We start from the raw sequence: 56,187 nt of genomic DNA on the forward strand, positions 1-56,187 counted from the left end.
GAGAACTGGCCCCTCGCTTGATGTGTGGTCTCAGAGCCAGACGGCGACGCCGCCGTGGCCGGAGCAGGTGCCCGACCGGTGCTGGCTGAAGCTGTACGTGCCGTCCTTGCACTTCGCCGTCGCGCCGGCGGGGGACCGGGCGCGGCGACCGGGCGGTGCACGCAGACGCCGTCGACGTTGCGGTACTCGTCGGCGCCGCAGGCCGTCTGGGTGTGCGTCTGCGGAGCCGGCGCGGCGGCCTGCGTGGTTACTGGGGGTGGCGGTGCGACGGTGGTCGTCGGCGGGGGCGCGACGGTCGTCTCGGTGGTGCTCGATGTCGTCTCGGTGGTACTAGTCGTCGTGACCGTCGTCGGCGTTACGGTCGACGTGTCGGTCGTGAATCCGTTGCCGGTATTGGTGACCTGCGGGTTCGGGTCGCAGCCGGACAGTAGCGCTGTGCCGAGCACGAAGGCGCCGACAACGGCGAGAAGACGTGACATCCGGGGTGGCCTCTCCCACTCGACGGGGTGGACCACCGCATGATCGCCGGGCTAGTTCGTTGCGTTACGTGACCGCCAGCGTTCGAGGACCAAGGGGATCTCGACCCGCAGGAACTCGAAGAACTCCACCGACTCGCGCAGCCGCTCGCCGGCGTCGGTCTTCGGGCCGACCGCGTCGACACCTTCCAGCAGCGCCTCGGACCACAGCGTGAGCAGGCGCTCGCGGTTCATCGCCGACTCGTACCAGCTGTCACCGCGGACCCGGTAGTGATCACGCTTGGAGCCGGGCTCGCGCTCACGCACGACCAGGTGCACCTGGGTGAGGTAGCGCACGGCGCCGGAGACGGCGGCCGGGCTCACCGACAGCAGTTCGGCCAGCTCACCGGCGGTGAGCTGGCCGTTCTCGGACGCGAGCAGGCCGACGAAGACCCGGGCCGGCATCCGCGGCACCCCGGATTCGGCCAGCACCAGGGCGAATCGCTCGATGAACTTCGATACGGCCTCGGCGTCACGCTCGGTCACTCGGCCATCCTCTCACCCTGTCGGGTTCACTACCTTCACGAATTTGTGAAATGAGTGTAGCTTGACGGCATGACCACCGCCATCTCGGTGTCCGGCCTGCGCAAGGCGTTCGGCCGCACCCAGGCGCTCGACGGACTCGACCTCACCGTGCACACCGGCGAGGTCCACGGTTTCCTGGGCCCGAACGGCGCCGGGAAGTCCACCACCATCCGTGTCCTGCTCGGCCTGCTGCGCGCCGACGGCGGCCGCGCCGAGCTGCTCGGCGGCGACCCCTGGCGGGACGCGACCGAGCTGCACCGCCGCCTGGCCTACGTGCCGGGCGATGTCACGCTCTGGCCGACGCTGTCCGGGGGCGAGGTAATCGACCTGCTCGGCCGGCTGCGTGGCGGTCTCGATCCCAAGCGCCGCAAGGACTTGCTGGAGCGCTTCGACCTGGACCCGACCAAGAAGGGGCGGACCTACTCCAAGGGCAACCGGCAGAAGGTCGCGCTGGTCGCCGCGCTCGCGTCCGACGTGGAGCTGCTCATCCTGGACGAGCCGACCTCCGGCCTGGATCCGTTGATGGAAGAGGTGTTCCGGGACTGCATCGCCCGCGAACGCCAGGACGGCCGGACGGTGTTGCTGTCCAGCCACGTGCTGGCCGAGGTCGAGGCACTGTGTGACCGGGTGAGCATCATCCGCAGCGGCAGGACCGTCGAGTCCGGCACGCTGGCCGAGCTCCGGCATCTGACCCGTACGTCGATCACGGCCGAGCTGGCCTCGCCACTGTCCGGTGTGGACACCATGACCGGCGTGCACGACTATTCGGCCCAGGGCAACAAGGTTCAGTTCGAGGTGGACACCGCCGAGCTGGATGCCGTGCTGCGCAAGCTGACCGAGTTCGGTGTGCGCAGCCTGATCAGCCAGCCGCCGACGCTGGAGCAGCTGTTCCTGCGGCACTACGAGGTGAGCGCGTGAACACGTTGGTGGGCACGGGTTCCCTGGTGCGGCTGGTGCTGCGCCGGGAGCGGATCCAGCTGCCGGTGTGGCTGCTGGTCATCACCGGCATCGTCGCCGCGACCGCGTCCAGCTTCGCCCAGCTGTACCCGACGGTACAGTCACGGCAGGAGTTCGCGGCGACGATCGCGACCAACCCGTCGGTGCTGGCGTTGAGCGGTCCGGCCCAGGGCCTGGACACCGTCGGCGGCATGACCGAGTGGAAGTACGGCGCGGTCGCCTGCGTCCTGGTCGGGCTGATGGCCGTGTTCATGACCGTCCGGCACACGCGGGCCGACGAGGAGACCGGGCGGCACGAGCTGCTCGGGGCCGGCGTCGTCGGCCGGCACGCCAAGCTGACCGCGACCCTGATCGTGGTTTTCGGGGCCGGCCTGGTGTACGCGTTGCTGATCGGGCTTGCCCTTGCGGCACAAGGACTTCCGGCGGCCGGGTCGTTCGCGATGGGTCTGGGCATCGGCGGCTGCGTCTGGTTCTTCGCCGCCGTCACGGCCGTCGCCGTGCAGGTGAGCTCGAGTTCCCGTGCGGCCAACGGAACCGGCGGGGTCGTGATCGGCGCGGCCTACCTGTTGCGCGCCGCCGGCGACTCCTCGGCCGAGGACGGCCCGCGCTGGCTGTCCTGGCTCAGCCCGATCGGTTGGTCGCAGCAGATGCGTCCGTTCGCGGGCGAGCGGTTCTGGGTGCTGGGCCTGTACGCGGCGATTTCCGTTGTGCTGCTTGGTATCGCCTACGCCCTGGTCGGCCGTAGGGACATCGGTGCCGGCTTGGTACCCGAGCGGGCCGGCCGTCCCCAGGGGCGGTTCGGCACTTTCGGCCTGGCCTGGCGGCTGCAACGCGGCATCCTGATCGGCTGGGCCGCCGGCATCGTGGTGATGGCCGGCGCGCTGGGCGGGATCTCCCAGAGCCTGAAGAGCATCCTGGACAGCAGTCCGCAGGTTGCCCAGGCGCTGCAACAGATCGGCGGCCAGCAGTCCATTGTGGACTCATTCATGGCCGCGATACTGGACGTGATCGCCCTCGCGGTTTCGGTGTACGCCATCCAGGCGACGCTGCGGCTGCGGTCCGAGGAGTCGGCGTCGCGGGCCGAGCCCGTGCTGGCCGGTTCCGTGGCTCGACTCCGTTGGGCGGCAAGCCATTTGGTCTTCGCCATGCTGGGCAGCGCTTTCCTCCTCGCGCTTGCCGGCGCGGCCATCGGGGCGGCCGTCGGCCTGAGCCAGGGCGACATCGGAACGCAACTGCCCCGCCTGCTCGGCGCCGCCATGGTCCAGGTCCCGGCCGTCTGGGTCCTCGCCGGCATCGCCGCCGCCCTGTTCGGCCTGCTGCCCCGCTTCACCTCGTTGGCCTGGGTCGCGCTCGTCGTGTTCCTGTTGCTCGGCCAGCTCGGCTCGCTGTTCCAACTCGGCCAGTGGGCGCTCGACATCTCCCCGTTCACGCACCTGCCCAAGCTGCCCGGCGGCACCTTCACCGCCACGCCGCTGATCTGGCTCGTGGTCGTGACGGCCGCGTTGACCGTGGCCGGCCTGGCCGGTTTCCGGCGGCGCGACGTGGGTTAGCGGGTGACCAGGCCGGCGTCGTAGGCCAGCAGGCCGATCTGAGTGCGGTTGGCGCAGTCCAGCTTCACCAGCATGCGGGACACGTAGCCCTTCACGGTGGCCTCGGACAGGTGCAGCCGGGTGGCGATCTGGGCGTTGGACAGGCCTTCGCCGAGGCAGGTCAACACATCGATCTCCCGCTCGGTCAGGTCCGCGACCAGCGACGATGCCTTGTCGCGGGCGGCCTGCTCGGTGGCCGAGGCGGCGACGAGCCGTCGGGTGGCGGCGGGGGACAGCACGGTGTGCCCGTCGGCGGCCACGCGCACGAGGCTGATCAGGTCCTCGGGCGGCGTCGACTTGAGCAGGAAACCGGCGGCGCCGGCCCGCAAAGCGCGGATGACGTACTGGTCGGCGTCGAAGGTGGTCAACGCCACCACGGTCGGTGGTGATGGCAGTCCGGCGATGCGCTCGATCGCGGTGAGGCCGTCGACACCGGGCATCCGCAGGTCCATCAACACGACCCGCGGCTGGTGCCGGACGACTTCCTCGACCGCGGCGGCGCCGTCGTGGGCCGCGGCCACGACGGTGATGTCCGGCGCCGAGCCGAGGATGGTGCGCAGGTGCGCGCACACCATCGGCTCGTCGTCCACGACCAGAACCGTGATCTCGTCAGTCGCCATGACTCTCCGCTGTCGGTACGAACGCGGGCAGTATCGCATCGACCTCGAAGCCGCCGTCGGGCCGCGCGGCCGAGGTGAAACGACCGCTGACCAGCTCGACGCGCTGCTTGAGCCCCAGCAGTCCGGTGCCGGAACCGCTGTCGCCGAGCTCGCGGTCGATGGTCTCGCGGGGTGGGCCGTTACGCACGGTGAGTCGCACGCGATCGGCCCCGTAGCGCACGTGGACCCGGGTTTTCGCGCCCGGCGCGTGCTTGCGGACGTTGGTCAGCGCCTCCTGCACGACCCGGTACGCCGTGCGGCCGACGACCGGCGCGGTCAGCAGCGGATTGCCGTCGACGATCAGCTCCACGGTCATGCCCACGCCCTGCGACTCCGTGACCAGCTCGGCCAGGTCGGGCAGTCGGACCGCGTCGGTGGGCTCCTCGTCGGAGTCGCTGTGAGTTCTGAGCACGCCGACCAGGTCGCGCAGCTCCGCCAACGCCTGGCAGCCGGCCTCCCGCAGCTCCTCGGCCGCGGTCCGGGTCGCATCGTCGGGCGCGGTGATCCGCAACGCCCCGGCCTGCAACACCATCAGGCTCACGCGGTGGGTGACCACGTCGTGCATCTCGCCGGCCAGCCGCACCCGCTCGTCGGCGCGGGCCTGCTCGGCCAGCAGCTCCTGCTCGCGTTCGGCCCGTTCGGCCCGCTCGGTCAATGCCTCGATCAGCGACAACCGGTTGCCGATGTACAGCCCGAACAGCGCCGGAAAGACGGTGAACAGCAGGCCGCTGGTGAACATGGTGAACGTGGGGGCCCAGGCCCGGACGGAGATCACGATCAGCACCGCCGAGCACAACCACATCCGCCGCGACCGGGGGATCCGCTTGAACGCAATGCCCATCGCGAACGGCGTGGCCAGCGGCACGAACTGGGTGTCGTAGCGCACGTCACCGATGAACAGCTGGGGGTCGGTGTAGGCCGACACCGTCATGGCGACGGCGCAGACCGCGCACAGCGCCAGGATGGCCAGCGGCGCCTTGCGGTGCCACAGCAACGCGATCGCCGGCACCAGCTGGACGATCGTCTGCGTCCACTCGTAGAACGTCGTGGGCGGGCCGTAGCCGATCCAGATCGCGATCATGACCGCGAGCACGGTGGCGAACGGCGACAGCAGGAAGAAGGCGTCGCGCCACCGCGGTCGGGTCACCTCCCGACCATACCCACTCGGACAATCCGCCTTTGGTCGCCAGGGCACCTACGAAAGTCGCATGCCCCGAGCACTTTCCGGGCTGTCCCGGGCGGCGACCGTCCAGGTTGGATGGAGGCCATGGGGGAGACAACTTTCGCGGTGCCCAGCAGGGCTGTGGACATCGCCGCGCGGCCGGTCGCGATCATTGCCGGCCTGTTGGGCGTCGCCTTGCTGGCGACCAGTTGGCGCTACGGGTATTTCGGCGACGAGCTGTACTTCGTCGCCGCCGGGCACCATCTCGACTGGGGCTACGCCGACCAGCCGCCACTGGTGCCGCTGCTGGCGCTGATCGCCGACACGGTCGCGCCGGGATCGTTGGTGGCGCTGCGAATCCCGGCGATGCTGGTCACGGTGGCCGGGGTGTTCGTGGCGGCGCTGATCGCCCGTGATCTCGGAGGCAGCCGGCGGGCCCAGGTCATCGCCGCCGGCAGCTACGCCGTCGCGCCGTTTCTGGCCGGCGGCGGCCATCTGCTGGCCACGTCCACTGTGGACCCGTTCCTGTGGACCGTGATCACGTGGCTGGTCGTGCGCTGGGTTCGGCTGCGGGACGACAAACTGCTGCTGTGGGCCGGCGTTGTCACGGCGGTGTCGTTGCAGGTGAAGTGGCTGATCGTGTTCTTCTGGGTGATCGCCGGCGTGGCCATCTTGATCGCCGGTCCACGGGATCTGTTGCGTAGCAAGATGTTGTGGCTGGGCGCGGCTATCGCGGTGCTGACCTCGGCACCGCAGCTGCTGTGGCAGGCCCACAACGGCTGGCCGCAACTCCAGATGAGCGGGGCGATCGCCGACGAGGTACGGGCCACGATCGGCGGCCCTGGCGGCTTCCTGCTGGTCCTGGCGCTCTACACCGGACTCGTCGGCGTCCCGCTGGCCGTGTACGGGCTGGTGCGCACGCTTCGCCTGCGGGAGTTCAGGTTTCTCGGCATCACGGCCATCGGCCTGATTGTCGTGTTCATCGCCACCGGCGGCCGGCCGTACTACGCCGGCGGCATCCTGCCGGTGCTGTGGGCGTTCGGCGCGGTCGGCCTGGACGGCCGGCGGCGGTGGCTGCCCTGGGTGGCCTGGCCGGCGTTCATCGTCTCGGTGGCCTTCGTGGCTTTGGCGCTGCCCATCCGGCCGGTGGAGTCGTTGCGGGCCGGCGATGAGTACTCCGACTTCGTCGACTTCGAGAGCGTCGGCTGGCCGCAGATGGCCGACGAGGTCGCCGCCGCCTACCGGGCGCTGCCCGACAATGTCCGCGCCCATACGGCGATCGTCGGCGATGCCTACTGGTCGGCCAGCGCGATGTCCTTGTACGGCCCCGAACGCGGCCTGCCCACGCCGTACAGCCCGAACCGCGGCTACTGGTACTTCGGGGCCCCGCCGGAGAGCGCGACCAACGTCCTCTACATCGGCGACAACAACGCCGACAAGATCCGGGCGAACTTCGGCACTGTCACCAAAGTGGCCACTGTGGACAACAAGCTCGGCGTGCACAACGGCTACCAGGGCGCGCCGATCTACCTGGCCACCAACCGGACGCAGCCGTGGTCAGCCCTGTGGCCGGCGCTGCGCAACCTGTGACGGCTGGTTCACCGTCCACAGTAGAGGCTCGCCGGCCGCGTACCGCTTGACGTTGTCGGTCAGGGCGACCATCGAGTTGAACAGCACCTGCTGGGTCACGCCGCCGACGTGCGGCGTGGCGATCACCCTGGGGTGGTTGACCAACGGATCGGCCGGGTCCGCCGGCTCGACGGCCAGCACGTCGAGCCCGGCCCCGGCGATGTGCCCGGAATCCAGCGCTGCCAACAAAGCTGCTTCGTCGACCAGGCCGCCGCGGGCGACGTTCACGAACAGCGCGCCGGGCTTCATCGCGGCGAAGGCGTTGGCGTCGAAGAAGTTCCGGTTGTGCTCGCCGAAGGTCAGGGCGCTGATCACCACGTCGGCCTCGGCCAGCACCTCGGCCAGCCGGTCGACGCCGACGACCTTCGCCACCTCCGGCGGCCCGCCGAGCTCGGCCCGCGCCCGCACGGCCAGCTGCCGAACCCCGAAGCCGGCCAACCGCTTCGCCGTCGCCAGGCCGATCGCGCCCAGCCCGATGATCGCCACGGTGCTGCCGGACAACGACCGACCGGCCGGCTGCGCCCACTTGCGCTCGCGCAGCGTCTGCCGCGCCGCGTCAAGCTGCCGGCCGAGGGCCAGCGTGAGCAGGATCGCCTGCTCGGCCACGGCATCCGCGTTGCCGGTGACGTCGCCGGGCAAGTTCGCCACCCACACGCCGGCCTCGGTCGCGGCCGCCACGTCGACCGTCTCCAAGCCGACGCCGAACTGCTGCACGAAGCCGAAAGTGGCCTTGCCCAACAGGTTCGCGTCCACCTTGGCCGCGATCGGCGTGACCACGTCCATGCCGTCGGCCATCTCGGCGAAGCCGGCCGGCGAGGACTGGAACACCTCCCAGCCCGGCAGCAGGGCGCGGAGCGGGTCGAGCGGGTAGTCCTCGTAGCCGATCAGCAGTCGCATACCGCCAAAGCTAGCGCTCGGTGATGGCCGGCGGCGAGGGCATCTGGTAGCCGGAGCTGCCCACGTTGGACTGCAGGGCCGACCGCCAGGCCCCGGTGGAGATCATCTTCTGCAGCGCCGCGTCGACCTTCTCGCGGCCGGCCGAGTCGCCCTTGCGCAGCCCGATGCCGTACGAGTCCTTGGTGAACGGCTTGCCGACCACCCGCAGCAGCTCCGGGTTCTGCGCGGCGTAGCCGGCCAGGATCACGTCGTCGGTGGTGACCGCGTCGACCAGGCCGGCCAGCAGCGCGGTGACGCAGTCGGAGTAACGGCCGTACTCCACCAGGTTGGTGTTCTTGGCGAACTTGTCCTTCACCTGCTGGGCCGACGTGGAGCCGGCGACCGAGCAGAGTTTGCGGCCGTTGAGCGACTGCGGACCGTCGATCGAGTTGTCGCTCAGCCGCACCAGCAGGTCCTGCCCGACGGTGAAGTACGGGCCGGCGAAGTCGACCAGCTTCTTGCGCTTGTCGTTGATCGTGTACGCCGCGACCACCATGTCGACCTTGCCGGTGGTGAGCAAGGTCTCACGGTCGGCCGGCTGGGCTTCCTTCCACGTGATGTTGGCCGGGTCCACGCCCAGCTCGCCGGCGATGTACTTCGCCACGTCCACGTCGAAGCCCTGGTACTGGCCGTTCAGCGTCTTCTCGCCGATGCCCGGCTGGTCGAACCGGATGCCGACGGTGAGCTTGCCCTGGCCGGCGGCGCCGGTGAGGCTGTCGGCCGGCCCGCTCGTCCCGCATGCGGCGAGCAGGGCCAGCGCGGCGAGTGCGGCGGTCGCTCGTAGTGATCCCCGCATGCGCATGTTGAGGTCCCCTTAAGGTCGAGGCGGCCTGCACTGCCTAACAAATGCGAGGCCGTCAAGTCCAATCGGGCAGAGCCGGACTACATCACACTCCAGTACGCGCCAGGTTCCTTGACAGTTCGTGGTGATCTTCGGTGTTGACGTTCACATGTGAGTATCCGTCGCAGCCGCGGCGCGTTCGCGGCGCAACTGGGCGTATTCGCGGATGACCAAGATGATGATCACTACGTCGATCGCGGCGAAGATCGGCAGCGCGATGGAGTGCGTGTGCACGGCCCGGACGATCTCGTAGACGACAAATGCTCCCAACACGACACAGGCCACCGGGTAGAGCGGCAGCACCTTGCGTAGCAACGCCGCTACCAGGCCGAGTTTGATGACGGCGTGCAACAGCAGGTAGCCGATCGCGAACGCGCGGCTGCTGCCGTCGGCGAAGTCGTGCGCCGCGGTCTGCAGGTGCGTGGACAGCGTGCCGCTCGGGTCGCCGAGCAGGTCTCGCGTCACCACGTCGTTGGCAAGGCCGGTGATCAACGTGGGCGGGATGAAGATCAGCACGATGCCCAGCACGAGCTGGCCGAGGCCGTCGAGGCCCTTGATCGCGATGGCGACCTTGAACAGCTTGTCGGTGGTGGTCGAGTTCGTCACACCGACAGGATGCCTCGATCACCGCGGTTTAGTCCGGCGAGTCGGCACGGCGGTCACCGGATCTTCCGGCCAGGGGTGCTTGGGGTAGCGGCCGCGCAGCTCGGAGCGCACCTGGAGGTACCCGTTGCGCCAGAAGGACGCCAGGTCGCCGGTGACCGCCACCGGGCGGCCGGCCGGAGAGAGCAGGTGCAGCACCACCGGCACGCGGCCGTCGGCGATCGTCGGCGTGTCGGTCCAGCCGAACGTCTCCTGCACCTTGACCGGCAGGACGGGGCCGTCGGCGGTGTAGTCGACCTTGAGCTTGGAGCCGGACGGCACCTCGATGCGGTCGGGCGCGAGCTCGTCGAAACGGGCGGCGGTCGGCCAGGGCAGCATCGTCTGCAACACGTGCTGGGCGCTGATCCGGGCCAGGTCCGAGCGCTTGCGGGCGGTGCTCAGATCGACGTTCCGGATGATGGCGTCATCTGAGACGTCCGGCCAGGGATCGCCGAGGTGGGTGTGCAGGAAGGCCATGCGCTGGCGCTGCCTGGTCGCGTCCTGGCTCCAGCCGAGCAGGGATGTGCCTTCCCGGTGCAGGCCGTCGGTGAGCGCTTTGCGTAGTCCTTCCGGATCGGGGGTCTTGATCGGACGTTCGGTGAGGACGATGGCCCCGAGGCGCCTGACGCGGCGAGCGACGACGTCGCCGTTGGTCCACGTGACCTCGTCCTGCTCGGACAGCAGGGCCGGGGCGGCGCGTTCGGCCAGCTCCTGGTCGGCGCGGGCGGCGAGGCGGACGCGGCCGTGGGCGCGTCCGGGCTCACGGTCGGCGACCGCGACGGCCAGCCACTCGCTGTCGGTCGGACCGTCGGTCTCGACCGCCGTGCCGCCGGCCATCAGGTAGCTCCGCGAGCCCGGCTGACGCCTTTTCGCCAGGCGTTCCGGGTGGGCGAGGGCGACGATGAGCGCGGGGTCGTCCTTGGCGCCCCGTCCCTCGACCAGCTTCGTCAGGCGTTCGACCTCTCGCAGCCAGCTGTGCGGCCGGTCGCGCCTCAGGGCGCGGATGGCGGTCTCCACGTCGTTCGATGTCGTGACGGAGTCGTCGTCCAGCAGGGCCACGACCTCGGCGGTCGGCCTCGCGCCGAGCTCCTGCGCGCCGTCGAGCAGCGCGCGGCCGAGGCGGGGGTGCAGGCCCAGCTCGGCGATGCGGCGGCCGCGGTCGGTGACGCCGTGGTCGTCGAGGGCGCCCAGGTTCCTGAGCGTGGTCTGCCCGGCGGCGAGGGCGCCCGGCGGAGGTGCGTCCCACCAGGCCAGGTTGCTACCGTCCGGGGTACCCCAGCAGGCCAGCTCCAGCGCGAGGCGGGTCAGCTCGGCGGTGCGGATCTCCGGCTCCGGGTAGCGCGGCAGCGTCGCCTGCTCGTGCTCCGGCCAGCAGCGATAGACGTGGCCGGGGGCCTCCCGCCCGGCGCGGCCGGCGCGCTGATCGGCGACGGCTTGCGAGACGCGCGTGGTGACCAGGCCGGAGAGGCCGCGGCGGTGATCGGCCCTGGGGGACCGGGCCAGGCCGGCGTCGACGACCGTGCGGACGCCCGGCACCGTCAGGCTCGATTCCGCGACGGCCGTGGCGAGGACGATTCGGCGTTGCGTGGTTCGGCGGAGGGCGTCGTCCTGGGCCTTGGTGGCCAGGCGGCCGTGCAGGGGGAGGACGTTGAGACCGGGTAGTTGCTGGGTGACGCGGCGGATTTCCGGGACGCCGGGGAGGAAGACCAGGATGTCACCGTCCGCTTCGGACAGTGCTTTGTGGACGGTTCTGGCGACGTGCTGTTCCGGTCGCTCGCTGCGGGCGGCTGGTACGTAGGTCGTGGTGATGGGGAAGGTGCGGGCGTGGGCCTCGATGACCGGGGTGTCGGCGCCCAGGATCTGGGCGAGGCGTTGGGATGCGACGGTGGCGCTGGTGGCCAGGACCTTGAGATCGGGCCGCAGCCCCTCACGGGCGTCGAGGAGCAGCGCCAGCAGGAGATCCGCGTCGAGATGGCGCTCGTGGCACTCGTCCAGCAGTACGACATCTGTACCGGTGAGTTCAGGGTCGTGTTGCAGGCGCCGCAGCAGCAGGCCGCTCGTCACGACTTCGATCCGCGTCTTCTTCGACGTTCGGCGGTCGCCGCGGACCGCGTATCCGACCGTTTGGCCGACCGGCTCGTTGATCAGCTCGGCCATGCGGGCCGCGGCCGCCCGGGCGGCCAGCCGTCGCGGCTCCGCAACCACCACCCGCCCTGGTAGCGCCAGTGGCACCAAGGTCGTCTTTCCTGTCCCCGGCGGGGCCACCAACACGGTCGTGCCGTGCCGGGCGAGGGCGGCGTTCAGCTCGTCGAGGACCGCGCGGACCGGCAGATCGGGGAGTTGCACCCCGCTAGCCTGCCGCAGACACGCCGATCAGCAGGCCGACCAGGTAGGTCGCGCCCGCCGCGACCACGCCGAACAGCAGCTGGCGCAGGCCGTTCCACCACCACGGGCGGGTCGTGAAGCGGGCCACCAGCGCGCCCGCCACGAACAGGCCGACGCCGCCGACACCCAGGCCGGCCAGCAGCAGCTCCCAGCCGAACAGGAACGGCAGCAGCGGGAACAGCGCGCCGATCGAGAAGCACAGGAAGGACGAGACCGCCGCCACCAGCGGGGACGGCTGGTCGTTCGGATTGACGCCGAGCTCCTGCTCGATGTGCACCCGGACGGCCAATTCCTCGTCCGCGTGGATTTCCTCCGCCACCTGGCGGGCGGTTTTGTCGGACAGGCCCATTTCGGCGAACATCTGTACCAGCTCGGCCTTTTCCGCGGCCGGATTCTCCCGCAGCTCCCGGCGCTCGACCGCCACCTCGGCCTGTACCGAGTCGTTCTGCGTCTGCACCGAGGCGTATTCGCCCAAGGCCATCGAGAACGCGCCCGCGACCAGGCCTGCCATGCCCGTCAGCACGATGACGTGCGCGCTCGCGCCGCCACCGCCGACCCCCGCGACCAGTGAGATGTTGGTCACCAGGCCGTCCATCGCGCCGAACACCGCCGGCCGCAGCCAGCCGCCGGACACGTCGTTGTGGGTGTGGCCGACCTCGTTCAGCGCCGTTTCGTCAACCTGGGTCACGTTCGGAGGGTAATGGATTGACCGGGTTCTGAGGAAAGCCTTGCGAAGTGTTGCCTAGCCTTAGCGGTATGCCACACATCGATCCCGAACTCGAGCAGTTCATCGCCGCCTTCCCGGTGGCCCGGGTGTCCGGGCCCGGCGTCGACGTCGTGGAGGTCCGTGACGACCTTCAACGGCGCTGGCAGCGGATGCAGCCCGTGGTCCAGGTCGGGGAGGTGACCGACATGACGGTGCCCGTGCCCGTTCGGGTGTACCAGCCCGTGCTCGGCGCCGTCGACCTGCCGGTGGTCGTTTTCCTGCACGGTGGCGGCTGGTCCACCGGAAGTGTGGTCACCCACGACGATTTGTGCCGTCGAATCTGCCGTTCCACGCAGGCCGTTGTCGTTTCGGTCGATTATCGGTTGGCGCCCGAGCATCCTTTCCCGGCCGCCGTCGACGATTCCTTCGCGGTGTTGCAGTGGGTCGCTTCGCACGCCCGTGAGATCGGCGGTGACCCGTCGCGGATCGCCGTCGCCGGCGACAGCGCCGGCGGCAACCTCGCCGCCGTGCTCACCCAGCTCGCCCGTGACGCCGGTGGGCCCGCGCTGCGCTTCCAGCTGCTGCTCTACCCGGCCGTCGGCGGCGTTGGCGAGTTTCCCTCACGCGCCGAGAACGTCGACGCGCCGGTGCTTTCCACCGCCGACATAGAGGCCTTCCTGCGGTATTACGCCGGGCACGTCCAGGACTCGCCGGCCACGCTCTTCCCCGCGGTGGCCGCCGACCTGTCCGGGCTGCCGCCGGCCTTCATCGCCACCGTCTGGCGTGACCCGCTCCGTGACGAGGCCGAGGCCTACGGCCGGCGACTGGCCGCGGCCGGTGTGCCCGTCGAGACCGTCCGATTTGATCATCTGGTGCACTCTTTCGGCAGCTACGCGCCCCTGATCCCGGCCGCCGCCGAGGCACTCGAACAGTGCCTGTCGGCGTTGCGAAAAGGACTTCTCAGGTAGCGCTTAGGGTGCGTCGGTAGCATTTCGCCAGGCCCGCCGGGTTGGCCGGCCGCGACGAGGAGGACGGTTCATCGTGGGCGCGGCCCAGAACAACAACAAGCGTGACAGGAACAAGGCCAACGCCGCCCGGGCCGTCGCCGCCGCCCGCGGCGCGCGCAACGACCGGCGCAACATCATCATCGGCACCGCCGCCGTGATCGTGGTGGCCGTCGCCGTGATCGTCGGCGTCGTGCTCAACAGCCGGTCGTCCACCCCGCCGCCGGCCAACGGCGCCGATTCGATCGCCGTCACCAAGGCCGCCACCGAGTACACCGCCACCGTCGGCGACGACGGCACCGTGATCGCCGGGCAGGACAGCGCCAAGGCCACCATCGACGTCTACGAGGACTTCACCTGCCCCTATTGCGGGGACCTCGAGAAGCAGAGCGCCGCCCAGATCGCCAAGGCCGTCGCCGACGGCAAGCTCCGGGTGCGGTACCACCTGCTCAACATCCTCGACCGCAACACCAATCCCCCCGGCTATTCCCTCCTGGCCGCCAATGCCGCCATCGCTGCCGCCAAGCAGGGCAAGTTCGCCGACTTCCACGCTTCGCTCTATGCCCAGCAGCCCAAGGAAGGCGGGGCCGGTTACACCAAGGACCAGCTCATCTCCCTCGGTAAGCGCCTGGGCATCACCGCCGCGCAGTTCTCCACCGACGTCAACAACGGGGCTTACAACAACCTCGTCACCGCGCAGGTCGCCACCGCTTCCGGGCCGCCCGTCAACCTCCAGGGCACTCCCACCGTGCTCAACGGCTCGACGGACCTCAAGGCCCTGCAGGACCCCCAGTGGCTCGACAAGCTGCTCAACACCTGAGCCCGTGATCCACTCCCGGCCCGGCACGCTCCCCGCGTGCCGGGCCGTTCACGTTCCTGACCAGCGCAAACCCCAATCTCCACCCCCCGATTTCACTTCCCCCACCCCCGTCGTGTAGTGTTTGCCCTACGAGATGCGGGACCTACCAACCCGGGTTCCAAATCTCGGTTCGGGGCTGTGGCGCAGCTGGTAGCGCATCACACTGGCAGTGTGAGGGTCAGGGGTTCGAGTCCCCTCAGCTCCACAATTAAATGCAGTTTCTGATACGCCCCCTGACCTGGGAATCCCGGGACTGGGGGCGGTCTTCGTTTTCCGTCCCGAGTGGACGGTTGCACGCCGTTCTGGAGCAGAACTGGAGCACGGCCCCCGATTCCGGTGAAACAGGGTCAGGATTCTGCTCCAGATCTATGTCACCCACTCGGGGATTCTTCGTCATCCGCCTACAGCCGCTGACACGTTCGACGGCCGGGCCGGTATTGCCTATCCATCAGCACCACCACGACGACGGTCGCCAGCTGGTACTCGTGACCATCTCACCCGCGAGAGGCCGGGTCCCCGCCTCCAGGGAACCGGCCCTGCGCCCTTGACACGAACCTGTGAGAGCGCTCTCATAGTAGTCGCGCCGCCGCGCACCACGTCACCGCCGTGGTGCATCCTCGCGCCTCGGCCTCAACGAGGAGGTCCGACGTGGCTCACCGACGACTACCCCTGCTCGCCGCGGCCGCGGCACTGATCGCGCTGCCACTGACCACCTTCGCGGCCGTCCCGCCGCCACCGACGGGCTGGACGACGCTGTTCGCCGACGACTTCACGGGTCCGGCGGGATCCGGCGTCGACGGCGCGAACTGGCAGTACACCACCGGCACCAGCTATCCCGGTGGGCCGGCCAACTTCGGCACCGGCGAGGTCGAGTCGATGACCGCCAGCACGAACAACGTCGCGCTGGACGGCAACGGCAACCTGCGGATCACCCCGCAGCGGGACGGCGCCGGCAACTGGACGTCCGGCCGGATCGAGACCAGGCGCTCGGACTTCCAGGCCCCGGCCGGCGGCACGCTGCGGGCCGAGGCGCGCATCCAGATGCCGAACGTCACCGGCGCGGCGGCGCGCGGCTACTGGCCGGCGTTCTGGCTGCTCGGCGCGCCCTACCGGGGCAACTGGTGGAACTGGCCCGGCATCGGCGAGCTGGACATCATGGAGAACGTCCAGGGCATCAACAACAACTGGGCCACCATGCACTGCGGCACCAGCCCCGGCGGCCCCTGCAACGAGACCACCGGCATCGGCGGCCAACTGGCCTGCGCCGGCGCCACCTGCCAGGGCGGCTTCCACACCTACGCGCTGGAGTGGGACCGCAGCACCAGCCCCGAGCAGATGCGGTTCTACCTGGACGGCGTCAACTTCCACACCGTCCGGTCCAACCAGGTCGACGCCGGCACCTGGGCGGCCGCCACCAACCACGGCTTCTTCATGATCCTCAACGTGGCGATGGGCGGGCAGTTCCCGGCCGTGCTCGGCGGCGGCCCGGACGGCAACACCGCGCCCGGCCATCCCATGGTCGTCGACTACGTCAGCATCACCCAGCGCAACGGTGGCGTTCCGCCGCCCCCACCGCCGCCGACGTGCGGACCGCTTGTCTCACAGGGGAAAACCGCGACCTCGTCGGCCGTGGAGGCCGCCGATCTCGGGCCGCAGTACGCGGTCGACGGCAACCTCGCCACCCGGTGGTCCAGCGCGTTCAGCGATCCACAGTGGCTCACCGTGGACCTCGGCTCGGTGCAGCCGATCACCAGGGTGAAGCTCAGCTGGGAAGCGGCCTACGCGACGGCCTACGCCCTACAGGTCTCCGCCGACAACGTGAACTGGACGACGGCGTACAGCACCGCGGCCGGCGCGGGCGGGGTCGAGGACCTCGCGGTGACGGCCACCGGCCGCTACGTCCGGATGTACGGCACGCAGCGGGCCACCCCCTACGGCTATTCGCTGTGGGAGTTCCAGGTCTACGGCGCCTGCTCCCCGACCACGCCCCCGACGACCACCACCGGTCCGCCGCCACCGCCGGGCAACCGGGACGCCTACGGCCAGATCCAGGCCGAGTCGGCCGACCTGGTCACCGGGCCGACGCCGGAAGCCACCAGCGACACCGGCGGCGGCCAGGACCTCGCCGGCGCGACCGCGGGAATGTGGTTGTACTACAAGGGAGTCACCTTCGGCGCGACCGCGGCGACGCAGTTCTACGGCCGGGTCGCCAGCGGCGCCGCGGCCGGCGTCAGCGGCTTGGTCGAGGTGCACCTGGACAGCGCGTCCACCCCGCCGATCGGCAGCTTCTCGGTGGCCGCCACCGGCGGCTGGCAGAGCTGGCGGACGGTGCCGGCCAACATCGCCGGCACGACGGGCACGCACGACGTGTTCCTGACGTTCAGCAGCGGCCAGTCCGCTCCGTTCGTCAGCATCAACTGGTTCGACTTCGGACACTGAGGGAGCGACGATGCTCAGGTTCCTCGCCGTTGCGCTCACGGCTGCCCTGGTGTCGGCGACGCCGGCCGCCGCCGACTACACGCAGAGCGTCGCGCCGGTTTCCGCGACGCAGGCCCGGTTCACGTTCACCCCGACCACCCCGGCGGCGCTGGTGGACGTGCACTACCTGAACAACGGGACCAACCAGCAGAACTTCCGGATGACCAACAACGGCGGCGTCTGGCAGAAGACCGTGGACGGCCTCAGCGCCGGCACCGTGCTGGACTACTGGTTCACCTACGAGAAGGGCGGCCCGCTCTACGACACGCCGCACTTCACCTACACCCAGGGCGGTGGATCCGGCGGCGGCGGGACCGGCGGCTTCCCATTGGTGTTGAAGAACAACACGGGCGGCCGGTGGTCCAACAGCCAGATCTACGTGATGGTGCTGGGGCAGGTCACCCCCGGCCAGTGGTCCTACCTGAAGGCCGACGGCACCATGACGCACATCAGCCATCTCGACGCGACCGCGCCCAACCATCTGACCAAGAACGGCGTCAACTACGCCAACATGGCGTTCACGCTGGCCCAGGCGAGCACGATCTCGTTGCCCGCCAGCATGTACGGCGGCCGGATCTACCTCTCGCTGGGCACGCCGATGTACATCCCGATCTCACCGGACGACAACGGCTGGGGCGGGCCGGACCTGCGAAATCCCAACGATCCCAACGGCGACGTGTACTTCGACTGGTACGAGTACACCTACGTCAACGGCAGCGTCTCCTACGGCGGCAACACGACCCAGGTCGACATGTTCGGCTTCCCGATGACGGCCCGGTTGCAGCAGACCGCGATCGGCTACGACCAAACCGTCGGGATCACCGCCACCAGGGCCCAGGTGATGGCGCAGTACGCCGCGTCCGTCGGCCCGGCGTTCACCGGGCTGGCGAACACGTACCGGATCGTGGCGCCGCGCTCGTCCAACTCCTTCTGGCCCGGCGGCGCACAGGCCAACTACCTGCAGTCCTCTATCGACCAGGTGTGGAACCAGTACACCGCGACCCAGTTCACGCTGACCCGGCTCGGCGTGACCTTCACCGGCCGGGTCGTGAACGGCCAACTCCAGTTCACCCGCAACGGGGTCGGGCCGTTCGTGCTGGCCAAACCCACCACCACGGACGTCGTGCAGTGCGCGGGCGCGCTGGCCAACGGCGGCATGACCGATGTCGCCCGTGAACTCGGGGCGGAGTTCTGCGCCGCCTTCAACCGGGGCGTCGCGCAGAACACGGCCAACTGGTACAACCCGGCCGCCTACTACACCAATTCCGTGCAGAACGACTATGCGAAGTTCTTCCACACCGTGGGCATCGACCACCGGGCCTACGCGTTCGCCTACGACGACGTCAACGACCAGAGTTCGGTGAAGGTGCTGCCGAACGCCAATCCGCCGACCAGTCTCACCCTGACGGTCGGCTGGTAGTCAACCGCGCGACGGCGACATCGATGCCGTACGGGTCCCGGTCCCGTACGGCTCGATGTTGCCGGCTCCCCGGCGCAGCAGGAAATCGAACCGGCCGCCGCTGCGGCCGAACATCATCCCGGCCGGCCGCAGCCCCACCACGCCGGCGCCGATCGCCGGCGCGGACGTGAAAAGCCCGGTCAGCAACGTCTCGGCCAGCACGATGCCGGCCAACGGCAGCCGGGGAGTGCCCAGGGCCCGTCGCAGCGCGAACTCTGGTAACCCAGCCGTGACTCGTACCAGGCGCGGGCGAGATCGCTGACCGGCAGCTTGAGGTGGTGAACCCCGTCGAGCAACGGGGTGTCGGTGCTCATGCCGTGCTCCGGTGTGGTGCGGGCAGTTCAGGACTGCGATCCCGTCAGTTCCTGCTGGTATTTCGCCGTCATGTGCTCGATGGCCGCCAACTGGTGCTGGTTGTGGCCCGCGCGTACCGCGGCGGCGCGCTCGGCGGCGTCGAGTGTGGGCTGGGCCTGCCCTTGGAAGTGCGGAACGACCTCTTCCGCGAACAGCTGAGCGGAACGATTGGTCGCCTCGGGGGTGGCCCAGTCGTGTCCCATCGACAGCAGGGAGCCGAAGCCGTTCGACTGGTCCCACAGCCGTTGCACGTGCGCCCGCGCCTGCTCCGGAGTGCCGATGACACCCATACCCGAGTTGTTCACGAATGCGATGACCTCTTTGACGTCGCCGGTCTGCACGGCCATCTGAGGGAACGCCGCGACGTGTGCGAAGTAGCGTGACCACGCGACCAGGCCGTGCTCGACCTCCTTGCGCGCCTGTTCCTCGGTTTCGGCGATGTGGAACAGGCTGACCAGGCTCCACCGGTCACGGTCGACCGTCGTGCCGTACGCCGCGGCGCGCTCCTCCATCACATTCCAGTGGTGCGCCAGGGCATCGAAGCCCTCGACGGTGAGAGTCGCCCCGATCGACAGCAGGCCGAGGCCGTGACGTCCGGCGAGCCGGGGTCCGGTGGGCGAGGCGACGGCGGCCACCGAGATCGGGATGCCGTCGGGGTTGTAGGGGCGCAGTTGAAGCCGGGCGTCGACGAGCTGGTGCGTCGCCGTCTTCGCGGTCACCGTCTCGCCGCCCAGCAACCGGACGATGATGTCGAGGTTGTCCTCGAGGAGTTCGCGAGTATCCGTCGGATTCAGGCCGATCATCGTCGAGTCCGTCGGCAGTGAGCCGGGGCCGACGCCGAAAACGACGCGGCCGCGGGTCAGATGGTCGAGCAGCACGATCCGATCGGCTGCCCACAGGGGATTGTGGTACGACAAAGAGACGACGCCGGTGCCGAACGTGATGCGGGGGGCGCGACTCGCGGCGGCGGCGATGAACACCTCCGGCGAGGCGATGATCTCGCTGCCGGCGGAGTGGTGCTCGCCGATCCAGGCCTCGTCGTAGCCCAGCCGGTCCAGGTGCTCGACGAAGTCGAGGTCGCGGTGCAGCGCCACGGTCGGGTTGATGCCGGGGCGGTGCATCGGGGCGAGGAAGTAGCCGAATCGAAGCTTGCTCATAGTGGTTCTCCTCAGCGGTTCACGGGCTGGGCGGCGGCCTGGACGAACGGTTGCGGCAATCCCTTGACGCCGAGCTGGATCAGGGCGCGCGGCCAGTCGAACTGGTCCCAGTGCTCGTAGAGCCGCCCGCCGCGCACCGTCCAGATGTCGACGCCGTCCCACTCCAGGTGCTGCCCGCCGGCCGGTACGCCGACGAACGGGCCGCCGGTCACGGTGCCGGTGACGGTGAATCGGGAGACGACCCGGTCGTCGGTGGCGAACACGTCCCGGGAGGTGAACCTGACGTCGGGCATGACCACCCGCACGCCCCGCAGGAACGTGAGCAGTCCGTCGCGCCCCGGTGGCACGATGGCGTTGTGCTGTAGGTAGTCCGGCGACACGATGGTGTGGGCCAGGCGTTGCCGGTCGGTGGCGTCGCTGTCGTTCTCCAGCACCACGAATTCACGGCCCAGTTCGGTGTTGTGCGTGACCGGGCTGGACGGATAGGCCTGCACGCCGCCGACGACAAGGGCGCCGAGGGTCGCCGCGACGGCGATCGAGGTGGGTAGCTGCATGATTGTTCCTCAGATCTGGTCGGTGGGGCGGATGACGATCTCGGCCACGGCCCGATGGCGCGGGCTGGTGACGATGTAGGAGACGGCCTCGGCGATGTCCTCGGGTTGCAGCGGCTCGACGTCGGCGAACCGGGCGGCGATGCCCTCCTGGACGGCGGGCTGCATGTGGCCGAGCAGCTCGGTCTCCACCAGTCCCGGCTCGACCACGGAGAAGCGGACGTTGCGGCGGGCGAACTCCTGCCGCCAGGCCTCGGTCGCGGCGGTCACGCCGAACTTCGTCGCGTTGTACACCGCGGAGTTGGGCATGATCCAGCGGCCGGCGATGGAGCTGATGTTGATCACGTCGGCCACTCGTCGCGGGCTCGTCATGGCGGCGGAGACGAGGTGCGGCAGGGCGGCCTTGGTGATGTGCAGCAGCCCTTTGACGTTGACGTCGACCATCTGCTGCCACTCGGACAGCGGGGCCTGGGCCGAGCCGCCGAGCAGCATGACGCCGGCCGCGTTGACCAAGGTGTCCAGCCGGTGCAGCTGCTCGACGGTGTCGGCGACCGCGTCGGCCGCGTCGTCGGCGTCGGTCAGGTCGGCGGCCAGCGCGACGGCCTGGCCGCCCTCGTCGGCTATCTCCTTTGCCAGTGCGTCGATCCGGTCCTGGCGACGGGCGACCAGCACGACGGTCGCGCCCTCGGCGGCCAGCCGGCGGGCGGTGGCCCGGCCGATGCCGCTGCTGGCCCCGGTGACCAACGCGACGGTGGACTGCAAGGGGCTGCTCATGGCGTTCTACCTCCGGTCTCATTGCTCACCACCACTCTGCGACCGGATTTATCCTGGTGCCAGAGCGTGGTTATCCAGGTATCCGAACCACCTGGCACCGGGATACGAGTGCTGGCACAGTGGTGTCATGACCGATCACCAGCTCCGGCGGCGCGAACTGGCGGCCTTTCTGCGCAGCCGGCGCGAGCGGCTCTCGCCGGAGCAGGCGGGCATCGCCGTCACCGGCCGCCGTCGTACGCCGGGCCTGCGCCGCGAGGAGGTCGCGCAGCTCGCCGGCGTCGGCGTGACCTGGTACACGTGGCTGGAGCAGGCCCGGGACATCAACGTCTCCGAGCAGGTGCTGGCCGCTATCGCCGGCACCCTGCGGCTCGACTCCTCGGAGCGGGGCCACCTCTACACGTTGGCCGGGCATCCCGAGCCGGCGCCGGACCGCGACAGCAAGGCCATCCCGAGCGCCGTGCTGGTGATGCTGACCCAGCTGGAGCCGATCCCGGCCGCGATCATCAACGCCCGCTTCGACCTGCTCGCGTACAACCACACCTACGAGCGCATGGTCGGCGGCATCGAGCACCTGCCGTTCGACGAACGCAACTGGCTGTACCTGGTCTTCATGTCGCCGAGGTGGCGCGACGCCGTCCTGGACTGGGAGGACTCCGCTGCCCGCCTGGTCGGCCGGCTCCGGGCCGGCATGGCCGTGCACGGCGGCGAGCCGAGCTGGAAGGGCCTGGTCAAGCGGATGCGCCAGAACCCCGACTTCGTACGGCTGTGGGAGCAGCACGACGTCCGGGCACCGGAGAACTTCACCAAGCGCTACCAGCACCCCGAGGTCGGCCTGCTCACCCTGGACTACACCCAGCTCTGGCTGGGCGAGCGCTCCGAGCTCAAACTCACCACCTACACCCCGGTCGACGGGGACACGTGGGCGAAGGTGCGGCTGCTCCAGGAGACGGCGGGGCGGTGACTCGAGCGTTCTCCCGCTGGGTCAACGACGCCACGACCGAAATCTGACGGACGCAATCCAGCACGTCTGACCGCTGCTGCGACGTGGGGCGGCCCATGGCGATTTCGCGGCTGCCCTTCAGCAGAGGGAAGCCGCTGTCGTCAGATGGCCAGTTCGGCAGGTCCGCCGTCGCCGACGGAAGCCACGGCGGACGGGCCACCGTGCAGCGCGGATCCAGCAGCGACAATCGGCCGCGCGGACGGGCCTGATGTCGTCAGCGGAAACTCCGCAGCCGCAGGCTGTTGCTCACGACGAACACCGAGGAGAAGGCCATCGCGGCGCCGGCGATCATCGGGTTGAGAAGGCCGAGTGCGGCCAGCGGCAGGGCGGCGACGTTGTAGGCGAAGGCCCAACACAGGTTGCCCCTGATGGTGCTCAACGTCTTGCGGGACAACCGGATCGCGTCCACAGTCGCGCGTAGGTCGGCGCGCACCAGTGTGAGGTCGCTGGCCTCGATCGCCACGTCCGTGCCGGTGCCCATAGCCAGGCCCAGATCCGCCTTGGCCAGCGCGGCGGCGTCGTTCACGCCGTCGCCGACCATCGCCACCACCTGCCCCCGCCGCTGCAACTGGGCCACCACGTCGACCTTGCCGGCGGGTAGCACCTCGGCGATGACGTCGTCGATGCCGACCTCGGCGGCGACGGCCCGTGCGACGGAAGCGTTGTCGCCGGTGAGCAGGATCGGCTTGAGCCCCAACGACTTCAGTTGGGCGACGGCCTCGGCGGAGGTCGGCTTCACGGTGTCGGCGACCACCAGCACCGCCCGCACGGATCCGTCCCAGGCCACTGCGACCGCGGTGCGGCCGGCCCGTTCGGCCGCCTGCTTCGCCGCTGTCAGCGACGGGTCCAGCGGCAGGTCCCATCGACCGACCTGGACCTTGTGGCCCTCGACGATCCCTTGGACGCCAATGCCTTCCTCGTTGCGGAAATCGTCAACAGTGGGCAGCTCGCCGGTCCGTGCCTCCGCGCCGACGGCGATGGCCCGGGCGATCGGGTGCTCGGAGGCGTCCTCAAGGGCGCCGGCCAGCCGCAGCGCTTCGGCCTCATCGACGCCGTCGGCGACGTGCACGGAGGTCAGGCTCATCCGGCCGGTCGTGACGGTGCCGGTCTTGTCCAGCACGACGGTGTCCACCCGACGGGTGGACTCCAGCACTTCCGGCCCCTTGATCAGGATGCCCAGCTGCGCCCCACGACCGGTGCCGACCAGCAGCGCGGTCGGCGTGGCCAGGCCAAGGGCGCAGGGGCAGGCGACGATGAGGACGGCGACGGCGGCGGAGAACGCGACCTGCGGGGTGCTGTCGGTGGCGAGTTGGGCGACCAGGGTGAACAGCGCGAGCATGATCACCGCCGGCACGAACACCGCGGACACCCGGTCGGCCAGGCGCTGCACGGACGCCTTGCCGTTCTGGGCCGCCTCGACCAGCCGGGCCATCTGCGCCAGCTGGGTGTCCGCGCCGATCCAGGTCGCCCGGACGACCAGCCGGCCGCCGGCGTTCACCGTCGCGCCGACGACGGCGTCGCCGGGCCCCACTTCGGCCGGCACGGACTCGCCCGTCAGCATGCTCAGGTCGGCCGCCGAGCTGCCCTCGGTGATCACGCCGTCGGTGGCGATCTTCTCGCCGGGGCGGACCACGAACTCGTCGCCGACCCGCAGCTCGGCCAGCGGGATCCGGCGCTCGCGGCCGTCGCGCAGCACGGAGACGTCCTTCACGCCGAGCTCCAGCAGCGCCTGGAGCGCGGCCCCGGAGCGGCGCTTGGCGCGGGCTTCGAAGTAGCGGCCGGCCAGGATGAACGTGGTGACGCCGGCGGCGACCTCAAGATAGATCTGCGTGCCGGACACGGCGGTCATGGCCGCCATGCCGGTCGGGGAGGGCGTGGCGGCGTCACCGAGGAACAGCGCGTACAGCGACCACAGGTAGGCCGCGCCGACGCCCAGCGAGATCAGCGTGTCCATGGTGAACCTGCCGTAAGTGAGGTTCACCCAGGCTTTGCGGTGAAACGGCAGCGCGCCCCAGACCACCACCGGGCTCGCCAGCGTCAGGGCCAGCCACTGCCAGTCGGCGAACTGGAGCGCCGGGATCATCGACAGCAGGATCACCGGCGCCGCCAGCACCGCCGAGACCAGCAGCCGCTGACGCAGCGGCTGGGTCGGGTCGGCCTCGGCCGGCTGCTCCCGCCCGACCGGCTCGGGCAGCTCGGCGGTGTAGCCGGCGGCCGCCACGACCTGGACCAGGTCTTCCGGCGTGACGGCGGCCGGGTAGCTGACCTTGGCCTTCTCGGTGGCGTAGTTGACGGTGGCGGTGACGCCGGCCATCTTGTTGAGCTTGCGTTCGATGCGGTTGGCGCAGGAGGCGCAGGTCATGCCGCCGATCGACAGCTCGATCTCGTGCCGGACGAACTCGGGTGCGGAAGTCATGGGAGCACCTACCAGTGGCGGGCGGAGGTCATCCGACCAGCTGGTAGCCGGCCTCCTCAACGGCCGCGCGGATGTCCGCCGCCGGCACGTCGGCGTCGCTGACCACGGTCAGCCGGCCGGTGGCCAGGTCGACGTCCACATGCGACACTCCCGCGACGTCGGTGACCTCCTCGGTCACCGAGCTGACGCAGTGGCCGCAGGTCATGCCCTGCACGGTGTAGGTGTTCTCGGCCATCGGTTGGTGCTCTCCCGGGATGCAGTCGTCGATCGCGCCGTGGAGCCTGTCCACACGTGACAAGTCGGGCCAGGGCGGCCGATGGTTCCCGGCAGTTGGGATTTTTCGAGCGCGGGCGCACACCTCGACGTGATCGCCGCAGGTACGGCCGCAGACGGGTCGGCCATCCCCCGTTCGGCGGAAGACGGGTGTAATACCGTGTGCGCCGTGCCCAGAGACCATGACGCGGCCGGCGACGAACTGATCACCAAGCTCGCGTTCGAGGCGGGCCGGGGCGATCGGGCCGCGCTCGCCGCCTGGGTGCGGGCGACCCAGCGCGACGTCTGGCGGTTCGTGGCCCACCTGGCCAGCACGGCCGTGGCCGACGATCTCACCCAGGAGACATACCTCCGGGCGATCGGCTCGCTGCCCCGGTTCGCCGGTCGGTCTTCGTCACGGACCTGGGTGCTGTCCATCGCCCGGCGGGTCGTCGTCGACCAGCTGCGCACCGCGTCCACCAGGCCACGCCTGGCCGACGTGCCGGACTGGCACCAGGCGGCCGAGACCCCCGAGCGCGCCGCGCGCGGCTTCGAGGACATCGTCGAGCTGCGCGTCCTGCTCGACGCGCTGGAGCCCGAGCGGCGGGAGGCGCTGCTGCTCACCCAGGTGCTCGGGCTGTCCTACGCCGAGGCCGCCGAGGTGTGCGGCTGCCCGGTGGGCACCATCCGGTCCCGGGTGTTCCGGGCCCGTGAGGACCTCCTCGAGCTGGGCCGCGAACAAGACAACGCGATGTGACGGGAACCGAACGCCGGTGCCGAACGACTACCTCCCCGTGGACTGCATGACCTGCCGCGAGGCACTCTCCGCGCGCATGGACGGCGAGCAGGAACCGGTGCTGGCCGCCGTGACGGATCAGCACTTCGACGACTGCTCGGCGTGCCAGGCGTGGCTTGCTGACGCCAGCCGGCTGACGCGCTCGCTGCGGGTGCGGCCGGCGGTGTCGGTGCCCGATCTCACCGAGCAGATCCTGGACATCGCCCCGCCTCCGCTGCCCCGGACGCCGTGGACGCGGGTCGCGCTCGGTCTGGTCGCGCTGGCCCAGCTCGCGTTGGGGATGGCGCTGCTGTTCGGCGCCGACCAGGTGATGCCCGGCATGACCATGACCGGGCACCTGTCCAACGAGAGCACGGCGTGGAACCTGGCGTTGGGAGTGGGCCTGCTGTGGGCGGCGATGCGTCCCCGGGCGGCGGCGGGCATGCTGCCGGTGCTCACTGGCTTCCTGATCGTGTTGACCGTGTTCTCCGTGCACGATCTTGTGGACCACGAGGTCACCGTCTCCCGGATCGCCTCGCACGGCCTGCTGGTGGTGGGGCTGCTCCTGCTGTGGGCGGTGCGCCGGCAGGAGTCCGGGCAGCCGGAGCCCGGCCGTGTCCGGGAGCCGGATCTCAGCGGGACGAGCGGTGACGGTTCGACGACGTCTCAGGCGTCCGAGCAGCGCGGCAAGCGTGGCGGGCCGCTGCGGCCAACTGGGCGGCATAACGCGGCCTGAACACCGAGCCGGTGGCCCGTTCTACTCAGCTGTCGCAGCCGCAGCTGCAACCCGGTCGCGCGTGGCCAGTGGCTGTGCGCCGTAGGTGATGCGGACGACGCCGTCTTCGTGGCGGATCGTCGTTGCGTGCACACCGAACACGTCGTGCAGCACTTCGGAAGTCAGCGCGTCCAGCACGGGGCCCGCGGCGACCACTCGACCTTGATCGAGCACCACGAGCCTGTCACAGCACCGCACGGCGAGGTCGAGTTCGTGCAGCACGGCGAGCGTGGTCACGCCCAGGCCGCGCACGAGTTCCAGCAGCTCGAACCGGGCCCGGACGTCGAGGTGATTGGTGACCTCGTCCAGCACCAACAGCCGCGGGCGCTGGGCGAGGGCGCGGGCGAGGAGCACCCGCTGCCGTTCGCCACCGGACAGCGAATTGACCAGCCGTTCGGCGAACGGCGTCATGCCGGTGCGCGCCAAGGCTTCGGCGATAGCCTCACGGTCCGATGTGGACTCTCGGGTCAGCAGCCCGTGATGCGGATTCCGCCCGAGCGCGACGGTTTCGGACACGGTGAGGCCGCCGGTCCCGGCCGAATCCTGAAGCACGGCCCCGGTGCGCCGTGCGGCCGCACGGGCGGACAGGGTCCGCACGTCGTCACCGTCGATGAAAACCGCGCCGGCGACGGGCCGAACGGACTTGTAGATGGTGCGCAGCAGCGTGGACTTGCCGCTGCCATTGGGGCCGACCAGACCGACGACACTGCCCGGGTCTACGGCCAGGTTCACGTCGCGCAGCACGGGCACGCCCGCGAGGTCGACGGCGAGGCCGGCGATGTCCAGCCGGGTCACGTGGAGCCTCCGATGCTCTGGTTGCGGCGCAGCAGCCACAGGAAGAACGGCGCGCCGAAGGCGGCGGTGAAGATGCCCAGCGGCAGCTCGTTCGGCGCGTCGACGGTGCGGGAGAGCAGGTCGACGGCGACCAGGTAGGTGCCGCCGATCAGCGCCGACATGGGCAGCACCCGGCGGTGGTCGACGCCGAACGTCAGCCGGACCAGGTGCGGAATCATCAGCCCGACGAACCCGATGCCACCGGCGTTGGCGATCAGCACTCCGGTGAGCAGCGATGCCACCGCGAGCAGGCCCAGGCGCAGCGTGCGGACGTCGACGCCGAGGGCGGTGGCCTGTTCGTCGCCGGCGCTGAGGACGTTGAGCCGGCGCCCGAACAGCAGCAGGCCGCCGGTTGAGCCGAGGACCACGGCGATGACGAGCCCGAGCTGGTCCCAGGTCGCCCCGGCGACGCTGCCCAGCGTCCAGAACATGACTTCCCGCAGCTGGTTCGGATTCGCCCGCAACTGAAGGTAATTCGTCGCCGCGAGCAGCAGGTAGCCGACGGCGACGCCGGCCAGCACCACGCGCGTGGGTGCGAGCCGGCCGCGTTGTTGGCCCAGCAGCAGCACCAAGCCGACGGCGAGCATCGCGCCGAGGAACGCGGCCGACGAGGTACCGAGGCCGCCGACCGCGCCGCCGACGCCGACGATCACCGCGACCGCGCCCAGCGACGCGCCCGAGGAAAGACCGAGCACGTAAGGATCGGCGAGCGGATTGTTCACCACGGCCTGCAACACGACGCCCGCCACCGACAATCCGATGCCGCAGCAGGCGGCCAGTAGCACCCGCGGCATGCGGTACTGCCACACGATCTGGTCCAACGCGGGATCGAGGCCGGCGGTGTTGCCGGTAACGTGCGCGAGCACGACGTGCCAGGTGTCGGCCAGCGGCACGGTCACCGCCCCGACGCAGGCCGACACCAGCATCACCACGACCAACACCGCCGCGCCGACCACCAGCGCCGGGCCGATGGCGATGCCGTGCAGCGGGGCGACTGCCCGCGTGCGCACCACGTCAGAACGCATCTGGATGGACGAGACGAGCGATCTTGTCCACCGCGACGTCGTTGCTGGGCCCCAGGTAGATGGAATCGGACAGCACGAGGTAGCGCTTGTTCTTGGCGGCGTCCCACTGCGGGAACTGGGCCAGGATCTTCTTCGCCGAGCCGTCCGGGTCCGGGTTCTGGTAGTTCACCACGATCAGCGCGTCGATCGGCGTGGTGGCCAGCTTTTCCTTGCTGACGGTGGCGAACTCGTTGCCGGCCGGGTCGTTGAACGGGTTGGTCGCGCCGGCCCTGGCCAGGATGTCGTTCCACATGCCGGCGGCGGCGATGGAGCTGAAGTCGTCCGCGCCCATGCCGGGGAACACCAGCATGACGTTCTTGGCGGGCTTGCCGCGGACCTTGTCGGCGGCCGCGCCGACCTTCTGCTGGGCGGCGGCGATCACCTGGTCGGCCTTGCCCGGCACGTCGAAGATCTTGCCGAGGTCGCGCAGCAGGTCGTAGCTGTCCTGGATGGTCGGGTTGCCGGCGACCATGCCGGTGGCGCCGCAGGCGTGTTGCGGCACATACGTGTTCGCGCCGATCCTGGACAGGTCGTCCCGGGTGGCGAAGCCGTTCTGCGCGGAGAAGCCGCCCTCGTAGGTGGAGATCACGAAGTCGGGCCGCAACCCCAGCATTGCCTCGCGCGGAATGTCCTGCTGGTCGTTGAGCTTGATACCGCCGGTCGGCAGCGCCTTGATCGCGTCCAGCCGGCCCGGCACGTCCGACGCGCCGTAGTTCTGCGCGTTGGCCACGACCCGGCCGCCGAGTCCCAGTGCGAGAAGTGAGGAGACCTCGGCTACCGAGCCGCCGTTCATCACCACCACCCGACTCGGAGCCTTGGCGAACGTGTACTGCTTGCCGCAGTTGGTGATGGTGAGCGGGTAGTGCGTCTTGCCTTCGCCCGTCGACCGGGTGGCGGTGTCGGACGCGGGGGCGGCAGTCCCGCTGCCGCACGCCGTCACCGTCAGCGCGAGGGCGGCGATCACCAGCACGGCGGCGGGTTTGCGCTGCATGTCTTGCCCTTCCAGGTTTTTCGCTGTCGTCACACAGGTCGGTCGGAAACGGTGTTCGGTTCCCGGCGGGCGCACAGCAGGCTCGTGACGACCGCGAGCGTGATCAACACGAGGATCGCCGCCGAGTACGCCCACGCCTGCCCGCCGAGGGTGGTGTCCCCGCCGAGCATCAGCCGGTACCAGCTGCCGACGGCGGCGAAGCCGGTCGCCAGGCCGATCTGCGTCACGGTGGACGCCGCGCCGGAGACCGCGCCCGCGTCGTCGGGGGAGACCTGGTCGAAGATCCCCGCGATCAACGGCGACACCACCAGCCCCTGGGCCAGACCGACGACGCCGATGGTCAGCGCCAGCAACACGTTCTGGGCATCCGGAGCGGCGTGCACCACGGCCAGCTGGGTGGCGAGCACAGCGGCCAGGAACAGGCAACCGAGGGACGGCAGCCGGCGCCCGAACCGGGACGCGACCCGGCCGCTGACCCCGGAGCCGACGACAAAGCCGATGCCCAGCGGCACGAACATCAGGCCGGCGGTGAGCGCGTCGAGGCCGAGGCCGGTTTGCAGGTAGTAGGTGAAGATGAGGAAGAGGCCGGCGTTGCCGGCGAAGAAGGTCCCGATGGCGGCCAGCCCGGCGGGAAGTCCCTTGGTGGTCAACACCCTGATCGGGAACAGCGGCTCCGGCGCGGCGCGTTGCTGGCGGTACAGCACCGTCGCGAGCCCGATGCCGATGATCAGGCTGAGCCAGATCCACCCGGCCTGCTGGCCGAGGACCAGCGGCAGCAGCAGGGCCGGCAGCGCGAGCGCGGTCAGCACCGCGCCGGCCGGGTCGAGTGCGGGCGAGCCTTCGGCGTGACTTTCGGCGACGGTGCGGCCGAGCGCCAGGATCAGCGCGCCGATCGGTACGTTGATCAGGAACGCCGTGCGCCAGCCGAGACCGGCGATGTCCCACTGCACCAGCAGGCCGCCGCCGGCCAGCCCGAAGATGACCCCGAAGCCGAGTACCACGCCGTACCAGCGAATGGCTCTCGCGCGCCGCCCGTCGTCGAGGAAGATGCTGCGCACCAGGGCCAGCTCCTGCGGGATCAATGCCGCCGCGCCGATGCCCTGCACGAAACGCGCGGCGATGAGCACGGGCGCGGTGGGCGCGAGGCCACAGGCCAGCGACGCCAGGGTGAACACCGCGACACCGACCAGGAACACCCGGCGACGCCCGTAGCGGTCGCCGAGCCGGCCGCCGGTGATCAGGCCGGCGGCGCAGGCCAGCACGTAGGCCGCGCCGACCAGTTGGACCTGCCAGAAGCTCGCCGGCAGGTCGCGCTGGATCGACGGGGCCGCGATGACCACGATGAAGCCGTCGACCTGTCCCATGAACGTCGCGCCCAGCACCACGGCCAGGCCGACCCAGTCCCTGACGGTCGCTAGGGGAGTGGCGGTGGCGGTCACGGCTTTCCTCCCGGCAGTGGGAAGAATCCGCTGCGGATGAAGTGATCCAGGTAGGCGTCGAGCACCGGTCCGTCGATCTCCGGGAACGAGATGCCCGCCGCCTCGGTGTTGTTTCGCCCGAACCGGACGGTTGTCGCGGCGGGGCCTGCGTGCATGTGGGTCGCGGCCAGCGCGAGGGTGTCGTCGTGCTCGGCGGCCTCGGCCAGCCGGCGCTGCCACTCGTCCGGTTCGACTTCGGGCAGTGCGTAGCCGCGTGCGCGGAGCCGAGCCAGCACGCTCGGCACCGGCAGCGGATGCGGGCTGGTCAGGTGGAAGGTGCCGGTGTGGTCGAGGAGGCTGACGATGGCTGCGGCGACCTGGTCGGCCGGCACGAGATCGATGTCCCCGCCGCCTTCCGGGGCCGTTCCGAGGACCAGCATGGCCCGGATCAGGCTCCAGAAGGCATCGTCGGTGCTGCCGACGCCGGTCACGGAGTGGCCGCCGACGCGGCTCGGGCGGTGGACCGTCACGGGCAAGCCACGGTCGGCCGCCGCGAGGACCAATCCCTCCGACACCCACTTGCTCGCTACGTACCCGTTGGCCAGCAACGACTCCGGCGGCACTCGGCGGGTCTCGTCGAGTACCTGCGGGTTGCCGTCCATGGCGACCGCAGTGTCGCATGTGGACACAAAGTGCAGCGGAGTCCTTCCGAGGGCCGCCAGCCGGAGCATGTCGGCGGTGCCGGCCACGTTGGCCGCGCGCAGCCGGGCATAGGGCTCCAGGTGGTTCACCCACGCGCCGTTGTGCAGCACGACATCGACCTGTGCCGCCAACTGTTGGAATGCCTCGTCGGAAAGGCCGAGCGCGGGCTGGGCGAGGTCACCGGGGACCGGCACCACGCGGCCCATGCCATTTTCGGATAATTCGTACTGGAGCAGGGATGCACGGATCCGATCGAGGGCTGTCACGTCGTCGGCCGCCCGGACCAGGCAGTGCACGCGGGCTTCGGTGCGGTCCAGCAGCTCCCGTAACAGGAACGCGCCGAGGAAGCCGGTGGCGCCGGTCAGAAACACGTCTTGCGGCGCACCGCTCCGCGGCACACCTGACGGAACGATGGCGGGGTCGAGGCTGACCTCGGCCGCAAGATCGGTGCCCTCCCAGGGATGCCGGGACGGCACCGCGTGGTCCATCCGCTCGACGAGTTGCGCCACGGTCGGTGCGTCGAAGACGTCCCGGATGCCCAGCCGCGTCCCGACCCGGTCCCGGATGCCGCGCAAAAGCCTGGCCACGAGCAGGGAATGGCCGCCGAGCGCGAAGAAATCGTCGTCGATGCCGACTTCGGGCACGCCTAACGCCTCGGCGAACAGCCCACAGAGTTCCCGTTCACGGTCCGTGCTCGGCGGCCTGCCGGTTGCCGCGGCTGTCCGTGTCGGCGCGGGCAGCGCGGCGCGATCGAGCTTGCCGCTCGTCGTGGTCGGCAGCCGGTCCACCGACACATACACCGGCGGCACCATGTAATCCGGCAGCCGCTCGGCGAGATAACGCCGCAGCGCCGCAGGGTCTGCCTCGGACACCACATAGGCGACGAGGCGATCGTCCAGTGCGAGCACCGCCGCCTGGGCGACGGCCGGATGCCCGGCCAGCGCCGCCTCGATCTCGCCGGGCTCGATCCGGAAGCCGCGGATCTTGACCTGGTCGTCGGCCCGGCCCAGGTACTCCAGCTGTCCGTCGGCACGCCAGCGGGCCAGGTCGCCGGTGCGGTAGAGCCGGCCGAACTCCGTGTGCACGAACCGTTCCGCGGTCAGCTCCGGCCGACCGTGATAGCCAGGCGCCACTGGCGTGCCGGCCAGATACAGCTCACCGGCCGCGCCCGGCGGCAGCAGCCTTCGCGTGTCGTCGAGGACGTAGCAGCGGGCGTTGGCGATCGGCCGGCCGATGATCGGCGTCGGGCTGTCGGCCAGCCGTGCCCACACGGTGTCGACGGTGCACTCGGTCGGCCCGTAGAGGTTGTACGACGCGATTTCCGGCACGGCACGCAAGTCCGACCAAAGCGCGGGCCCGGCCGCCTCGCCGCCGAGAGCGAGCACCGCCGGCCGGTGCCGACCTGGTTCGAGCAGTCCGGCGGCCACCAGCTCGGTGGCGTAGGTCGGGGTGATGTCCAGGAAGTCGATCCGATGCCGCTGCACATAGGCCAGCAGTTCGGCGGGGTCGCGGCGGATGTCGTCGTCGACGAAGTGCAGCTCATGGCCGGCCAGCAGCCACAGCAGCCCCTCCCACGAGGTGTCGAACGACAGCGAGGCGGTCAGCGCCGCCCGGGTCCGCCCCGGCGCGATCAGTTCCGCGCGGTGGTGGTGGAACAGGTTCACCATGGCGCGATGGGTGATCACCGTGCCTTTGGGCGCGCCGGTGGAGCCGGAGGTGTAGATCAGGCACAGCGGCTGGTCCGGCTCGATCACCGGCAGCGGATGCTCGACGGTCTCCAACTCGTCGAGCAACACCTTGGGGGTGTTGAGATCCCGGCCCAATGCGACGGTGCTGATCACCAGCCGTGGTTTCGCGTCGTCGGTCAAGTACTCGATGCGGCGGGCCGGATAGTCCGGATCGGCGGGCAGACAGGCCGCGCCGGTCAGCAGCACCGCGAACAAGGCGACGATCGAATCTGCGGTGCGAGGCAACAGCAGCATGATCACGTCGCCGGGGCCGGCGCCGCGTGCCAGGAGCACGCCGGCCAGGCGACGGGCCTCGCGGTCCAGCTCGCGGTAGGTCAGGGTTCGGTCGCCGGCGACGAGCGCGGTGGCGCCCGGCGTGGCCTCCACGCGGGCCTGGAGCAGGTCTGTGACGGTGCTGTCCGGCCAGGCCCGATCGGTGTCGTTCCATTCGTGCAGCAACAGGTCCCGCTCGGGGTCGAGCAGAAGGTCCGCCTCGCTGACCGGCGCGGTCGGCACGGCGAGCAAGCGCCGCAGCACCGCTGCGAACCGGCGCACGTGACGGTCCAGGTCCTCAGTGGCGTAGAGGTTCGGGTTGCCGTCCAGGGCGATGCGCAGCCCGTCGCCGTCGGCACGGTCGTAGACGTTGAAGGCCAAGTCCTCAACCAGGCCGGCCGACACGTTGCGCACCACGCTCGATCGGCCGGCGAAGCGCAGGCCGTAGTCGAACGGCATGATGTTCGCCGACGGGCCGAACAGCTTGCGCTTGCTGCCGACCAGATGCAGGTCGCGGCGCAACTGCTCGTAGCGGTAGCGGTGATGCCGACGGCTGCGCCGCAGATGGGTCGCGATCTGCGTGGTCACCTCGACCAGGCTCGGGTTGTCGGTGAAGTCGGTCCACACCTGGACGACGTTGAGCACCATGCACGGCACCCGCAGCGCCACCGAGCCGGTGCGCAGCATCACCGGCAGCGCAAGGGAGATCTCCCTCGCGCCGGTCATGCGGTGCAGGTAGGTCGCGATGGCGGCGCAGAGGACCTCGGTCCAGTTGGCCTTGGCCGCCTTCGCGACGTCTCGCAGCAGATCCGCCGTCGGCCGGTCGATGTCCGCCGTCGACCGCACCACTCTTTGCGCCAGCGGGGCCGACCGGCCGGCCAACGTCGGCGGCGCGGGACGGTCCCGCTGGTAGTCCACCCAGAACTCGCGATCCCGTTGGTGCGTGGGACCTTCCCGATACGCCACGTCCTCGTCCACGACCGACGCGAGCGTCCCGAACTCGTGCTCGCCGGGTTCCTCACCGGCGACCAAGGCGGTGTAGACCTCGGCCACCCGCCGAGCGACCAGCGCCAGGCCATAGCCGTCGAGCAGGATGTGATGCACGCGGTGGTACCACAGGAATCGGTCCTCGGCGATGCGGAACACCGCGTGCGCGAACAACACATCGGCGGCCAGATCCACCGGGGCGGCCACGTCCGCGGCCATCCACTCCAGCGCCGCCGCTTCGGTCAGGTCGGCGACGTGCACCGACCACGGGCGGGGTTGGAGGATCTGCCGGGGCCCGTCATCCGTGTCGGCGAACCGTGCCGACAGCGCCTCGGCGTCGGCCACGGCCCGCTCGATGGCCGCCACCAACAGATCCACGTCCACCGTGCCGTGGATCTCGATGTACTCAGCCGTGTTGTAGGCGGGGGACTGCGGATCGAGCTGCTGTCCGGTCCAGATGCCGTGCTGCGCGGCCGTCAACGTCAGCTCAGCCACCGGACAACACCTGCCACCACGCGTCGAGCGTCGGCCGCTCGGCCAGGTCGACGAACGCGACCTCCGCGCCGAGCTCACGCCAGCGTTCCACCAGGGTCAGCAATCCCACCGAGTCCAGGCCCTCGCCGAACAGGTCGCCGCTGGCGGCGACCTCCTCAGGTTCCATGTACAGCTGCTCGGCGATGTCCGCGCAGACGACGTCCCGCGTGAGCTGCATGATTCCCCCTTGCCTAGTTGACGTTGCGGTCGCGGTCGGCCCAGAACCGGTCCCGCAGCTCGCGGCGCAGGATCTTGCCGCTGGGATTGCGCGGCACGGCATCGACGAACTCGAACTTGGACGGGATCTTGAACGAGGCCAGCTGGTCCCGGGCGAACAGCAGCAGGTCGCGGGGTCGCAGCTGCTCGCCGGGACGTACCGTGACGAAGGCGTGCACGGCCTCGCCGAACCGGTCGTCGGGCACACCGATCACCGCCACGTCGCCGACCGCGGGGTGCTTGCCGAGCACGTTCTCGATCTCGGCGGGGTAGATGTTCTCGCCGCCGACGATGATCATGTCCTTGAGTCGGTCGCTGATGAAGACGTAGCCGTCCTCGTCCAGGTGGCCGGCGTCGCCGGTGTGCACCCACCCGTCCACCAGGGTCGCCGCCGTCGCCTCGGGCAGGCCCCAGTACTCCAGCATCCGTGCGGGCGTGCGCAGGCAGACCTCGCCGACCTCCCCGGCCGGCAGCGGCACGCCGGCCTTGTCGATCACCTTGGCTTCGACGCCCGGGTACGGCCGCCCGGCCGCGCGCAGCCGGGGGCTGCCCACGACGTGGGCTTCCGGCGGCAGGCACACGGCGGTGTTGCCGGTCTCGGTGAGACCGTAGATCTGGGCGAAGTCGCAGTCGAAGATCGCCAGCGACTCCCGCAGCAGCGCCTCCACGATCGGCGACCCACCGTAGACGATCTTGCGGATGCTCGCGAAGCTCGCCTTGTCCACGCCGGGTTCGTTCAGCAGCAGGCGCAGCATGGACGGCACCACGCAGGCGGTGGTCACGCCGAGATCGGTGATCAGCCGCACCGCGCCGGTGGGGTCGAACCGCGGCATCGCCACAGTGGTGATGCCGGCGGAGAAGCCCTGCGTGGCCCACCAGACGCCGCCGACGTGAAAGCCGGGAATGCCGATCAGGCTGCGGTCACCCGGCCGCCAGTCGATCCAGTCCAGGCCGGCGGTCGCCAAGGCGTCCCGGATTGCGAACAGACTGCGGTGCGGCAACACCACCCCCTTGGGCAGCCCGGTGGTGCCGCTGGTGTAGAGCTGCACCACCGGGTCTTCCGGTCCGATGTGGACGGTGTGATCGGCGTCCGCGTGCCATCCGGTCCAGTCTTCGAAGTCGCTGGTGCTCTTGGTGTCCGCCGCGATCTCGCCGAGCGCCGGACGCAGGTCGTCGTCGACGATCAGCAGCAGGCTGCCGGAGTCGCGGACGATGTGCTCGACCTCCGGCCCGGTCAGCCGGAAGTTGATCGGCACCAGCACCGCGCCGATCTTCGCGCAGGCGAAGAAGGTCGCGTAGTAGTCCACCGACTCCTGGCCCAGATACGCGACCCGGTCACCAACGGTGACGCCGGCGGCCAGCAGCGCGTGCCCGATGCGGTTGCTCGTCCGGTGCAGGCCGGCGTAGTCGAGCTGCCGGCCGGCGCAGATGATGGCCGGCACTTCGGGCTGCCGGCGGGCGTGGAAACCCGTGATGTCGGCCACGGTGCGCAATTCGCTGTGATAGAGCCGATTCTCAGGCACGGTTGCCTCCGTCGACGATCGCGATCCGGGCCGTTCCATCGCACGCGCCGCCCAGGTCGTCCCAGAGCCGGAACGTGGTGGCCAGCGACACCAGCGGCGCGGCGTCTGCACGCAACCGGCGCTGCGAGATCCGATCGACGATGAACTCGCCGTGGAACGACCGCGGATCGATGGGCCGGCGGAACGTGCTGCCGAAGCTCGCGATCAGGATGTCCGGCAGCTGCCGGCGCCGGAACTCCGCCATCGTCCAGCCGCTGAAGACCTCGCCGACGCCGCGGTGCACGGCGTTCGCGATCACCGCGTACAGCAGCTGGTTGTAGCAGATGTTGACCTCGACCGAGTTGAGATGGCCGGTGTCGTCGATGTAGCAGGACTCCGGGATGCTGAACTGGCCGACGCCCGTGAGGACTTCGCCGTCCACGCTGAGATCCATCGACGTGAGGTATCGGCAATGCGGCTTGTAGCACCGCAGCACCTCGTCGAGCAAGGACGTGGTGGCCTTCACGATCAGCCGGCCACGTCGTCGTAGACGGTGACGCGGAAGGAGACCGTCGGCTCCGGTGCGGTCGTGTGCACGGCCCGGTGCACCAGGCTTCGGTTGTCCCACACCAACATGTCGCCCTGCTCGAACGTCTGGAGGTGGATCGCCGGATGCTGGTGGGTGTCGTCGAGCTGGCCGGTCGCGGCGAGCAGTTCGCGCAGCATGTCCGGGCGGTCGACGCCGTTGGCGTCGGTGATCGACAGGGTGAAACCCTCGCTGAGGTAGAGGATCGTCTCGTCGGTGTGCGGATGCTGCTGCGCGGTCGGCGAGATCACCGGCGGCGTCTTGGCGTCCACTTCCTCGATGACCTCGGAGATCGGCCGGTACACGTCGGTCGGCCGGATCTTGAAGTAGCGCCGCACGCTGTGTGTCGCCGTCGTGCCCTTGACCGCGAGCTTCAGCTCCTCGCTGAGGTTCTCGTAGGCCTTGCACAGATCGATGAACAGCGTGCCCCGGTTGCGGGTCGGGATGACCTGTGGGTAGATCAGCGTGATGTCGAACGGCCGCGGCATGAACTGGTAGTCGGAGTGCCAGAACTTGCCGGTCTTCGGCACGCCGATCTGCTTGCCGTCCTTGGGGACGTTGGAGGAGACGAACACCTCCGGCACCTCGGGGTGCTGGTAGATCGGCTCGTAGTACGTCTCCGGCCTGCCTAATCTCCTGCCCAGCGCCAGGAATTCGTGCGGATCGAGGTCCTGGCCCTTGAGCACGACGATCTTGTCGCGGTACACGGCCCGCTTGAGCTGTGCGACGTCGTCATCGGAGGCGGAGTCGAAGTTCTCCACGATGACGCCGATGCCGTCCTGCGGTGAGATGCGCATCAGGATGTCTCCTTTCAGGAGGCCACGTGGGCCATGAGTCCGCCGACGGTGGTGATCTCCGGCAGCGCGTCGTCCGCAATGGTCACTCCGAGCTCCCGTTCCAGCTTGAACAGCAGGTCGACCAGGCTCAGCGAGTCGACGCCCAGCTCCGACCAGGTCTTTTCCCCGTCCGGCTCGGCGGCGTCCGGGTTGACGCCTCTGATGAACTCGGCGACCAGGGTCTGCACCCGGGCATGGTCCATCGAGAATTCCCCCTCGTTTCAACGGTTGTGCTATCTGAGATGCGGCCAGGTCAGCGTCACGGAGCCCCAGGTCGCCCCGCCGCCGAAGGCCGTCAGCAGTAGGCGGTCCCCAGCCGCCAGCTGACCTTGCGCGTGCGCGTCGGCCAGGGCCAATGGAATCGACGCCGCGACGGTGTTGCCGACCGTGGAGATGTTGCTGTAGACGCGGTTCGGTGCGACACCCAGCTCAGCGCCGACGGTCGCCAGGATGCGGGCGTTGGCTTGGTGGGCGACGAGCCGGTCGACGTCGTCGGGCCGCCATCCCTTGGCCGCCAACACTTTTCGTGACGACTCGGTCATCCGCAGCACCGCGTGCCGGTAGACCGCCTGGCCCTGCATGGAGAACCAGCGGTCCGCCCCATGTTCGGCCGTGGGCTCCCGCGAGCCCCCGGCCCGTACCGTGATCAGGTCCGCGAGGTCGCCATCGCTGCCCAGATCGATCGCGTGCACGGCCCCGAGCTCATCGGATTCCCCGGCGCGCAGCACCATTGCTCCCGCCCCGTCACCGAAGACCGCGTTCGTGCTTCGGTCGGCGGGGTTGAGGATGGTGGAGAACACGTCCGCGCCGATGAGCAGCGCCGACTTCACCACACCGCCGGCGATCATGCCTTGGGCGACGGCCAATCCGTAGACGAAGCCGGAACACACCGCGCCCACGTCGAACGCCGCGACGCCCTTGAGTCCCAGCCTTGCCGCCACGGCCGGCGCGGTGGCCGGGCAGGGATGGTCCGGCGTGCTCGTGGCCAGGATGACCAGGTCTATCGGTTCGATCGCCGCAACCGACGCCAGTGCTGCCGAACCGGCCTGGACGGCGAGGTCCGAGGTGGCCTCTCCAGGTCGGGCCACCCGCCGTTCCCCGATGCCCGTCCGGCTGCGGATCCACTCGTCCGAGGTGTCGAATCGGGTGATGAGGTCACCGTTGGTAAGGACTTGCTCGGGCACATGACCGGCGATCCCCGCGACAACAGCTACCCGCTGCTCGCCAACGGACCTTGTCGTGAGCCCGCCGCCGGCGTGTTCGACCGAAACCAGCTCGCGCATGTCCCAGTGGTCGTCGTCGGTGGGTGGTGAGTTCCCGGCGAAAGCAATGCCACGATAGTTTGAGATCCACGTCACATTCGATGTGCGGCATGGTGACTGAGCGGACGTTGTCCCGGTCGGCGGTGGAAATCGAGTGTCGATCAGAACTCCGCCGGAACCATTCGGTGTGGCCGGCCGACCACCTACTACATGGACTGTCGGCGATACATGGAGGCGTTCTCGGCCTTGGCAGACGGAGAGGCGTCTACCGTGGAGGAGGTCGCCATCAGGATCCACCTCGGCCGCTGTGTGTCGTGCCGGGCGGCGGGCGCACGTATGACTGCGGCGCTGCAAAGCTTTGATGTGGTCTTGCCCGGTCTGACGGGGGATGCCCCGCGGTCGGACGGGGCCCATGAGCACGCTCGGTTCTGGCGACGGCCGAGCTGCGTGCCGGAATACGCTGTCGTTTGGAGCGTCGGCACGGCGGTGTGCGGCTGTAGGGCGGCCTGTGGGTGCGGTTGCCAGCACGGCGGGCTCTGCCAGTGCCGCCTCTCCGTGGCCTGAGCGCACTGCCGTCCGGAAGGCGATCGAGCGGGTGCGGGCGGCCACCGCGCCGTGCGGGGCTACGACTACATATTCGACGTGGAGCCCGTCGACCTGTGGTCGTCGGCCCGGCGTTCCAGGAACACGGTGTCGCGCCAGCGGCCGTGGTGCTGGGCGATGCGCTCGCGCACGCCGACCGTGCGGAAGCCGGACTGGCGGTGCAGGGCGAGGCTGGCCTTGTTCTCCGGGAAGATCGAGGTCTGCAACGTCCACAGGCCGGCGTCGTCGGCGGCGCAGACCTGCTGGCGCAGCAACGCTTTGCCGACGCCGCGACCCCGGAAACCGTCGCCGACGTACACCGAGGTTTCGCCGACGCCGGCATAGCACTCGCGGACCGAGACCGCCGTCGCGGCGGCCCAGCCGGCCACCTCGCCGTCGACCTCGGCCACCCAGCGGTGCTCGGGGAGCCACCGCTGCTCCAGGTAGTCCCGGGCCGGGACCTCGGTCTCGAAGGTGGCGTCGCCGGTGGCGATGCCCTCGCCGTAAATGCGCAGCACCGTCGGCCAGTCGGCCTCGCGTAGCGCCCGCACCGCGACGTCCGGTGGCGCTTCGGGGCAGCACGGCCGTGCCGCGAGCATGCCCATCACCGCGTCGGCGGCATGCGGCAGGCCGACGCAACACGCCTCGTTCACCGTCACCACCGAGGCGGTGCCGCGCTTCTGTACGACGACGAAACCGACCTTGGCCAGCCACTGCACGTGGTGCGAGCACGTCGACTGCCCGATGCCCAGCAGCTCGGTCAGCTCGCCGACGGTGATGCCGCCGGGCGAGGTCGCCACGGCGTGCAGCAGCCGCACACGGGTCGGCTCGGCCAGGCAGCTGAACCAGTGCGCATACCGGGCGGCTTCCTCGGGGTCGAGCAGGCGGCGCTGCTCCTCGAACGTCGTCACCAGCCAAGTATCTATCCAGATCGATGGTTGCGTCCATTCATCGATCTGGATAGATTGAGTCGCATTGGATTGATGAACGTCAATGCAAGGGGTGAGGGATGGACGAGTTGCCCGTTGCCGTGGTCGGGGCCGGCCCGGTGGGCCTGGCCGCGGCGGCGCACCTGGTCGAGCGCGGCCTGACGCCGCTGGTGCTCGAAGCCGGGCCGCGTGCCGGTCACGCGGTGGCGCAGTGGAACCACGTGCGCCTGTTCTCGTCCTGGTCGGAGCTGGTCGACCCGGCGGCCGGACGGCTGCTGGAGCCGACCGGCTGGCAGCAACCCGCCGCCCAGGAGTACCCGACGGGCGCGCAGTGGGCGCAGCAGTACCTGGTGCCGCTGGCCGAGGCGCTCGGCGACCGCGTGCGGTTCGGCACTCGGGTCGTCGGCGTCGCTCGACGGGGCCGGGACCGCGTGGTCGACGCCGGCCGCGAGAGTGAACCGCTGACCGTGCACGTCGAGACCGAGCACGGCGAGGAGCGCATCACCGCCCGTGCGGTCATCGACGCCTCCGGCACGTTCGGCGAGCCCAACCCGCTGGGCGGTGACGGGCTGCCGGCCGTCGGCGAGCGCGCGGCGGCCGACCGCATCGTCTACCGGGTGCCCGACCTCGCCGACCCGTTGGTACGCCAGCGTTATGCCGGCAAGCGCATCGCCATCGCCGGGGCCGGCCACTCGGCGCTGACCGCCCTGGTCGCGTTGGCCGGTCTGGCCGAGGAGCACCCCGGCACCCAGATCCTGTGGCTGCTGCGGCGGGGTGCTACCGGCGCGGTCTTTGGCGGCGGCGACGCCGACCAGTTGCCGGCCCGCGGCGCGCTTGGCCAACGGGCGAAAGCCGCTGCCGAGGCCGGGCCCGTCCAGGTCGTCACGGGCTTCCGGACCGCCGAGGTGGAGGCCGGTGCCGACGGCGTCGTGTTGGTGTCGCAGGACGGCCACAAGCTGGAGCTGGTGGACGAGGTCGTGGTGCTGACCGGGTTCCGGCCTGATTTGAGCTGGCTGTCCGAGGTCCGGCTTGACCTCGACCCCGTGTTGCAGGCCCCACGGACGCTCGCGCCGCTGATCGACCCGAACGTCCACTCCTGCGGAACCGTCTACCCGCACGGCGCTCGCGAACTCACCCAGCCCGAGCCGAACGTCTACCTGGTCGGCATGAAGAGCTACGGCCGTGCGCCGACGTTTCTGGCCATGACCGGCTACGAGCAGGTCCGCAGCGTTGTCGCGGCCATTGCCGGCGACCACGAATCCGCCGCCCGCGTCGAGCTGACGCTGCCCGACACCGGCGTGTGCGGCGGTGCCGGCGTGTTCGACGAGCCGGAGCAGGTCGTCGGCGGGGGCTGCTGCGGTCCCGTCGGGCCGGTGGCCGTGTCGATCGGCGAGGCCCGCTGAACGCGTCGCGGCCAGTCGCGCAGCCCGGTGCCAGGGGGACCGGGCTGCGCGGCGTGCTCTACTACGCCTTCCCGGTGCTAGCGCCGGCCATCGCCGCCGACACCGGCTGGTCGGCGGCGATGGTGACCGGCGCGTTTCGCTCAGCCAGCTCGTCGCCGGCTGTGCTGCTGGTGCTCGTTACGGTCCTTGTCGGCGCCGTGCGCGGCATCTTCACGCTGGTGCAGGCGACAGCGGTGTCCGACCGGTGGGGGCCACCGGGATCGCGCTCGCCTGAACGCTGACGCTGGCGGATCGATCACGCGTTTGCCAACCCGCCGACGTCGGCCACGCTGGTCGGCGGCCGCACTGCCAGGAGCCTCGTCGCCGAGATCGCCACTCGCCTTCGGGCCGGCCGCCCTGCTACCGTCTGAATCGACAAATTTCGATTCAAGGGAGCGGGGATGACCGAGTCGGTCGCCGATCGGCAGCATGACCAGGCCGTGATGGGCAAACTGTCCACCCTGGACCGGTTCCTGCCGGCCTGGATCATCCTGGCCATGGTCGCCGGCCTCGGGCTCGGCCGGCTGATTCCCGGCCTGAACGCCGCGCTGGACGCGGTCAAGGTCGGCTCCGTGTCGCTGCCGATCGCGCTGGGCCTGCTGCTGATGATGTACCCCGTGCTGGCCAAGGTCCGCTACAACAAGCTGGACTCCGTCACCGGCGACAAGAAGCTGCTGGTCTCCTCGATCCTGCTCAACTGGGTCCTCGGCCCGGCCGTGATGTTCGCCCTGGCCTGGCTGCTGCTGCCCGACCTGCCCGAGTACCGCACCGGGCTGATCATCGTCGGGCTGGCCCGCTGCATCGCGATGGTGCTGATCTGGAACGACCTGGCCTGCGGCGACCGCGAGGCCGCCGCCGTGCTGGTCGCGCTGAACTCGGTGTTCCAGATCATCGCCTTCGCCGGCCTTGGCTACTTCTACCTCCAGGTGCTGCCCGGCTGGCTCGGGCTGCCGCAGTCCGCGCTGCACGTGTCCGTGTGGGACATCGCCCAGTCCGTGCTGATCTTCCTGGGAATCCCTTTGCTGCTGGGTTTCCTGACCCGCACGATCGGCGAGCGCGGCAAGGGGCGCGTCTGGTACGAGAACGCGCTGCTGCCCAAGATCGGGCCGTTCGCCTTGTACGGCTTGCTGTTCACTATCGTCGTGCTGTTCGCCTTGCAGGGTGGCACGATCACCTCGCGCCCGCTCGACGTGGCCCGCATCGCGCTGCCGCTGTTGGTCTACTTCGGACTGATGTGGGGCCTGTCGTTCCTGTTCGGCAAGCGCGTCGGCTTGGGCTACGAGCGGTCCACCACGCTGGCGTTCACCGCGGCCGGCAACAACTTCGAGCTGGCCATCGCCGTGGCGATCGGCGTGTTCGGCGTGACGTCTGGACAGGCCCTGGCCGGCGTCGTCGGCCCGCTGATCGAGGTGCCGGTGCTCGTCGCCCTGGTCTACGTCTGCTTGTGGGCGCGCCGTTTCTTTCCCGCCTGAGCTACTGGCAGCGGGACTCGCGTCCCGGCTCGTCCACCAGTGGGCCGCCGGGGCGCAGCAACGCCTCCAGCGCGTGCAGCGGTTCCGGCAGCAGTCGGTACCAACTCCAGGTGCCGCGTCGCTGCCGGGCCAGGATGCCGGCCTTGACCAGCACGCTGAGGTGGTGGCTCAGCGTCGGCTGCGGCATGTCGAACTCGGGCGCCAGGTCGCAGAAGCACGCCTCGTCGCCGGTCGAGCGGCGGATCAGCGAGAGCAGGCGGATACGGACCGGGTCCGACAATGCCTTGAACAGCTGCGCGGCCCGCTCCGCGGCGGCGTCGTCGACCTCGGCCGCCGGCCGGGTCAACGACAACGTCACCGGGACGGCGTTGGTGTGCTTGGGGGCTGCCACCCGTCCATCATCCCCGTTCCCGCTGAATTGACAAACTTCGATTCAGCTGCTGTCGTTCGTATCGACAGATCTCGATTCAGGTCAAGGAGCACCACCGTGGCCCACACTCCTGAAGTGCTGTTCGTCTGCGTGCACAACGCCGGCCGCTCCCAGATGGCCGCCGCGCTGCTCCACCACTACGCGATGGGCCGCGTCGCCGTGCGCTCCGCCGGCTCGGAGCCCGCCGAGAAGGTCAACCCAGCCGCCGCGGCCGCTGTGGCCGAGTGGGGGCTGGACATCACCGCCGAGGTGCCGAGCAAGCTGTCGGTCGACGACGTCGAGGCGTCCGACGTCGTGATCACCATGGGCTGCGGCGACACCTGCCCGGTCTTCCCCGGCAAGCGCTACCTGGACTGGAAGCTCGACGACCCCGCCGGGCAGGACGTCGACGCCGTCCGGCCCATCCGCGACGAGATCGACCGCCGTGTCCGCGCCCTGCTCGCCGAGCTGCTTCACGACTGAGAAAAGGAGTCTGCCCTGCGCCTGGTGGTCGTCGGCGGCAGCGACGCCGGCATCAGCGCGGCCCTGCGGGTTCAGGAACTCGACCCCGCCGCCGACGTGACGGCAGTTCCGGTGGTCATACGCGGAAGTCGAGGGTTCGGACTTCTAGGCCTAGTTCGGTGAAGACGAGGTAGAGGTCGTGCCGGCCGCGGCGGGGGCGAAGGGGGATGGCGACGGGGGAAGAGGAGCCGGCGGGGACGTGGGCGGTGCCGAGGAGGGGGCCGTCCGGTGTGTCGAGGCGGAGCTCGACGGCGGCGGTGGTCTGGGCGGTGTTGGTGACGGAAAGGTCGCACGTGCGGCAACTGGTGAGGTCGTAGCCGCGGTAGGCGGCCCAACCGCCGGGGCGGACGGCGGTGATGACGCTGTCGCGGTCGCAGGGGAGCTCGGCCAGGCGCACGCCGGAGGCGTCGTCGAAAGAGCGTGCGCCCAGGGTGGTGTCGGCCAACGCGCGAGGGGGTAGTGAGGTTCCCTCGACGGTGAGGACGGCGGTGGCTGATGAGGTGTTGGTGAAGACCTCATGCTGTGCGGATTCGATCACCCAGCGCTCGGCGGCGACGTCCCAGAAGGCGAGATCGTTGGCGCGTAAGCGAAAGACGACGTGCTTGGTTGCGCGGGCGGGTAGCCACACTCGGCGGAAGGCGCGCAGCTGACGGCGGGGCTGTTTGACCTGGGAGGCGAGCTGCCTGGTGTAGAGCTGCACAACCTCGGCACAGTCACGGAACCCGGTGTTGCGTACTTCTACGGTGACCGTCGTGCCGCCGTCGGCGTCGATCGCCGAGGTGTCCAACTGGACCGGGCCGTGGGTGAACGTCGTGTAGGACAAGCCATGCCCGAACGGGAACAGCGCGTCCTCGTGGTAGAGGTACGTGATGTTGGTGGCGATGATGTCGCCGTCGAGTTCGGCCGGCAGCTCCTCGGCCGTGCGGTACCAGGTCTGCGGCAGCCGCCCGGTCGGGGCGTAGTCGCCGAGCAGCACCTCGGCCAGGGCCGTGCCGGCGGTCGGCCCGTCGTGCGCCGTCCACAGCATGGCCGGCAGGTGCTCGGCCGCCCACGCCAAGGCGTAGGGATGGCTGCTGGACACGACGAGCACCGTGTTGGGATTGGCGGTGCGGACTGCTTGCAGCAGTCGTTGCTGACCGTCGCTCAGTGCCAGGGTCGTGCGCTCGACGCGGCGTCGGCTGCCCACCATCAGCACGACCACGTCGGCGCTGCGGGCCACGAGCGCGGCCTGCTCGAGATCCTCGCCGTCGTGCCGGAGGACGTTGACCTTCTCGCCCAGCGCGCGGGCCAGCGTGTCGCCGGTCGACCCGATCACCGCCAACCGCACGCCCGGACCGGTCAGCAGCGGCAACAGGCCGTCGTTGTGAAGCAGCACAACGGATTCGCGGGCGGCTTCGAGTTCGAGCGCGCGGAGTTCCGTGCCGTCCACCGGTTCCGGACGTCGGTCGAACCGGACCCGGGTGAGCAGCACGCGCCGGGCCGCCTCGGTGATCGTTTCTTCCGACAGGTCGCCGCGCCGGTGGGCCGCGACGAGGTCGGCCGAGCGAGCACCGGTGCCGACGCAGAGGTCCGCGCCCAGCCGCAGAGCCGCGGCGGCGTCGAACTCGGGCCCGCTCACCTCGCACACCACGACGATCTCCCGGTCGCTCCACGGCCGGTAGACGTTCTTGATCAACCGGTGGGCCACCGTGGGGTACTCGTCGAACAGCTCCCACGGCAGCACCACACCGACCGCGCCGCCGGTCTCCATGGTGGCGCGCAGCGCCGGCCATTCGTGTTCGTTGAGCAGCCGCATGTTGAAGCCCGGCCGGGTGACGCAGCGCAGGGCGTCCACGCCCTTGCGGATCACCGGCGCGGTCCGGATCCGCTCCGGGTCGGGGCCGCGAAGGCCGAGCGTGAAGGCGCTGCCGAGCCGGGAGCACAGCAGTGGATCCTCGGCGTAGGCGGCCCGGCCGGGGCCTCGGCGCGGATCCTGCAGCGGCCGGCCGACCGGCGCAAGCGGCAGCGGTCCACTGCCGGCGGCCAGGTAGCTGCCGATCCGGCCGGCCAGCTCGGGATTCCAGGTGCTGCCAAGGGCCAGCGCCGGCGGCAGGTCGCCGCGAACGGCCACGGTCAGGCGCAGCTCGCACGCCGGCAGCCCGAGTTCCGGCACCGGCGGCTGGACCGGCTGGGTCAGCGCGATCTTCCGCTCGAGGTCCATCCCGGCGAGTACGTCCTGGACGATGCTGTCGTCAACGGCTGGTCGGAACGTGGTGGCTCCTTGTCGGATCAAGCCGCGTGCGCAATGCGCGCATCCTTGGCGTTATTCGAGTGAGCGTCGCACGCTATTCACGCGGTTGCCGGTCGTCAAGCGGCCGGCGGTGACTACCGCAGTGCCCGCGAGATCGACGACGCGGTCCGGGCCAGGCGTCGCGCCACGGCGGAGTCGCGCGACAGCACCGGCTCGATGTCGGATCCGGACACGCAGATGGCGCCGACCACGGCATTGTGGCGGTTATGGATGACGCAGGCCAGGGCACCGATACCCGGCCGCACCTCGCCGAACGAGTACTCGACGCCGCCGGCGGCGCGGATGTCGGCCAGCCGCGCCACCAGGTCCTCGTCCTGGGCCAGCTCCGGGGTGAGGCCGACGCCGTAGGCGAGGAAGCAGCGCCCGATCGACGATCGCGGCAACGACAGCCGGGTGCCCAGGTCGATCAGGGTGCTCAGCGGCGCCTTGGACGTCCACAGCCGCTCGATGAGGATGGCGCAGTCGATCGCCGGCACAGCGAGGGAGACGATCCAGGGGGTGTCCGCGAGGGTGGTGTGCAGCTCGACCGCGTACGGCAGGGCCGCCTGCCGCAGGCCCGTCCGCTCGATGTAGGCCAGCGACAACGTCGCCGCGTGCGCACCGATCGCATACCGGCCGCCGGCCTCGCTGACCAGGCCGTTGTCGACCAGGGTGCGCAGCAGTCGGTACGTGACCGTGCGGTCAAGGCCACTGGCCCTGGCCAGGCCAAGCACGCTCGCGTCCTCGACCTCCTCGGTCGCCAGCAGCCGCAGCAGCTCGCACGCCCGGGACACCGACTGCACGCGCGACCGTGACCGCACGGTGTCGGCCTGCGCCGGCGATGCGTTCATCCAGGGCTCCTCTCTCCGTTCGGAACCCTACCGCGACGTCTGCGCGCAATGCGCACAGCTCGTGCGACTTAAGCCGCGCTCCGGGTGCGCGGCGGGACCGCGGCACTCAAGTGCGCCGCCGAACATCGTGGCGATCGAGTGCGGCGAGGTGCTGCTGCACACGTTCGGCAGCACCTTCGGGTCCATGCCGTCGATAGAGCTCCAGTGCCTCCCACCACGCAGTGCGCGCCTGCTCGTCCTTGTGTAGGGCCGCATAAGGATGCCCAAGGCGCTCGAGCGTGTCGGCGGCCAAACGAGCGTTGCCTAGGCTCCGGTAGATGGCCAAAGCGTGCTCGTAGTGATTGACGGACTCGTGGTGGTGAGCAGTGTGGTAGGCGATGTAGCCGAGGCTGTTCAGCACGTCAGCTTCGGCCTCGGCGTTGCTGTGTCGGCGTTGTAGGGCGAGGGCGGCTCGGCAGTGGTTGTCCGCCTTGGCGTAGTCGCCGAGATGGGCGGCGTACCAACCGACTTGGTTGCACGCGTCGCCCTCCCAGTCCGAGTTGCCGACGGCACGGTAGAGGTCCAGTGCCTGCGTCGCATGGCCAAGGGCTCGGTGGTGATCATCCTGTAGCCCGTGGGTGAGTGCGAGAATCCGGTGCAGGTGAGCCTGCTCGTCGAGGTCGTCGTGGCCTTCGGCGATGGCCAGGGCCTCGTGAAGGTGGAGCATCGCCTCGTCGTGGTGTCCCAACTCGGCCTGGGTACGGCCAAGCCGGCGGTGGGCGAGTATCAGGTTGGCGGGGTCGGCCAAGTGCGTGGCGGCGTCCAGCGCGGTTCGGCGTACGGCGAGAAGATCGTGGCCAGTGGCCCGCCGGCGGTGATAGGTGTTCAGGATCCCGGCAAGCTGCCACACGTCGCGGTGCCAAGCGTGGGAACTGGCGGCCTGGAGGGTGGCGAGCAAATTGGGGTGCTCGCTGTCGAACCAGGCCAATGCCGCCGACACGTCGGCGAACTCGTGCGGGCACACGCCGGTGGTGGGTGGGCTGAGTTCCGCCGGCCTGCCGTGTGGGCTCAAGAGACGTTCGCCGGCGCGCGCGGTGTGGCTGTAGAAGTCGAGAAGCCTCCGCACCGCCGTGTCGCGCTCGTCCCTGGCAAGGTGATGAGAGGCGGTGGTGGCCGCGTAGGCGCGGATCAGATCATGCATCGAGTAGCGACCGCGCGCCTGCCTGTGCACCAGAGATGCGTCCTCCAGCTCCCGCAACACCTTCCGTGCCGTCGGGAGCGGCAGCGCGGTGAGGCTGGCGGCGGCGTGCAGGCTGACGTCCACGCCGGTGGCCACGCCCAGTAGCGCGAACACCGTCCGTTGTTGCGCAGTCAGGGCGTGCAAGGACCAGGACAGCACGGCAGGCAGACTGGCGGCGGGATCGATGTCGTCCAACGCCTCCAGGCCGGACTCGCTGAGCTCGGCCGCGAACTCGGCCAGCGGGATGTCCTGACGCATGTGGGCCCGGCCGGCCACGATTGCCAAGGCCAGCGGATACCGGCCGCCTGAGGCGATCAGCTGGGCGACCGCATCGGGCTCCGCGGCCGTGCGTTTGTCGCCGAGGCGCCGCACGAGCAGCGTTTCCGCTTCGTCTTCGTCGAGGACGGCAAGTGGCACATGGTGGGCGCCGTGCCGGTGCAGCAAGGCGGTGAGCGTGCTGCGGCTGGTGATCAGCACGGTGCAGGTTGGTGTGCCTGGCAGCAGCGGGATCACTTGGTCGGCGCTGGCGGCGTTGTCCAGCACGATCAGCATTCGCTTGTCGGCGACCTGGCTTCGGTAGTGCGCCGCGTGCGCGGTCAGGCCGCCGTCGATGTGGCCGTCGAAGCCCAACGCGTCGAGGAATCCCCGGACGGCGGTGAGTGGATCGACCGGGTTGCTGTGGGGGCTGAAGCCCCGTAAGTCGACGAACAACTGCCCGTCAGGGAAACGATCCGTGTGCCGATGCGCCCAGTGCAACGCGAGCTGGGTCTTGCCGATGCCGCCTGCGCCGGCGATGGCGGCGATCACAACGGTCGGGGCGTCGCCGGTGACGACATCATGGGCTGGGACTGTGCGACAGGCTTGATCGAGGAGGGCTAGTTCGGCGTCCCGGCCGATGAAGCCGGCTGCCGCAGCGGGAAGTTGCCGTGGTGTGGACGGCGTTTCCACTGTTGTCGCTGGATTCGAGACGGTGTTCAACGCCGCTGCTGTCAGTTCGTCGCGGTCCGCTGCCGTGAGCCCCATCGCGTCGGCCAATTGCCGGATGGAGATGAGGCGAGGGTTGCTCCGGTCGCCCGTCTCCAGCCCGCGGATCGTGCGTACCGACACGCCGGAACGCTCGGCCAGCGCCTCTTGCGTCAGGCCGCTACGCCGCCGTAACCGTCGGAGTACCGAGCCGCCCTGGTCGCCCACGCCCACCCCCGCTGGCTGCCACAGTCCGTAGTCGGACGTTAGCGCACGAACCGGCCACGGAGGGCAGGTTGGTGCTACGTCTGGCGATTACCACCCGCCGACTGCCTCGTTGATGTGCTGGAGGCGGGCGCTGGCGCGAGTGCCGTGCGTGTTGGCTCGGTGGATGGTTGCCGCGAGCCGGGCGAGGGGACGGTCCGAGCCGACCGTGCCGATCAGCGGCGCGAGTTGGAGCGCCGTCGATTCGGCGTCCGACCACGACCTCAGTTCGATCTGGGCGTGCAACAACGCGCAGAGGTAGAGAAACCGGTCTCGTGTCGCGCCGGCCGGAGTGGCCTCCAGCGCGCGGCCCAGCGGTTCGATCGACCGACGCCAGTCGCCGAGGCTGCCGTGCATGGCCGCGGTCGCGAAGTCCATGCCCCGCGTCGAGATCCACCAGGACCAGCCCGGGTCGCGGTCGGACACACCGTCGAACAGCAGGCAACGGGCCTGGTCGAGCAGCCGGAACGCCTCACCCGGCAGGCCCATCTGGGCATGAACGCGGGCTGCCCGCAGCCGGAACATCGATTCCAGTCGCGACGTGAGTCCGCCTCGGTCCAACACCGGCTCGATCAGGTCGAGGGCGTACCGCGGCTGACGCAGATACGTCGCCTGGAGGCTGATGTTGTGCGTCACGAACAATTCCATCAAGCGGTCTCCGCCGGCGCGCGCCAGCCGCAGCGACACCTCGTTGGCCCGGTGTGCCTGGCGGTGGCGATTGGCGTCGATCAGCAGCCACCCGGTGACTTCGGCCAGTTCGGCCAGGGCGACGGTGACATCGCGGGCCAATGGGCGCCCCGCCGCATCGAGGCGTGATCGGCGCAGTTGGGTGCTCAACGTCCGGGTGGCATGTCGTGATGCCTCGTTGCCGCCGGCGCGGACGTCCATTGCCACGAGGTGACCGATGGTGCCGTGGATCGCCGCGGCGTAGTCGTCCCGCCGCGTCGGGTCGGCCGGCGAGAGGTGCGACAGCGGAAACGCGATCGCGTCAGGATCTGTCGGTGAGCCGATCTCCGTTGGCTGAACCATGTCCGGAGTCCTCCACTGGCTCGTCGCCGACCGTTGCCGCCGTGGTCGTCCGTCGGAATGCCGTGGCCAGCGCGGCAAGTCGCTTGACCTCGTTGGTCAGACTGCCGTCGGGCAGCAGTGTCTGATCGGGCGCGGGCTCGCCCAGCGGCGGCCGGCCCTCGCCCTTGATGCGCAGTGCTCTGCGCACCTGGGCCGCTTCGCGGGCGTAGTCGTCGGCTGCCGATTCGGAGCCGACGGGTTCCAGATACGGTCGCAGTGACCGCCGGCCGTCGAGGATCTCGATCACGCGGCGGTACAGAAGATGATCGAGGTTGCGGACGAGCACCAGGTCGGCCAGGCGCGACCGGGGCGCCTCCAGCGCGATGTCCGGGGTGGCCCGGTGCAGCGCCTCCCACAGCGGCCGCAGCCGTTGGTACCGGACGTAGTTGACCAGCCACCGGCGGGCGGCGGAGAGCACGGGGCCCCAGCCCGGTGCGGTCAGGCCGAGCACTTCGAGCAGTGAGCCGATGTCACCGGCCAGCCACTCGATCGGGTTCCACGGTGTCATGTCGGCGCCGAGGTTGGTGCCCACGATCTCGGCCAGTCGCATGGCGCTGTACACGAGGATGCACAGGGCGCCGGCGGCGAGAGTGATCATGCTGCGGCGCAGCCAGGCGCGGTCGGTGACCTTGCTGTAGCCCCAGGCCATCCGCAGCGTGACGACTTGTCCGACGGCGGCGGCGACCGTGAAGAGGATCAGGTAGGCGGCAAAGTACTTGTTGGTCATGTTCAACAAGCTGGACGTCGCGGAGGTGCCGTCCCGGTGCGTCGGCTGGACCCAGAAGAACACGATGATCATCGCGACGAGCACGAGGCCGAACACCGCGCACCGCCTCGCGGCGGTCCGGCGGGCCGTCTCCGGCGGTTGAGCCCAGTAGATCAGCGCGACCTGCTGGGCCGCGGTCAACACGATGACGGCCCCGTGCGACAGGATGATCGTGATGTTCGGGGTGTTGAAGAACGCGGCCAGGTACCCCGAGATGGCGTCGAGGCCGACGAAGAAACTGAGGAACGAGAACAGGAAGTAGACCGTCAGCGCCACCTGTGCCGGGTTGTGGTCGGATCTGAATACGGTGATCCATCGGTAGCTGAAGGCGATGAGCGCGACAATGGTGCAGGTCCACTCGAGAACCGCGTAGATCATGAGTGTTCCCGTCTGCGGGAGTTGGCCGTCGTGTCGGTCTTCAGCTCATCGGCGGGGACGAGGCACCTGGTAGGTCAGGGTTCGCGCGATCCGCGTGACCTCATCGGTCGCGGTGTCGGTGTCGACGGCCTCCGCCGTCGATGCCGACTCCGGGTGGCGCTTGGTGATCCGCTCCATGATCAGGGAAGCCAGCATCTCGGCTTCCTCCTCCTGGCGGTCGGAATAGCTGGCCCGGTGCAGCATGTCGCGAACCAGATCCGGATCGAGATCGGGGAACAACAGCCGCGCACTCTCGTCGGTGAGTGCCGTGCTGCCGCGGTGGCAGCAGATGATGTGGGCGAGTTCGTGCGCGATGATGTGCTCCTGATGGATTCTGCTCGTGCCCGATTCGTAGACGATGAAGTCGATGTGTTCGGTGGAGACCCAGAACCCGCAGGGATGCATCGCGCTCATCGCGACGGGGACGCGGCAGATACGCCGGTTCGTCTGCTCGGCGACCAGATCGCACAGGCCGTCGATGTCCCAGCTCGCGGGCGTGCCCAGTGCGGCCAACCGGGACTCGCAGTCGCTTTGCAGCTGCCGGTGGCGCATCCGGCCGGTGGAGCCCCGCAGGCGCGAGAACGGTGTCATGGTTTGGGGTGATCCTCGTCAACCGACGGCAGGCCTTGCAGCTTGCGCATCTGGTCGAGGACAGCGGTGACGACGGCGAGGCTGTCGGGCGGCAACCCGGCGGCCCGCAGCGCGACTCCGCGCACCCCGGCCTGTCGCAGCTCGTCGAGCGCCGCCAACTGCTGGGTGACCCGGTCGGCATGGTCCGGGTCGACGAAGTATCCCGGCGCGACACCGAAGAACTTGGCCAGTTCCACCAGCAGTTCATGTGACGGCTGCCGGCGTTTGCCGTTACGCAGTGCGGAGAGGTACGCGCCGCTGACCTTCACCGAAGGGTGAAGCTTCTTGATGGCGGCCGCGACTTCGTCGTTCGTCCATGAACGACCGCCTGGCCTGCTCACCGTGAAAAGCTGATTCAAGCGGTCGGCCAAGACCGAATCGAGCGCTTCATCGTCCGTCACGTCCACCTCCTGACTCTTTCCTTCCTAGCGGGGTCCGATCGGGGGTGTCAACTGACAGTCGATTCAGGTCAACTGTGAAGACAACGGGCCACGCGACGTGACCCGTCGCGGTATGGTCACGGTCAACTGGTGGTTGGAGGGGGTCAACTGTTGGTTATGGCAGCGTGCTCGGCCCGGTGGGGTTCATGGGCGCTGGTCGGCGGCCTCACCTCGCCGTTCGGGCCGAACCCGGTCGAGGACCTGCCCGTACCTGGCGATCTCCGCGCCGGTGGTGTGGCCCGTACCCGCATACGCGGGTGCGATGTCCGGGTGATCGCCGCCAGAGGGGAGCGGCGATCACCCGGACGCCACTGGGGCGGATCCGCAACCACCTTGGCGACTTTGCCGCGCCCTAGTCCAAGAGTTCGACAAGGTGCAGCCGATCCTGGACGGACCACTCCTTCTTGACGCCGCCGAGGAACTCCACCTCGCTCCGACCATCGACCTCTGCCGCGACCGCCGCGACCTCGCCGACGGGACCGATCGAGCCGTGCAGCCGCACCCAGTCGCCGACCCGCAGCTCCGCCACGGTCACCGTGGCCACGTTGCGGCTGCCGGACGATGGCAGCAGCCGTTTCGTCAGGGCCCGCCAGGACAGGTAGCAGGCCGTCGGCAGCAACGGGAGCAGGCCGCTGATACCGACGAAGACCGGCAGCACCCGGATCGTGATCATGACGGCCGCCAGCAGGCCGACCGCCGCCGCAACCAGTGCCGAGTCGACGGGCCGCTTGCCGAACTGGAGCCAGCCGGTGGTGCGCACCAGGCCGTCCGGGGTCAACCCGAGCGGACGGCTGCCGTCGGGCAGCGTCAGATTGGGCGGCGTCGTCTTGCGCCGATGGGCGAAGGCGGTGAAGAACTCGTCGACGGCGAGGTCGGTCTCGCGCTCCGCGGTCACGACTTGCGCCACCGATCGTTGCCGCCCGGGCCCCGCACGCAGGTCACGGCCTGCCCCTGGGCGGTGACGTCGGTCGCGCCCTCCGGCGAGCACGGCTGGCCCACCCGCGCGTGTCCATCGCCGGAAGTCGTCGTGACGGGTGGTTCGTCCGAGGTGGACGTGGCCGGCGGTGGGGAGGCCGTGGACTGCTGGGCGGATGTCGTGGTGGTGGAGCCGGTCGGCGTCGTCTGGGTGGTGGTTGATCCCGCGCTGGGCGTCGGCGCGCACGACGAACCCCACAGGCCACGGTGGTCGTGCTGGGAGTCGGCCTCCGCGGCCGCGAAGGCCGCCTGACCGGGCCCGGTGTCGGCCCGAGCCGCCCCCGCGTGCACCATGGTGAGCGCGTAGTCGTGGCGATCGGGCAGCAGGACCTGGGCGGTGACGTGAGCCTGTCCGGCGGGCGCGTGGACCAGCCACACGTGCTTGCCCAGCAGAGCCTGCTTCGCCTGTGCCGTCGATTCGGCCGACCAGCATCCCGTCAGGGCAACGATGCCGTGCACGCGAACCGCCACCGCGTGGCCGGCACTGTCGACTCCCTCGAACTGGGCCACCGTCGACACTGTCGTCACGGTGATCGCGGCGTCTTCCGGCGTTGGCGGGACAACCGGTATCGCGGAGTCCGCGGTCGTGGTTTCGTGCGGCGAGTCGGTTGTCGTCGTGGCACCGCCGAGGAAGGCGGGCCGGGCGACGGGCGGGAACAGCGCCGCGCCGGACAGCACCAACCCGACCGTCGTGGCCACGCCGGTCACCGCCAGTCGCTGGAGCTGGGAACTGCGCCACCACAAGCCACGTGGCCAACCCGGAGCGGACAGGCTGCCACGGATCATCACGACGTCCCCAGGTCTTCGATCGGATGCGGGGCGGCGTGCATCGATCTTGGCTGACAGAGCTGTCGGAGTCTGGCAGCCGTTCGACCATTCGTGCATCCCCTTAGGGGGTGAATGTACCGCACTGTGATCACTCAGGGTGACCGTCACAGGGGTGGTGCCGCGCACCCGCGGGGCGGGTGCGCGGCGAGACCGATCAAGAGGTGCGGCGGCTGAAGATCATGTGCGAGACGCCCTTGGGGGAGGAGGCGGTCTCGACGGTGAAGCGCTGCTCGAGGCCTTCCAGGCTGTCCCACAGGCGGACGCCGCGGCCAAGCACGATCGGCACGATCACGACGTGGAGGTGGTCGACGAGGTCGGCGGCGAGGAAGTCGCGGACGACGGTGGGGCCGCCGCCGATGCGCACGTCGAGGCCGTTGGCCGCCTTCTTGGCCTCGGCGAGGACGTCCTGCGGGGAAGCGTCGCGGAAGTGGAAGACGGTGCCGCCCTCCATTTCCAGCGACGGCCGGGGGTAGTGGGTGAGGACGTAGACGGGAGTGTGGAAAGGCGGCTCCTCGCCCCACCAGCCGCGCCACGACTCGTCCTCCCACGGCCCGCGCTGGTAGCCGAACTTGTTGCGGCCCATGATCTCCGCGCCGACACCCCGGAAGGCGCTCTCGGTCAGGGCGTTGTCCACACCCCGGCTGCCGCCCGGGCCGCTGCCCCACATCTCGTGGGCCCATGCGGTGTCGAAGAACCACTCGGTCAGCCGCTGCCCGGCGTGCCCGAACGGCGTTTCCCGCGACTGCCCCTCGCCGGTGGCGAACCCGTCGATCGACACGCCCAGGTTGTGCACCCGGACCAGCTGCTCC

General features: G+C 69.9%; 54 protein-coding genes and 1 tRNA gene (1 of these 55 only partly in view). 17 read left to right on the forward strand and 38 right to left on the reverse strand.

The annotated features are described in order from the left end of the window. Positions 1-30: 30 nt before the first annotated feature. A complete protein-coding gene (locus M3Q35_RS48655; RefSeq protein ID WP_337960647.1) occupies positions 31-315 on the reverse strand; it encodes a DUF3761 domain-containing protein in 285 nt (94 codons plus the stop codon). Here M3Q35_RS48655 and M3Q35_RS40280 point away from each other — a divergent pair. After that, entirely contained in the window at positions 271-522 is a 252-nt protein-coding gene (locus M3Q35_RS40280; protein WP_273937811.1) for a hypothetical protein, read from the forward strand. The two genes, M3Q35_RS48655 and M3Q35_RS40280, sit on opposite strands and share 45 nt — an antisense overlap. A gap of 8 nt (positions 523-530) precedes the next feature. Here the strand turns inward: M3Q35_RS40280 and M3Q35_RS40285 are convergent, their stop codons facing one another. Further along, on the reverse strand, positions 531-1,001 hold the full coding sequence (locus M3Q35_RS40285) for a GbsR/MarR family transcriptional regulator (protein ID WP_273937812.1): 471 nt from the start codon (positions 999-1,001) through the stop codon (positions 531-533). Between the two features lie 69 nt (positions 1,002-1,070). Between M3Q35_RS40285 and M3Q35_RS40290 the strand changes: the two genes are divergently transcribed. Both M3Q35_RS40290 and M3Q35_RS40295 read left to right on the forward strand, forming a co-directional pair. Continuing rightward, positions 1,071-1,958, forward strand: coding sequence for an ABC transporter ATP-binding protein (locus M3Q35_RS40290; RefSeq protein ID WP_273937813.1), 888 nt, complete (start codon positions 1,071-1,073; stop codon positions 1,956-1,958). Beyond that, positions 1,955-3,547, forward strand: coding sequence for an ABC transporter permease (locus M3Q35_RS40295; protein ID WP_273937814.1), 1,593 nt, complete (start codon positions 1,955-1,957; stop codon positions 3,545-3,547). Before M3Q35_RS40290 ends, M3Q35_RS40295 begins: the two co-directional genes overlap by 4 nt. Here M3Q35_RS40295 and M3Q35_RS40300 read toward each other — a convergent pair. Together M3Q35_RS40300 and M3Q35_RS40305 are read right to left on the reverse strand one after the other, a co-directional pair. Next, positions 3,544-4,206, reverse strand: a complete 663-nt coding sequence (locus tag M3Q35_RS40300) for a response regulator (RefSeq protein ID WP_273937815.1) — start codon at positions 4,204-4,206, stop codon at positions 3,544-3,546. The genes M3Q35_RS40295 and M3Q35_RS40300 overlap by 4 nt on opposite strands. After that, on the reverse strand, positions 4,196-5,392 hold the full coding sequence (locus tag M3Q35_RS40305; RefSeq protein ID WP_273937816.1) for a sensor histidine kinase: 1,197 nt from the start codon (positions 5,390-5,392) through the stop codon (positions 4,196-4,198). Before M3Q35_RS40305 ends, M3Q35_RS40300 begins: the two co-directional genes overlap by 11 nt. Positions 5,393-5,503: 111 nt before the next feature. Here M3Q35_RS40305 and M3Q35_RS40310 point away from each other — a divergent pair, with 111 nt between their 5' ends. Then, entirely contained in the window at positions 5,504-6,997 is a 1,494-nt protein-coding gene (locus tag M3Q35_RS40310; RefSeq protein WP_446685283.1) for a glycosyltransferase family 39 protein, read from the forward strand. On the opposite strand, the gene M3Q35_RS40315 is transcribed toward M3Q35_RS40310, so the two are convergent. The 5 genes from M3Q35_RS40315 to M3Q35_RS40335 form a co-directional block, all read right to left on the reverse strand. Next, positions 6,965-7,933: an NAD(P)-dependent oxidoreductase gene (locus tag M3Q35_RS40315; RefSeq protein WP_273937818.1), complete on the reverse strand. Its 969-nt coding sequence runs from the start codon at positions 7,931-7,933 to the stop codon at positions 6,965-6,967. The genes M3Q35_RS40310 and M3Q35_RS40315 overlap by 33 nt on opposite strands. A gap of 10 nt (positions 7,934-7,943) precedes the next feature. Beyond that, the gene (locus M3Q35_RS40320) at positions 7,944-8,768 is read right to left on the reverse strand and encodes a glutamate ABC transporter substrate-binding protein (protein WP_379794617.1); all 825 of its coding nucleotides are present in this window, start codon (positions 8,766-8,768) and stop codon (positions 7,944-7,946) included. Between the two features lie 150 nt (positions 8,769-8,918). Beyond that, positions 8,919-9,419, reverse strand: coding sequence for a DUF2127 domain-containing protein (locus M3Q35_RS40325; RefSeq protein ID WP_273937820.1), 501 nt, complete (start codon positions 9,417-9,419; stop codon positions 8,919-8,921). Between the two features lie 18 nt (positions 9,420-9,437). Then, positions 9,438-11,801 (reverse strand): ATP-dependent helicase HrpB, encoded by a 2,364-nt coding sequence (gene hrpB / locus M3Q35_RS40330; RefSeq protein ID WP_273937821.1) that lies wholly within the window; start codon positions 11,799-11,801, stop codon positions 9,438-9,440. Positions 11,802-11,805: 4 nt separating this feature from the next. Beyond that, entirely contained in the window at positions 11,806-12,528 is a 723-nt protein-coding gene (locus tag M3Q35_RS40335; protein ID WP_273937822.1) for a VIT1/CCC1 transporter family protein, read from the reverse strand. 68 nt (positions 12,529-12,596) lie between these two features. On the opposite strand from M3Q35_RS40335, the gene M3Q35_RS40340 reads away from it, so the two are divergent. The 5 genes from M3Q35_RS40340 (at position 12,597) to M3Q35_RS40360 (ending at position 18,307) form a co-directional block, all read left to right on the forward strand. Continuing rightward, on the forward strand, positions 12,597-13,514 hold the full coding sequence (locus M3Q35_RS40340; protein WP_273937823.1) for an alpha/beta hydrolase: 918 nt from the start codon (positions 12,597-12,599) through the stop codon (positions 13,512-13,514). Between the two features lie 73 nt (positions 13,515-13,587). Then, complete coding sequence (locus M3Q35_RS40345) at positions 13,588-14,370, forward strand: DsbA family protein (RefSeq protein WP_273937824.1); 783 nt, start codon at positions 13,588-13,590, stop codon at positions 14,368-14,370. Between the two features lie 171 nt (positions 14,371-14,541). Continuing rightward, positions 14,542-14,614, forward strand: a tRNA-Ala gene (locus M3Q35_RS40350). A gap of 443 nt (positions 14,615-15,057) precedes the next feature. Beyond that, positions 15,058-16,848, forward strand: coding sequence for a carbohydrate-binding protein (locus tag M3Q35_RS40355; RefSeq protein WP_273937825.1), 1,791 nt, complete (start codon positions 15,058-15,060; stop codon positions 16,846-16,848). 10 nt (positions 16,849-16,858) lie between these two features. Further along, positions 16,859-18,307 carry a glycoside hydrolase family 64 protein gene (locus M3Q35_RS40360; RefSeq protein WP_273937826.1) on the forward strand — a complete coding sequence of 483 codons (1,449 nt, stop codon included), beginning with the start codon at positions 16,859-16,861 and terminating at the stop codon, positions 18,305-18,307. On the opposite strand, the gene M3Q35_RS40365 is transcribed toward M3Q35_RS40360, so the two are convergent. The 4 genes from M3Q35_RS40365 to M3Q35_RS40380 form a co-directional block, all read right to left on the reverse strand. Then, positions 18,308-18,520 carry a hypothetical protein gene (locus M3Q35_RS40365; protein ID WP_273937828.1) on the reverse strand — a complete coding sequence of 71 codons (213 nt, stop codon included), beginning with the start codon at positions 18,518-18,520 and terminating at the stop codon, positions 18,308-18,310. Between the two features lie 167 nt (positions 18,521-18,687). Further along, positions 18,688-19,857: an LLM class flavin-dependent oxidoreductase gene (locus M3Q35_RS40370; RefSeq protein WP_273937829.1), complete on the reverse strand. Its 1,170-nt coding sequence runs from the start codon at positions 19,855-19,857 to the stop codon at positions 18,688-18,690. Between the two features lie 11 nt (positions 19,858-19,868). After that, positions 19,869-20,411 carry an ester cyclase gene (locus tag M3Q35_RS40375; RefSeq protein WP_273937830.1) on the reverse strand — a complete coding sequence of 181 codons (543 nt, stop codon included), beginning with the start codon at positions 20,409-20,411 and terminating at the stop codon, positions 19,869-19,871. Between the two features lie 9 nt (positions 20,412-20,420). After that, the gene (locus M3Q35_RS40380; RefSeq protein ID WP_273937831.1) at positions 20,421-21,182 is read right to left on the reverse strand and encodes an SDR family NAD(P)-dependent oxidoreductase; all 762 of its coding nucleotides are present in this window, start codon (positions 21,180-21,182) and stop codon (positions 20,421-20,423) included. 127 nt (positions 21,183-21,309) lie between these two features. Here M3Q35_RS40380 and M3Q35_RS40385 point away from each other — a divergent pair, with 127 nt between their 5' ends. Then, positions 21,310-22,143 (forward strand): helix-turn-helix transcriptional regulator, encoded by an 834-nt coding sequence (locus tag M3Q35_RS40385; protein WP_273937832.1) that lies wholly within the window; start codon positions 21,310-21,312, stop codon positions 22,141-22,143. Positions 22,144-22,396: 253 nt separating this feature from the next. Here the strand turns inward: M3Q35_RS40385 and M3Q35_RS40390 are convergent, their stop codons facing one another. Together M3Q35_RS40390 and M3Q35_RS40395 are read right to left on the reverse strand one after the other, a co-directional pair. Continuing rightward, positions 22,397-24,598 (reverse strand): heavy metal translocating P-type ATPase, encoded by a 2,202-nt coding sequence (locus M3Q35_RS40390; protein ID WP_273937833.1) that lies wholly within the window; start codon positions 24,596-24,598, stop codon positions 22,397-22,399. Between the two features lie 28 nt (positions 24,599-24,626). Further along, on the reverse strand, positions 24,627-24,833 hold the full coding sequence (locus tag M3Q35_RS40395) for a heavy-metal-associated domain-containing protein (protein ID WP_273944662.1): 207 nt from the start codon (positions 24,831-24,833) through the stop codon (positions 24,627-24,629). Between the two features lie 207 nt (positions 24,834-25,040). Here M3Q35_RS40395 and sigC point away from each other — a divergent pair, with 207 nt between their 5' ends. Continuing rightward, a complete protein-coding gene (gene sigC, locus M3Q35_RS40400; RefSeq protein ID WP_273937834.1) occupies positions 25,041-25,607 on the forward strand; it encodes an RNA polymerase sigma factor SigC in 567 nt (188 codons plus the stop codon). 16 nt (positions 25,608-25,623) lie between these two features. Further along, a complete protein-coding gene (locus tag M3Q35_RS40405) occupies positions 25,624-26,361 on the forward strand; it encodes a hypothetical protein (protein WP_273937835.1) in 738 nt (245 codons plus the stop codon). 21 nt (positions 26,362-26,382) lie between these two features. Here M3Q35_RS40405 and M3Q35_RS40410 read toward each other — a convergent pair whose 3' ends face one another. The 11 genes from M3Q35_RS40410 to M3Q35_RS40460 are packed head-to-tail and all read right to left on the reverse strand — an operon-like array spanning position 26,383 to position 39,353. After that, the gene (locus tag M3Q35_RS40410) at positions 26,383-27,150 is read right to left on the reverse strand and encodes an ABC transporter ATP-binding protein (RefSeq protein ID WP_273937837.1); all 768 of its coding nucleotides are present in this window, start codon (positions 27,148-27,150) and stop codon (positions 26,383-26,385) included. Between the two features lie 41 nt (positions 27,151-27,191). Next, positions 27,192-28,259 carry a FecCD family ABC transporter permease gene (locus M3Q35_RS40415; RefSeq protein WP_273937838.1) on the reverse strand — a complete coding sequence of 356 codons (1,068 nt, stop codon included), beginning with the start codon at positions 28,257-28,259 and terminating at the stop codon, positions 27,192-27,194. Continuing rightward, the gene (locus M3Q35_RS40420) at positions 28,249-29,289 is read right to left on the reverse strand and encodes an ABC transporter substrate-binding protein (RefSeq protein WP_273937839.1); all 1,041 of its coding nucleotides are present in this window, start codon (positions 29,287-29,289) and stop codon (positions 28,249-28,251) included. Before M3Q35_RS40420 ends, M3Q35_RS40415 begins: the two co-directional genes overlap by 11 nt. 29 nt (positions 29,290-29,318) lie before the next feature. Next, positions 29,319-30,728 (reverse strand): MFS transporter, encoded by a 1,410-nt coding sequence (locus M3Q35_RS40425; RefSeq protein WP_273937840.1) that lies wholly within the window; start codon positions 30,726-30,728, stop codon positions 29,319-29,321. After that, positions 30,725-34,891: an SDR family oxidoreductase gene (locus tag M3Q35_RS40430; protein ID WP_273937842.1), complete on the reverse strand. Its 4,167-nt coding sequence runs from the start codon at positions 34,889-34,891 to the stop codon at positions 30,725-30,727. Before M3Q35_RS40430 ends, M3Q35_RS40425 begins: the two co-directional genes overlap by 4 nt. Beyond that, the gene (locus M3Q35_RS40435; protein WP_273937843.1) at positions 34,884-35,108 is read right to left on the reverse strand and encodes a phosphopantetheine-binding protein; all 225 of its coding nucleotides are present in this window, start codon (positions 35,106-35,108) and stop codon (positions 34,884-34,886) included. Before M3Q35_RS40435 ends, M3Q35_RS40430 begins: the two co-directional genes overlap by 8 nt. Positions 35,109-35,121: 13 nt before the next feature. Beyond that, on the reverse strand, positions 35,122-36,669 hold the full coding sequence (locus tag M3Q35_RS40440) for a long-chain-fatty-acid--CoA ligase (protein WP_273937844.1): 1,548 nt from the start codon (positions 36,667-36,669) through the stop codon (positions 35,122-35,124). Then, positions 36,662-37,174 (reverse strand): FcoT family thioesterase, encoded by a 513-nt coding sequence (locus tag M3Q35_RS40445; RefSeq protein ID WP_273937846.1) that lies wholly within the window; start codon positions 37,172-37,174, stop codon positions 36,662-36,664. The genes M3Q35_RS40440 and M3Q35_RS40445 overlap by 8 nt, the downstream gene beginning before the upstream one ends. A 2-nt stretch (positions 37,175-37,176) precedes the next feature. Continuing rightward, positions 37,177-38,031: a (3R)-3-[(carboxymethyl)amino]fatty acid oxygenase/decarboxylase gene (gene scoE, locus M3Q35_RS40450; protein WP_273937847.1), complete on the reverse strand. Its 855-nt coding sequence runs from the start codon at positions 38,029-38,031 to the stop codon at positions 37,177-37,179. 14 nt (positions 38,032-38,045) lie between these two features. Next, complete coding sequence (locus M3Q35_RS40455) at positions 38,046-38,273, reverse strand: acyl carrier protein (protein WP_273937848.1); 228 nt, start codon at positions 38,271-38,273, stop codon at positions 38,046-38,048. 30 nt (positions 38,274-38,303) lie between these two features. Then, positions 38,304-39,353, reverse strand: coding sequence for a beta-ketoacyl-ACP synthase III (locus M3Q35_RS40460; protein WP_273937849.1), 1,050 nt, complete (start codon positions 39,351-39,353; stop codon positions 38,304-38,306). Positions 39,354-39,560: 207 nt separating this feature from the next. Here M3Q35_RS40460 and M3Q35_RS49035 point away from each other — a divergent pair, with 207 nt between their 5' ends. Continuing rightward, the gene (locus M3Q35_RS49035) at positions 39,561-39,896 is read left to right on the forward strand and encodes a zf-HC2 domain-containing protein (protein ID WP_420704731.1); all 336 of its coding nucleotides are present in this window, start codon (positions 39,561-39,563) and stop codon (positions 39,894-39,896) included. Positions 39,897-39,961: 65 nt separating this feature from the next. Here the strand turns inward: M3Q35_RS49035 and M3Q35_RS40465 are convergent, their stop codons facing one another. Beyond that, positions 39,962-40,825 (reverse strand): helix-turn-helix domain-containing GNAT family N-acetyltransferase, encoded by an 864-nt coding sequence (locus M3Q35_RS40465; protein WP_273937850.1) that lies wholly within the window; start codon positions 40,823-40,825, stop codon positions 39,962-39,964. A gap of 98 nt (positions 40,826-40,923) precedes the next feature. Between M3Q35_RS40465 and M3Q35_RS40470 the strand changes: the two genes are divergently transcribed. The 3 genes from M3Q35_RS40470 to arsB all read left to right on the forward strand — a co-directional run bounded on the left by M3Q35_RS40470 (position 40,924) and on the right by arsB (position 43,757). After that, entirely contained in the window at positions 40,924-42,246 is a 1,323-nt protein-coding gene (locus M3Q35_RS40470; RefSeq protein ID WP_273937851.1) for an FAD-dependent oxidoreductase, read from the forward strand. A gap of 53 nt (positions 42,247-42,299) precedes the next feature. Then, positions 42,300-42,527 (forward strand): hypothetical protein, encoded by a 228-nt coding sequence (locus M3Q35_RS40475; protein ID WP_273937852.1) that lies wholly within the window; start codon positions 42,300-42,302, stop codon positions 42,525-42,527. Positions 42,528-42,686: 159 nt separating this feature from the next. Next, entirely contained in the window at positions 42,687-43,757 is a 1,071-nt protein-coding gene (gene arsB / locus M3Q35_RS40480; RefSeq protein WP_273937853.1) for an ACR3 family arsenite efflux transporter, read from the forward strand. A 1-nt stretch (position 43,758) separates the two neighbouring features. On the opposite strand, the gene M3Q35_RS40485 is transcribed toward arsB, so the two are convergent. After that, positions 43,759-44,148: an ArsR/SmtB family transcription factor gene (locus M3Q35_RS40485; RefSeq protein WP_273937854.1), complete on the reverse strand. Its 390-nt coding sequence runs from the start codon at positions 44,146-44,148 to the stop codon at positions 43,759-43,761. A gap of 96 nt (positions 44,149-44,244) precedes the next feature. Here M3Q35_RS40485 and M3Q35_RS40490 point away from each other — a divergent pair, with 96 nt between their 5' ends. Next, positions 44,245-44,649, forward strand: a complete 405-nt coding sequence (locus M3Q35_RS40490) for an arsenate reductase ArsC (RefSeq protein WP_273937855.1) — start codon at positions 44,245-44,247, stop codon at positions 44,647-44,649. A 115-nt stretch (positions 44,650-44,764) separates the two neighbouring features. On the opposite strand, the gene M3Q35_RS40495 is transcribed toward M3Q35_RS40490, so the two are convergent. The 10 genes from M3Q35_RS40495 to M3Q35_RS40540 form a co-directional block, all read right to left on the reverse strand. Then, complete coding sequence (locus tag M3Q35_RS40495) at positions 44,765-46,888, reverse strand: glycoside hydrolase family 3 protein (protein WP_273937856.1); 2,124 nt, start codon at positions 46,886-46,888, stop codon at positions 44,765-44,767. 164 nt (positions 46,889-47,052) lie between these two features. Next, positions 47,053-47,808 carry an IclR family transcriptional regulator gene (locus tag M3Q35_RS40500; protein ID WP_273937857.1) on the reverse strand — a complete coding sequence of 252 codons (756 nt, stop codon included), beginning with the start codon at positions 47,806-47,808 and terminating at the stop codon, positions 47,053-47,055. 106 nt (positions 47,809-47,914) lie between these two features. Beyond that, entirely contained in the window at positions 47,915-50,218 is a 2,304-nt protein-coding gene (locus M3Q35_RS40505) for a helix-turn-helix domain-containing protein (protein WP_273937858.1), read from the reverse strand. Positions 50,219-50,305: 87 nt separating this feature from the next. Continuing rightward, positions 50,306-51,283 (reverse strand): NsdA family TPR-like regulatory protein, encoded by a 978-nt coding sequence (locus tag M3Q35_RS40510; protein WP_273937859.1) that lies wholly within the window; start codon positions 51,281-51,283, stop codon positions 50,306-50,308. After that, positions 51,243-52,466: an MAB_1171c family putative transporter gene (locus M3Q35_RS40515; RefSeq protein WP_273937860.1), complete on the reverse strand. Its 1,224-nt coding sequence runs from the start codon at positions 52,464-52,466 to the stop codon at positions 51,243-51,245. The genes M3Q35_RS40510 and M3Q35_RS40515 overlap by 41 nt, the downstream gene beginning before the upstream one ends. 45 nt (positions 52,467-52,511) lie before the next feature. Continuing rightward, positions 52,512-53,018, reverse strand: coding sequence for a hypothetical protein (locus M3Q35_RS40520; protein ID WP_273937861.1), 507 nt, complete (start codon positions 53,016-53,018; stop codon positions 52,512-52,514). Between the two features lie 74 nt (positions 53,019-53,092). Then, on the reverse strand, positions 53,093-53,542 hold the full coding sequence (locus M3Q35_RS40525; protein ID WP_273937862.1) for a helix-turn-helix domain-containing protein: 450 nt from the start codon (positions 53,540-53,542) through the stop codon (positions 53,093-53,095). 385 nt (positions 53,543-53,927) lie between these two features. Then, positions 53,928-54,470, reverse strand: coding sequence for a hypothetical protein (locus M3Q35_RS40530; RefSeq protein ID WP_273937863.1), 543 nt, complete (start codon positions 54,468-54,470; stop codon positions 53,928-53,930). Beyond that, entirely contained in the window at positions 54,467-55,336 is an 870-nt protein-coding gene (locus M3Q35_RS40535; protein ID WP_273937864.1) for a hypothetical protein, read from the reverse strand. The genes M3Q35_RS40530 and M3Q35_RS40535 overlap by 4 nt, the downstream gene beginning before the upstream one ends. Before the next feature lie 196 nt (positions 55,337-55,532). After that, positions 55,533-56,187 carry the 3' portion of a dihydrofolate reductase family protein gene (locus M3Q35_RS40540; protein WP_273937865.1) on the reverse strand. It continues 20 nt past the right edge of the window, so the window shows 655 of its 675 coding nt (coding positions 21-675); the start codon falls outside the window, past its right edge — the gene reads right to left on this strand; its stop codon occupies positions 55,533-55,535.

It is taken from the genome of Kutzneria chonburiensis, assembly GCF_028622115.1.
Lineage (GTDB): Bacteria > Actinomycetota > Actinomycetes > Mycobacteriales > Pseudonocardiaceae > Kutzneria > Kutzneria chonburiensis.

Excerpts from the sequence above, each read along its gene's own strand:
- M3Q35_RS40300 (WP_273937815.1), bottom strand. The coding sequence starts at position 4,206 with ATGGCGACTGACGAGATCACGGTTCTGGTCGTGGACGACGAGCCGATG.
- M3Q35_RS40495 (WP_273937856.1), bottom strand. The coding sequence starts at position 46,888 with ATGGACCTCGAGCGGAAGATCGCGCTGACCCAGCCGGTCCAGCCGCCG.
- M3Q35_RS40415 (WP_273937838.1), bottom strand. The coding sequence starts at position 28,259 with ATGCGTTCTGACGTGGTGCGCACGCGGGCAGTCGCCCCGCTGCACGGC.
- M3Q35_RS40470 (WP_273937851.1), top strand. The coding sequence starts at position 40,924 with ATGGACGAGTTGCCCGTTGCCGTGGTCGGGGCCGGCCCGGTGGGCCTG.
- M3Q35_RS40370 (WP_273937829.1), bottom strand. The coding sequence starts at position 19,857 with ATGAGCAAGCTTCGATTCGGCTACTTCCTCGCCCCGATGCACCGCCCC.
- M3Q35_RS40340 (WP_273937823.1), top strand. The coding sequence starts at position 12,597 with ATGCCACACATCGATCCCGAACTCGAGCAGTTCATCGCCGCCTTCCCG.
- M3Q35_RS40455 (WP_273937848.1), bottom strand. The coding sequence starts at position 38,273 with ATGGACCATGCCCGGGTGCAGACCCTGGTCGCCGAGTTCATCAGAGGC.
- arsB (WP_273937853.1), top strand. The coding sequence starts at position 42,687 with ATGACCGAGTCGGTCGCCGATCGGCAGCATGACCAGGCCGTGATGGGC.
- M3Q35_RS40310 (WP_446685283.1), top strand. The coding sequence starts at position 5,504 with ATGGAGGCCATGGGGGAGACAACTTTCGCGGTGCCCAGCAGGGCTGTG.
- M3Q35_RS40435 (WP_273937843.1), bottom strand. The coding sequence starts at position 35,108 with ATGCAGCTCACGCGGGACGTCGTCTGCGCGGACATCGCCGAGCAGCTG.
- M3Q35_RS40535 (WP_273937864.1), bottom strand. The coding sequence starts at position 55,336 with ATGATCCGTGGCAGCCTGTCCGCTCCGGGTTGGCCACGTGGCTTGTGG.
- M3Q35_RS40320 (WP_379794617.1), bottom strand. The coding sequence starts at position 8,768 with ATGCGGGGATCACTACGAGCGACCGCCGCACTCGCCGCGCTGGCCCTG.
- M3Q35_RS40360 (WP_273937826.1), top strand. The coding sequence starts at position 16,859 with ATGCTCAGGTTCCTCGCCGTTGCGCTCACGGCTGCCCTGGTGTCGGCG.
- M3Q35_RS40380 (WP_273937831.1), bottom strand. The coding sequence starts at position 21,182 with ATGAGCAGCCCCTTGCAGTCCACCGTCGCGTTGGTCACCGGGGCCAGC.
- scoE (WP_273937847.1), bottom strand. The coding sequence starts at position 38,031 with ATGCGCATCTCACCGCAGGACGGCATCGGCGTCATCGTGGAGAACTTC.
- M3Q35_RS40510 (WP_273937859.1), bottom strand. The coding sequence starts at position 51,283 with ATGGTTCAGCCAACGGAGATCGGCTCACCGACAGATCCTGACGCGATC.
- M3Q35_RS40500 (WP_273937857.1), bottom strand. The coding sequence starts at position 47,808 with ATGAACGCATCGCCGGCGCAGGCCGACACCGTGCGGTCACGGTCGCGC.
- M3Q35_RS40460 (WP_273937849.1), bottom strand. The coding sequence starts at position 39,353 with ATGCGCGAGCTGGTTTCGGTCGAACACGCCGGCGGCGGGCTCACGACA.
- M3Q35_RS40290 (WP_273937813.1), top strand. The coding sequence starts at position 1,071 with ATGACCACCGCCATCTCGGTGTCCGGCCTGCGCAAGGCGTTCGGCCGC.
- M3Q35_RS40315 (WP_273937818.1), bottom strand. The coding sequence starts at position 7,933 with ATGCGACTGCTGATCGGCTACGAGGACTACCCGCTCGACCCGCTCCGC.
- M3Q35_RS40395 (WP_273944662.1), bottom strand. The coding sequence starts at position 24,833 with ATGGCCGAGAACACCTACACCGTGCAGGGCATGACCTGCGGCCACTGC.
- M3Q35_RS40420 (WP_273937839.1), bottom strand. The coding sequence starts at position 29,289 with ATGCAGCGCAAACCCGCCGCCGTGCTGGTGATCGCCGCCCTCGCGCTG.
- M3Q35_RS40390 (WP_273937833.1), bottom strand. The coding sequence starts at position 24,598 with ATGACTTCCGCACCCGAGTTCGTCCGGCACGAGATCGAGCTGTCGATC.
- M3Q35_RS40515 (WP_273937860.1), bottom strand. The coding sequence starts at position 52,466 with ATGATCTACGCGGTTCTCGAGTGGACCTGCACCATTGTCGCGCTCATC.
- M3Q35_RS40375 (WP_273937830.1), bottom strand. The coding sequence starts at position 20,411 with ATGCAGCTACCCACCTCGATCGCCGTCGCGGCGACCCTCGGCGCCCTT.
- M3Q35_RS40385 (WP_273937832.1), top strand. The coding sequence starts at position 21,310 with ATGACCGATCACCAGCTCCGGCGGCGCGAACTGGCGGCCTTTCTGCGC.
- M3Q35_RS49035 (WP_420704731.1), top strand. The coding sequence starts at position 39,561 with ATGGAGGCGTTCTCGGCCTTGGCAGACGGAGAGGCGTCTACCGTGGAG.